We start from the raw sequence: 56,337 nt of genomic DNA on the forward strand, positions 1-56,337 counted from the left end.
AGGTCGATGCAGAGCGGGCCCAGTGCGGCCAGCAGGCCCAGCGTAATGGCATAAACCAGGCGATTGGAGTGTACAGGGGTCATTTATCCTCGGGATTGTCAGCGATGGGGTAAACAGAAAGCGGGTAAGGCTGCGAAAAACAGCGTCCGGTAACGCGACATTCACGCCGATCTGCGTCTGCGCGGATGACGGTGCGGTCTCTGAAAACGGGGCGCTATCGGGTGCCTGTTTTGCCGGGCAGTATACGTCTGCGTTGACAGCAAAACAGCCTTCTTTACGAAATCCTGACATTTGACAGGCCACTAATTGTTCGTCATAAACTTGATAAATCAGCATTTATGTTCCAGGCTTGTTTCCACATGGACAATAAATGAGGAACAACAAGATGAATAAAGTGATGGGATGTATCGCTGCGGCGCTGACGCTGGCTGCACTGTCTGGTTGTACGACTTACGATCGTGCGGAAAGCTACGTGACTAAGCCAGTGGTAAAGGATGTTAAAAAGGGTATGACCCGTGATCAGGTTCGTCAGATCGCCGGTACGCCTTCTACTGAAATCACCATGGTTCACGCGCGCGGCACCTGCCAGACTTATGTGCTGGGTCAGCGCGACGGTAAAGCTCAGACTTACTTCGTGAGCTATAACGACACCGGCCGTGTCATGAACTACGGCTTCCAGAGCTGTGCGGAATATGACACCGATCCGCAGGTTCAGCAGTAACTCATAGCACCCCTGAATAGCAAACGGCCCGTCATTATGACGGGCCGTTTTTCGTTGTGGCGCTGACTACAATCCTGCCGGGCGCGGCACCTCAACATAATCGCCATCTATCTGCCGCTGGTAGAAGTGGCCAGCCTGCACATAGAAGCGTTTGCCGTTAAAGTCGAGTACCCGCATTTCACTGCTGACCCGCGACTCTGCAGGCGGCTCTGTCACTACATACTCATCGCCGTGACGCTGATAATAATTGCCATTGAGCAGATAATAGGTCAGTCCGCCTATCAGCACCGCGGTTGCGGCTTCAGGCAAAAAGCGCACCGGCCCGGGTCCGCCCCAGTGTGGCCCGTGGCCGCCATGGCGATCCCATCCACCCGGCGGGCCCCAGTCGCCAGGATGAGCGAAAGCCAGAGCGGGTGTCAAAAGCGTCAGCGTCAGAAGCGAGGCGATTATCTTTTTCATCAGGTGTTCTCCTCATAAGACTGGATGCAGAATTCGCTTTTTACCCGGCAAAGACAAGCACTAAAGCGGCGATTTTTCGCCTGTTTACCATGCTTAACGCTTTCTTAACGGCGTTGCCATTAATGGGGGAGATTATGGAGAAGAAGGGCGGGAATAACCTGGCGCGGGCGCGCCAGGTTCAAAGCAGATTAGCGGTGCGCCAGTTCGGCGTTGTCGTCGCTTTCCAGGACGCGCTTATCGGTCAGACCTAACCAGCGACTGGTCAGAGAACCGGCGGTCATGGAACCGTTGACGTTCAGGGCAGTACGACCCATATCGATCAGCGGCTCAATGGAGATCAGCAGCGCCACCAGGGTGACCGGCAGGCCCATCGCAGGCAGGACAATCAGCGCCGCGAAGGTTGCACCACCGCCGACACCGGCAACGCCTGCTGAGCTCAGCGTCACGATCCCGACCAGCGTCGCAATCCACAGTGGGTCAAACGGGTTGATCCCGACGGTTGGCGCAACCATCACTGCCAGCATAGTTGGATAGAGACCGGCACAGCCGTTCTGGCCGATAGTGGCACCAAAAGAGGCCGCAAAGCTGGCAATCGACTCAGGCACGCCAAGACGACGGGTCTGGGTTTCCACGCTCAGCGGAATGCTGGCTGCGCTGGAGCGGCTGGTAAAGGCGAAGGTAATAACCGGCCACACTTTACGGAAGAAGCGCATCGGGTTGATACCATTTACCGACAGCAGCAGGGCGTGGACACCAAACATGATGGCCAGACCGAGGTAAGAGGCGACCACAAAGCTGCCCAGCTTGATGATGTCCTGCAGGTTAGAACCGGCAACCACTTTGGTCATCAGCGCCAGCACACCATAAGGCGTCAGCTTCATCACTAAACGCACCAGCTTCATGACCCAGGACTGCAGCGTATCGATCGCGACCAGCACGCGCTGACCTTTAACTTCATCATCTTTCAGCAACTGCAGTGCAGCCACGCCCAGGAAGGCGGCGAAGATGACGACGCTGATAATCGAGGTCGGACTGGCTCCGGTCAGATCGGCAAACGGGTTTTTCGGGATAAAGGAGAGCACGAGTTGCGGCACGGTCAGGTCAGCCACTTTGCCGACATAGTTGCTCTGGATCGCACTGAGACGCGCAGTCTCCTGCACGCCCTGAACCAGACCTTCAGCGCTCAGGCCAAACAGGCCGGTCACGAAGACGCCGACCAGCGCCGAGATCGCGGTGGTAAACAGCAGTACGCCAATCGTCAGTACGCTGATTTTTCCCAGCGACGAGGCGTTATGCAGACGGGCAACCGCACTCAGAATGGAAACGAACACCAGCGGCATTACGACCATCTGCAGCAACTGGACATAGCCATTACCGACGATGTTAAACCAGCTGATAGACTCTTTGACCACTGCGCTGTTTTCGCCGTAGATCAACTGCAAAACCAGGCCGAACAGTACGCCGATTACCAGACCGGTCAGCACTTTTTTCGACAGGCTCCAGTTCTGACGGCTGAAGCGAGAGAGCAATACCAGCAGCACCACAAAGGCTACGATATTAAGCGTAAGAGGAAGGTCCATACTGAAACTCCAGAGTAATGCGGCCTTTCGCTCTGGAAAGGCCGCATAATGTTAATCACGAATTAAGACAGCAGGAATGGTAACAGCAGGCGAAGAGGGTGCCTTATATCCAAATGGCATGGTTTATAACTTAAAGGCGTTTTGTGCTGATTTATTGTGCAGTATGACTGGAAATCAACCGTCCGACGCCATTTTGTAGCGTATCGAACAGCTGTGACGGCCAGCCGTTTGCACCAAAAGATGGCATGCCCACCGGAAACCAGAGCGCATATCCCACCAGTCCCAGGCACAATGCCCGCTCAAGCTGGTTGCCTTTCTGGCTGCGCAGAATCGGCAGCCGGAAGCGCCAGCGGCAGGGCCACAGCAGCGGAACCCCGGCAGGCGTCAGCATATCGGCCACAATATGGCTAAGGTAGCCCAGCGTCAGACCCTGCAGGACATCAGGCGGTATCGGCGACGACTGGGGCAGGTTTATCTGAAAAAGCCATAAACCGGCGGCTATCGCCAGCAAACTGTGGGTAAAGCCGCGATGGCCGAACGCGCGCGCAATAGGATGAGAGAGCCAGCGCAGCCGCTGTCCCAGCAGAGATTTAGGGTGATCGATATCGGGCAACAGACATGTCAGCAGCGCTGAGGGAACAAGATGCCACCAGTCGGCCTGCGCCAGCACCGGTGTCAGCTCAGCACGCTTCGCAAAGATAGCGCTGGCAATGGCAAAAATGATGTGGCCTTCGCCCGTCATGATAGAACCTGGTTGCAAAGAAAACTGTCGATGCATCCAGTATAGGGATTTATCCAGTAAATGAGAACATGTGACGCTGTAACGAAGCATGAATATTATTAACAAGGCGGACAGCGATGAAACACTGTCCGCCAGTAAGATTAACGCGCCAGCCAGCCGCCATCCACCGCCAGGGTGTAGCCATTCACGTAGTCAGACGCGGAAGAGGCCAGGAAGACTACCGGGCCCATCATGTCATCCGGCACGCCCCAGCGGCCTGCCGGAATACGGCCCAGAATCTCTTCACTACGCGATTCATCATTACGAAGCTGTTCCGTATTGTTGGTGGCCATGTAACCGGGAGCGATGGCATTGACGTTAATGCCATGTTTCGCCCACTCGTTCGCCATCAGACGGGTCAGTCCCATCACGGCACTTTTCGACGCCGTATAAGAGGGCACCCGGATACCGCCCTGGAAGGAGAGCATGGAGGCGATATTGATGATCTTGCCGCCATTACCCTGCGCGATAAACTGACGGGCAACCTGCTGCGACAGGAAAAACAGGCTCTTGCTGTTAAGATTCATCACGTCATCCCAGTCCTGCTCACTGAAATTCAGTGCGTCCTCACGGCGGATAATGCCGGCATTGTTGACCAGAATGTCAATTTTACCGGCAGCGGCCAGCGCCTGTTCAACCACTGAGGCCACCACGCTGGTCTGCATCAGATCGGCCTGTACCGGCCAGAACCGGCGACCCAGCGCCTCCACTTTACTTTGGGTATCATCCGGGCCATCACGATTAACGCCGACGATATCACAACCCGCCTGGGCCAGACCCAGCGCCATACCTTGCCCTAAACCGGTATTACAGCCGGTCACCAGCGCGACTTTACCTTCCAGGTTAAACGTACTCAGTACCATGGTATTTCTCCTCTGCTCAGCGCAGTTCACTGATTTTGACGTGGTCCATGTCATCAAAGACCTGATTCTCACCCACCATGCCCCAGATAAAGGTGTAACGCTGGGTGCCGACACCGGCGTGAATTGACCAGCTGGGTGAGATCACCGCCTGCTCGTTGTGTACCAGCAGATGGCGGGTTTGCTGCGGTTGCCCCATCATGTGGAAGACGGCGCACTCTTCGCTCATATCGAAGTAGAAATAGACTTCCATGCGGCGTTCGTGGGTGTGGCAGGGCATGGTGTTCCACAGGCTGCCTTCATCCAGTTTGGTTAAGCCCATGGTGAGCTGGCAGGTGGGCAACACATCCGGCACGATAAATTTGTTAATGGTGCGGCGATTGGAGGTCGCGGCATCACCCAGCGTCGCGGTGGCCGCTTCCTGCAGCGTGATCTTCTTGTCCGGGAAGGTGCTGTGTGCTGGCGCACTGTTGTAATAGAATTTGGCCGGCTGTGACGGGTTCAGGCTGCGGAACAGCAGGTTGCGCGCACCTTTGCCGATGTAAAGTGCCTCTTCGTGACCGATTTCCCACGCTTTACCGTCAACTTCTACCAGACCCGGGCCGCCAATATTGATCATGCCCAGCTCGCGGCGTTCAAGAAAATAAGCGACGCCCAGCTGTTTTCCCATCTCATCACCGATAGTGACCGGATTATTCACCGGCATGACGCCGCCAATAATGATGCGGTCGATATGGCTGTAGGTCAGGGTGTAATCATCGGCAGTAAATATCTTCTCAATCAGGAACTCGCGGCGCAGTGCTTCAGTGTCGAGTTGCTTAGCGTGATCGCTGTGAATGCTTTGACGAACGTCCATCTCAGGCCTCTCTGCAGGTCAGGTTATTCATGCCCCAAACGGGGACGCTTTTGGCATCTTAGGCAGAGCGGGATGGGAATTCAATAAAAATGAAACGTTGTTTTATTTTTTGCGGGTCAGATCAAGTGGCAGGTGCAACAGGCAATAAAAAGCCCGCCATAAGCGGGCTGTTATTATCCCTGCAGATGCTGCAGGCTAAGCTGGGTCAGATTGTCCAGCCGGACATCCGCCAGCGTCCAGCGGGGATCGTCACGGTGTTCAGCGGCGGGCACCACAATCGATCGCATACGCGCTGCTTTGGTGGCTATCATGCCGTTAAACGAATCTTCCAGCGTGACGCAGTTGAGCGGATCGATCGCAAGGCTGGCGGCGGCGTTGAGATAGACCTGCGGATGGGGCTTGCTGTAGGGCAGCGCTTCTGCTGAAGCCAGTACGTCGAAATAAGGGCGCAGATTGAAGATCTCCAGCACCTGTTCCAGCATCTTTAGCGGTGATGCGGAGGCAAGGCCGATTTTCAGCCCCTGTTCCCGGCACAGTTGCAGCGCCGTTTCCACGCCCGGCAGCAGTGGCCGCGTCTGATCCACCAGCGTCATGGCGCGCGTAATAATCCGCTCAGTGACCTCCTGCTGAGAGGGGCCATGCCAGGGCAGCGTTTCGTACCACATCCGTACAGTCTGATCGATGCGCAGACCCAAGGTATCGGGCATTTCACTGCGACGTGACAGGTCAACATCCAGCGTTGAAAAGATATCCAGCTCAGCCTGATCCCACAGAGGCTCAGAATCGATCAGTAAGCCATCCATATCAAACAGGGCGGCAAGGACAGGGCGGTGATAAGGCATCAGGGGTCTCCTTTTAAAGTCAGCTTTACCTTAACATCATTCTTTGCTGGCGCACGCTCTGCCCGACAGGCCACGCTTTATTTGGGAAATTTCACCGTTGGCAGGTAAACTGACGGCAAATTGGATTCCGGGTTCAGGAGATATTATGACCTATCAACAGGCTGGCCGTATCGCCATCCTCAAGCGAGTGGCAGGCTGGGTGCTCTTTTTAGTGGCGCTGCTGTCGACCATTATTTCTGTATTGAGCTTTATGTTTAAGCATAGCGAAAAGCAGCCAGGCATTGATGCCGTCATGCTCGATTTCGTCCACGTCATCGTCGACATGCTGCGCTTTAACACGCCATTCCTGAATGTCTTCTGGCATAACTCGCCGGTACCGGAATTTAACGGTCAGATGAACCTGGGTTTCTGGCTAATCTACATTCTGATTTTTGTCGGGCTGGCGCTGGAGTCGTCAGGCGCGCGGATGGGACGTCAGGCGCGTCACGTCAAAGAAGGCATTGAGGATCAGATGATTCTGGAGCAGGCAAAAGGCAGTGAAGGGCGTAGCCGTCAGCAACTGGAAGAGAAGGTGCGCGTACCTCGCCACACCATCTTCCTGCAGATCTTCCCGCTCTATGTCCTGCCGGTGGTGATTGCGATAGCCGGTTATTTTGCGCTGTCGCTGCTGGGCTTTATCTGACCGCGAGCTTTGTCAGGCCGGTCTGGCCTGACTGGCGCCCAGCGCATCCTCATCCAGCAACTGGCCAATGGCGAACTGTGCATCGCCTGGCCAGTGCCCGCCAAAGACGTTAGCCCGGTTGAGCAGATAGTAGAGCTGGTAGACCGGCAGACGCTGCGAAAAACCATCCGGTAACGGCCACACCGCCTGATAACCGTCGTAAATCTGGCGAGGCAGGTCAGGGTACCAGCTCAGCATGGCTAAATCGCACTCACGGTCGCCCCAGTAACAGGCAGGATCGAACAGCCAGGGGCCACTCTCACTGCTGGCGCAGTTAGCCGGCCAGAGGTCGCCATGCAACAGCGACGGCTGCGGATGATGTGACGCGAGCACCCGCTGCACGCAGGCAACGATCAGCTCTGTATCCCCGTACTGAATTCCCTTTTCCGCTGCCAGTTGCAGCTGCCAGCCAATGCGCTGTTCAGCAAAAAAAACCGACCAGCGGCGCAGCCAGCTATTGGGTTGGGGCGTCGTGGTGATGTTATTGTCGAAATCGAGGCCGAACTGCGTCTGCTCGCTCCACTGATGCAGATGCGCCAGTTGCTGACCGAGCTGATATGCACTCTGCTCATCAAGCGGCTGTGGCCTGATATATTCCAGCAGCAGAAAGCTCTCCTCGCGATGATGACCCACACCATAGACTTTAGGCACCCGAACCGTGCCGGTGCGCGCCAGCAAATCCAACTGGTCTGCTTCCCAGGTAAAGAGCGACAGCATATCGCGGCTGTTACTTTTGACGAAGACGTCGTGATCACCGTAGCGGATCTGCCAGGTGGGATGGATATCACCCCCCGCGAGGGCGTGACGTTGAGTGATTTCGGCGTTGCCTAACTGCTCGCTTAACAGACGACTAATGGCTGACCACATTGGGCTATCCTCGTTATTCGCTGCGTAAGTTCGATTGTATTGCGTAAATATTCACCAAAAACCGCGCAATTGCACCCTTTATTCTGGCGCTGAGGTGGCAGGGCGATGATCGGCAGCATCGCGCAGATACTCTTCGAAGGTCGTGACGGTCACCTCGGGTTCCTGACCCAGCGCGCTTTCACCGGCCGCAGTGACCTGCTGACGCAGCTCCTCAGCCTCCAGCGTGCTGACGATGCCATAGCTGTTCGTACCGAGTTCATGTGGATGGCCGTCGTCATCTGTCATCGTGGTCGTGAAACCTGCGGCGGTCATTGCGCTGGTCAGTTCCAGGATGTCACTTAAGCCCGACTCCTGATAGTGAAAGGTCACGATATAGCGGGTTAAGGTGTTGCTCATGAGGCACCTCCGGGGAAGGGAAACTGAACTGAGCGTAGACCATGGTGAAAAATCAGGCGAATTATGAAGGAGATGCTGCGTGTGTGACGTGATGCATAGCGTAAATTCGTGTCAGGAGCCAGCAGCATAACGTAAAAATCTTCTGCCGTTGCGTCTGGCTTTTCATTTGGGCAGCACTATAATGCGCCACGTTAATAAGATGAGTCCCAATTAACAGGGGTTGTCAGGGCGATTCCAGGCATTTTGTGTAAGTTAATAATTTTTTACAAAACTTACCGTAAATTGCATTGAATGCCCGGCAAAACGCTTCAGACTCTCCGTTTTTTAAACAGTCGCACGGATCACATTTAATGAAAGCCTATAACAAGCTGTCTGCTGTTCTTTTGCTCTCCGCCGGAGCTTTTTGTCACCAGGCAATGGCCGATAACGCCGTATTTACGTCAATGGATGACCCTTCAACAGCTAAAAAGCCGTTTGAAGGTTCTGCTGCTGCGGGATATCTGGCGCAAACCGGTAACACCACCAGTTCATCAATGACGGCTCAGACCAATATGACCTGGTATCAGTCATCTATGGCTTACAGCTTGTGGGGTAACGCAGCCAACACCTCGTCAAACGATGAGCGCTCTTCTGAAACATACAACATCGGTGGTCGTTCACGTTACAACCTCAACTCGTATGACTACCTGTTTGGACAGGCGAGCTGGTTAAGCGATCGTTTCAATGGTTACGATTCACGCGACGTGCTGACAGCCGGTTACGGTCGTCAGATTCTGAATGGACCGGTGCACTCGCTGCGTGCGGAATTGGGTCCGGGTGTACGTTATGACGATTATCACGCGGGTGGTCATCAGACCAAAGCGCTGGGCTATGGCGCAGTCAGCTATCAGTGGCAGCTGACCGACACCACTAAATTTATTCAGGGCGTGTCAGTGCTGAGCAGCTTCGGAGAAGACACCACGGTGAACTCCGAAACTGGTCTGCAGGTGGCGATCAACAGCCACTTCGCGCTGAAGCTGGCTTACAACGTCAGCTGGAACAACAATCCGGCGGAATCGGCACCTGATCGCACCGATACCAAAACCTCAATCATGCTCTCTTACGCTATGTAAGCGCATTTTTGCAGCAGCATTCACAGCGGCCTGACAGTGTGTCAGGCCGCTTTTTTTTGATTTCTCCAGGGCTTAGCGAAAAAGGCATGGGTTTTTCTCGCCGGGGAAAACTGCTATCATCGGCCCCGCACTGAAATCCTGGCGACATTCCGACAATGTGGGTCTGATATCACGCCAGGTCACTAATTTTACATTACGTTGCATGTAGGCTTTCGTGTGGCTTACCACTGCAAATAAGGATATGAAATGCCTGTAATTACGCTTCCTGATGGCAGCCAGCGCGTGTTTGACCGCCCTGTCAGTGTGATGGATATTGCGCTGGACATCGGTCCTGGTCTGGCGAAAGCCTGTATCGCTGGCCGTGTTAACGGTGAACTGGTTGATGCTGTTGATCCCATCACTGAAGATGCCGCCGTAGCGATCATTACCGCTAAAGATGAAGCGGGTCTGGAAATCATCCGTCACTCCTGTGCGCACCTGTTAGGGCATGCGATTAAACAGCTGTGGCCGGATACCAAAATGGCGATTGGCCCGGTCATTGATAACGGCTTCTATTATGATGTCGACATCGATCGTACCCTGACCCAGGAAGATATCGACCTGCTGGAAAAACGCATGCATCAGTTGGCTGAAACCAACTACGGTGTGGTGAAGAAGAAGGTCAGCTGGCAGGAAGCTCGCGACGTCTTTGCGGCGCGCGGCGAAATTTACAAGACCACCATTCTTGATGAAAACATCAGCCATGACGATAAGCCTGGCCTGTATCATCACGAAGAATATGTCGACATGTGCCGCGGTCCGCACGTGCCGAACATGCGGTTCTGCCATCATTTTAAACTGCAGAAGATCTCCGGTGCCTACTGGCGCGGCGACAGCAACAACAAAATGCTGCAGCGTATTTATGGCACCGCATGGGCAGACAAAAAGCAGCTGGCAGCCTATCTGCAGCGTCTGGAAGAGGCGGCGAAGCGTGACCATCGTAAGATTGGTAAGCAGCTGGATCTCTACCACATGCAGGAAGAAGCACCAGGCATGGTCTTCTGGCATAATGACGGCTGGACCATCTTCCGCGAGCTGGAAGTGTTTGTCCGCAGCAAGTTAAAAGAGTACCAGTACCAGGAAGTTAAAGGTCCATTCATGATGGATCGCGTCCTGTGGGAAAAAACCGGGCACTGGGAAAACTATAAAGAAGCAATGTTCACCACCTCATCTGAGAACCGTGAATATTGCATCAAACCGATGAACTGTCCTGGGCATGTTCAGATCTTTAATCAGGGTCTGAAATCCTACCGTGACCTGCCGCTGCGTATGGCAGAGTTCGGCAGCTGTCACCGTAATGAACCCTCAGGCGCACTGCACGGCCTGATGCGTGTTCGTGGCTTTACCCAGGATGATGCACACGTCTTCTGTACTGAAGAGCAGGTGCGTGACGAAGTGAACAGCTGTATCCGCATGGTTTATGACATGTACAGCACCTTCGGTTTTGAAAAGATTGTGGTGAAGTTATCCACCCGTCCTGAGAAGCGCATCGGTACGGATGAGATGTGGGATCGTGCCGAGGAAGATCTGGCTGCGGCGCTGAACGAAAACAATATTGAGTTTGAGTTCCAGCCAGGCGAAGGCGCGTTCTACGGTCCTAAAATTGAGTTTACTTTGTACGATTGTCTTGATCGCGCCTGGCAGTGCGGAACAGTTCAGCTAGACTTCTCCCTGCCAAAACGCCTTGAAGCAACCTACGTGGGTGAAAACAATGATCGTCAGACGCCAGTGATGATTCACCGTGCGATTCTGGGGTCAATGGAGCGTTTCATCGGTATTCTGACCGAAGAATTCGCCGGTTTCTTCCCAACCTGGCTGGCACCGCTGCAAGTCGTGGTAATGAATATTACCGACGGACAAGCAGAATATGTTGAGTCTTTGACGCGTAAGCTGCAGAATGCTGGCATTCGTGTGAAGGCAGACTTGAGAAATGAGAAGATAGGCTTTAAAATCCGCGAGCACACATTACGTCGCGTCCCTTATATGTTGGTCTGCGGTGATAAAGAGGTGGAATCTGGCAAAGTTGCCGTTCGCACCCGCCGTGGTAAAGACCTTGGGTCGATGGATGTCGATGTGTTTGTTGAGAAACTTCAACAAGAGATTCGCAGCCGAAATCTTCAACAATTGGAGGAATAAAGTATTAAAGGCGGAAAACGAGTACTACCGACGCGTCCGAACAAAATCAACAGTGAAATCCGCGCAACTGAAGTGCGCTTAACAGGCATGGATGGCGAGCCGATTGGCATTGTCACATTACGCGAAGCTTTGGAAAAAGCCGAGGAAGCGGGCGGCGACTTAGTCGAAATCAGCCCGAATGCCGAACCGCCGGTCTGCCGCATCATGGATTACGGCAAGTTCCTCTATGAAAAAAGCAAATCTTCTAAGGAACAGAAGAAGAAGCAAAAAGTTATTCAGGTTAAGGAAATCAAATTCCGTCCTGGAACCGATGATGGCGACTATCAGGTCAAACTACGCAACCTGATTCGCTTTCTGGAAGAAGGCGATAAAGCCAAAATCACGCTGCGTTTCCGCGGTCGTGAGATGGCGCACCAGCAGATCGGTATGGAAGTGCTTAACCGCGTCCGTAAAGACCTGTGTGAAGATCTGGATTTGGCCATTGTCGAATCCTTCCCTTCGAAGATCGAAGGCCGCCAGATGATCATGGTGCTCGCTCCTAAGAAGAAACAGTAGGCTTTCAAGTAACACTAACCGCGCAGCGTTCGCGCTGTGCGGTTAACTGTTCGCCTGTCTGGGTCATGTTATTAACAATGCGAAGTGGATATTTTTAAAATGCCAAAGATTAAAACTGTACGTGGTGCGGCTAAGCGTTTCCGCAAGACCGCTTCTGGCGGCTTCAAGCGTAAACACGCAAACCTGCGTCATATTCTGACCAAAAAATCTACTAAGCGTAAACGTCACCTGCGCCCTAAAGGCATGGTGTCAAAAGGCGATCTGGGTCTGGTAATTGCCTGCCTGCCGTACGCATAAGTAATTTTTTCATTAAATCAGAATATTAAACAGGAGAGCTAAATGGCTCGTGTAAAACGTGGTGTAGTTGCTCGCGCACGTCACAAAAAAATCTTAAAACAAGCTAAAGGCTATTACGGTGCACGTTCACGTGTTTACCGCGTTGCCTTCCAGGCTGTTATCAAAGCTGGTCAGTATGCTTACCGTGACCGTCGTCAACGTAAGCGTCAGTTCCGTCAGCTGTGGATCGCGCGTATCAACGCAGCGGCTCGTCAGAACGGCATGTCTTACAGCCGTTTCATCAATGGTCTGAAAAAAGCAGCCATTGAGATTGACCGTAAGATCCTGGCCGACATCGCGGTATTCGATAAAGTGGCATTCTCTGCACTGGTCGAAAAAGCGAAATCAGCCCTGGCGTAAGTCAGATGGAAAAGGGAGCTTGCTCCCTTTTTTATTGCCTGTAACTTACGCAAAAGATTGACATTTCCGGCGCTGAGCATTTCAATAGACCCCCTGTATCGCATGACAAGGTAACCGCAAGCATGAACGCTGCTATTTTCCGTTTCTTTTTTTACTTTAGCGCCTGACATCCAGGGGCTTTTGCGCATAAGAAAAGAAACGAAAAATCGCGCTAAAAGCCTCCCTCGTGGAGGCTTTTTTGTTTCTGGCGCTAGCATATTGGACCGGCAGGTCCCAACGAGAACTGACCAGCCTGACTGGAAAAAGAGGAAACTATGTCCCAACTCGCAGAACTGGTGGCCAGCGCCACGGCGGCCATCGACGGGGCGACGGATATCGCCGCCCTTGACGCGGTGCGCGTCGAATACCTGGGTAAGAAAGGACATCTGACACTGCAGATGACTACGTTACGCGAGCTGCCAGCCGAAGAGCGCCCGGCAGCGGGTGCGGTAATCAATGAAGCGAAGCAGCAGGTGACTGAGCGTCTGAATGCGCGCAAAGATGCCCTGGAAGCTGCGGTGCTGAATGCCCGTCTGGCTGAAGAGACCATTGATGTCTCTCTGCCAGGTCGTCGCATTGAGAATGGCGGCCTGCATCCGGTAACCCGCACCATGGATCGCATTGAGACCTTCTTTGGTGAGTTAGGCTTTGGCGTCGTAACCGGTCCAGAAATTGAAGATGATTATCATAACTTCGATGCGCTGAATATTCCTGCCCATCACCCGGCCCGTGCTGATCACGACACCTTCTGGTTTGACGCCACGCGCCTGCTGCGTACCCAGACGTCCGGCGTGCAGATCCGTACCATGAAGGCTCAGCAGCCGCCGATTCGCATTATTGCGCCAGGCCGCGTCTACCGTAACGATTACGATCAGACCCATACCCCGATGTTCCATCAGATGGAAGGGCTGATTGTGGATAAAAATATCAGCTTTACCAACCTGAAAGGCACGCTGCACGATTTCCTGAACAACTTCTTCGAAGAAGATCTGCAGATTCGTTTCCGTCCTTCCTATTTCCCGTTTACTGAGCCATCAGCAGAAGTAGACGTCATGGGTAAAAACGGCAAGTGGCTGGAAGTGCTGGGTTGCGGCATGGTTCACCCTAACGTGCTGCGTAATGTCGGCATCGATCCGGAAGTCTACTCCGGTTTCGCCTTTGGTATGGGCATGGAGCGTCTGACCATGTTGCGCTACGGCGTGACCGATCTGCGTGCCTTCTTTGAAAATGATTTACGTTTCCTCAAACAATTTAAGTAAGGGCAGGATATCCAATGAAATTCAGTGAACTCTGGTTACGCGAATGGGTAAATCCAGCCCTGGACAGCGCTGCGCTGTCTGAACAAATCACTATGGCCGGTCTGGAAGTTGACGGCGTTGATCCGGTTGCCGGTGCGTTCCACGGCGTCGTGGTCGGGGAAGTGGTGGAGTGCGGCCAGCACCCGAATGCAGACAAGCTGCGTGTGACCAAAATCAATGTGGGCGGCGATCGCCTGCTGGACATCGTCTGTGGCGCGCCGAACTGCCGTCAGGGACTGAAAGTCGCGGTCGCCACCGTCGGCGCCGTGCTGCCAGGTGATTTCAAAATCAAAGCGGCTAAACTGCGTGGCGAGCCGTCTGAAGGCATGCTCTGCTCTTTCTCCGAGCTGGGGATTTCCGACGACCACAACGGCATCATCGAGCTGCCAGCCGATGCGCCGATTGGCACCGACATCCGCGCCTACCTGCAGCTTGATGACAACACCATCGAAATCAGCGTCACGCCTAACCGCGCTGACTGTCTGGGTCTTATCGGTATCGCCCGTGATGTCGCCGTCCTCAATGGTTTGCCACTGGACGTGCCGGAGATGCAGCCGGTCGCTGCGACGCTGAACGACACTTTCCCGATTCAGGTTGACGCGACAGAAGCCTGTCCACGCTATCTGGGCCGTGTAGTAAAAGGGATTAACGTAAAGGCGTCAACGCCATTGTGGATGAAAGAGAAGCTGCGTCGTTGTGGTATTCGTTCTATCGATCCGGTGGTGGATATCACTAACTACGTTCTGCTGGAGCTGGGTCAGCCGATGCACGCCTTCGATCTCGACCGCATCGACGGCGGTATCGTGGTGCGTATGGCGAAAGAAGGCGAAAAGCTGACGCTGCTGGATGGCACTGAAGCCAGCCTGCAGAGTGATACCTTAGTGATCGCCGATCATCAGAAAGCGCTGGCGATGGCCGGTATCTTTGGTGGCGAACATTCGGGCGTGAACGGCGAAACGCAGAATATCCTGTTCGAGTGCGCTTACTTTGATCCGCTCTCTATTACCGGCCGCGCCCGTCGTCATGGTCTGCATACCGACGCGTCACATCGCTACGAGCGTGGTGTTGATCCGGCGCTGCAACATACCGCACTGGAGCGTGCTACCCAGCTGCTGCTGTCAATCTGCGGCGGTGAAGCGGGCCCGATCATCGATCAGACCCATCAGGCAGCCCTGCCTGTGCCAGCGACGATCCCGCTGCGTCGTGAAAAGCTGGACCGTCTGATTGGCCACGTGATCGCGGATGAGCAGGTGACTGACATTCTGACGCGTCTCGGCTGTGAAGTGACCGTGGGAGAAGGGCAGTGGCAGGCCGTCGCCCCGAGCTGGCGCTTCGATATGGCGATTGAAGAAGATCTGGTTGAAGAAGTGGCCCGTATTTATGGCTACAACAACATTCCGGATGTGCCGGTACAGGCGGGTCTGGTGATGACTCAGCATCGCGAAGCGAATCTGTCGCTGAAGCGCGCGAAAAACCTGCTGGTGGATAAGGGCTATCAGGAAGCGATTACCTACAGCTTCGTCGATCCGAAAATTCAGCAGCTGCTGCACCCGGGTGAAGAGGCGCTGTTGCTGCCGAGCCCAATCTCCAGCGATATGTCAACCATGCGTCTCTCACTCTGGACCGGCCTGCTCAGCGCGGTAGTCTACAACCAGAACCGTCAGCAGAGCCGCGTGCGTCTGTTTGAGAGCGGCTTACGCTTTGTGCCGGATACCCAGGCAGATTTAGGCATCCGTCAGGATCTTATGCTGGCTGGCGTCATCAGCGGTAACCGCGTTGAAGAGCACTGGGATCTGGCGCGTCAGACAGTTGACTTCTATGATTTGAAAGGCGATTTAGAATCGCTGCTCGATTTAACCGGCAAACTGGATGACATCAGCTTCCGTGCTGAAGCGAATCCGGCGTTGCATCCAGGACAGAGCGCGGCGATTTATTTGCATGATGAACATATCGGATTTATCGGCGTGGTTCATCCTGAGCTGGAACGTAAGCTTGATCTCAATGGCCGCACCTTAGTCTTTGAACTGCTTTGGAATAAGGTCGCAGACCGCGTCCTGCCTGACGCGCGCGAGATTTCTCGCTTCCCGGCGAACCGTCGTGATATTGCCGTTGTGGTGGCTGAAAACGTCCCCGCAGCAGATATCATCGCGGAGTGTAAGAAAGTTGGCGTAAATCAGGTAGTTGGCGTAAACTTGTTTGACGTGTACCGCGGTAAGGGCGTTTCTGAGGGCTACAAGAGCCTCGCAATCAGCCTGATTTTGCAGGATACCAGCCGGACACTCGAAGAAGAGGAGATTGCCGCGACCGTTGGCAAATGCGTTGCGGCATTAAAAGAGCGATTCCAGGCAACCTTGAGGGATTGAACCTATGGCGCTTACAAAAGCTGAGATGTCAGAGTACCTGTTTGAGAAACTCGGGCTGAGCAAACGCGATGCCAAAGAGTTAGTTGAGCTGTTTTTCGAAGAGGTACGTCGCGCTTTGGAGAATGGAGAACAGGTAAAACTGTCTGGGTTTGGTAATTTTGACCTGCGTGACAAAAACCAGCGTCCTGGCAGAAACCCGAAAACGGGTGAAGATATTCCGATTACTGCGCGTCGCGTAGTAACGTTCCGCCCAGGACAGAAGCTGAAAAGCCGCGTAGAGAACGCTACACCCAAAGAGACTGACTGAATTTCAGCGTTTCAAAAAGGCCGCGCAAGCGGCCTTTTTTCATGGTTTCAGTACGCAGCAATCCCGCCTCCCACGCCCGTTAATCTCCCTGACAGCAAAATGCAAACCGCCTCATCTGCCTTTCTTTTTTCTGCAATCCCTCTACAATCAAATCTCTGTTTTCTCAGCTAATCCCGCTTATGTCTCTGCTCGACCAGCTCGCGCGCCAGGCCGACCAGCGCGGCCAGAAATGGCTTATTGTGTTAGCACTTATGCTCTCTGCTCTGCTCTGTCTCAGCCTGTGTGCCGGTGACAGCTGGATCGCGCCCTCAGACTGGTTCACGGAAAGCGGCAGGCTCTTTGTCTGGCAGTTGCGGCTGCCTCGCAGTCTGGCGGTGGTGCTGGTCGGGGCATCGCTGGCGGTATGCGGTGTCGTGATGCAGGCGCTGTTTACAAATCCGCTGGCGGAGCCCGGCCTGCTCGGCGTCTCAAATGGTGCCGGTATTGGCCTGGTGCTCGGCGTGCTGCTGGGCAGCGGCTCGCTGTGGAGCCTTGGGCTGGCGGCGATGGCCGGTGCACTGATAATTACGCTCATCCTGCTGCATTTTGCCCATCGTCAGCTCTCAGTCACCCGGCTGTTGCTTACCGGCGTAGCGCTGGGGATTATCTGTAGTGCCATCATGACCTGGGCGGTCTACTTCAGTACCAGCCTCGATCTGCGTCAGTTGATGTACTGGATGATGGGGGGATTCAGCGGGATTGACTGGCGCTATGGCTGGATGATGCTGGCGCTGCTGCCGGTGATGCTGGCCCTGGGGGCGACCGGGCAGATTCTTAATCTGCTGGCGCTGGGCGAGACATCCGCCCGCCAGCTCGGACTGTCTCTCTTCTACTGGCGTAACCTGCTGGTGCTGGCCATGGGCTGGCTGGTCGGCATCAGCGTTGCGATGGCCGGTGCTATTGGCTTTGTCGGACTGGTGATCCCGCATCTGCTGCGTATGAGCGGCATCAGCGATCACCGTTATCTGCTGCCGGCATCGGCGCTGGCTGGCGCCGGTGTATTACTGGCAGCCGATATTGTGGCACGCCTGGCGCTGACGTCGGCGGAATTACCGATAGGCGTCGTGACGGCGACACTGGGCGCGCCGCTGTTTATTATTTTACTGGTGAAATCTTCACGCTAGCTTCGGCTGGCGACTCTGCATCCACAACAGCATCCACAACAGGAAACAGCATGAACATATATCAAACTGAACTGGTTACGCTCGATGGGGAAAAAACCACGCTATCACAATGGCAGGGCAAGGTACTGCTGGTGGTCAATGTTGCCTCGAAATGTGGTCTGACGCCGCAATATGAAGAGCTGGAGAACCTGCAGAAAGCCTGGCAGGATCAGGGCTTCAGCGTACTCGGTTTTCCCTGCAACCAGTTTCTGGAGCAGGAGCCGGGCAGCAGTGAGGAGATTAAAACCTTCTGCAGCACCACGTATGGTGTCACGTTCCCGATGTTTGCCAAAACCGAGGTGAATGGCGCAGGCCGCCATCCGCTCTATGCCCAGCTGATTGCGGCCCGACCTGACGCGGTGCGCCCGGAAGGCAGCGGCTTTTACGAGCGCATGGAGAGCAAAGGACGCGCGCCGAAAGAGCAGGGCGACATCCTGTGGAACTTCGAAAAATTCCTTATTGGCCGTGACGGCAGCGTGATCCAGCGTTTTGCACCTGACATGACGCCGGAAGATCCGATCATTCTGGAAACCATTAAGCAGGCGCTGGCAAAATAGATGCTGTTGCGCCTGCAACAGGCAGCCGTCCCCGGACGGCTGCTGCCACTGACCGGTGAGCTTGCCGCCGGTCAGCTGCTGCATGTGGCAGGCCCGAACGGTGCAGGCAAAAGCACCTTACTCAGTGTGATTGCGGGACTGCAACCCGCCTCCGGCACGGTGCTGCTGGACGAACAGCCGCTGAGTGACTGGAATGGCGCAGCGATGGCCCGGGTTCGCGGCTGGCTGCCTCAGCAGCAGGCACCGCTAAGCCAGATGCCGGTCTGGCACTATTTGCGTCTGCATCTGAAACAGGCGGCGGGGCAGACAGACGATCGCCTCAGCACGCTGCTGAAACGGCTTCAGCTGCAGGATAAGTTATCGCGTTCACTGACCCGGCTCTCCGGTGGTGAATGGCAGCGCGTCAGGCTGGCGGCGGTCTGTGTGCAGGTTGATCCCAACATCAATCCACACGGGCGGCTGCTGATCCTTGATGAGCCCATGACCGCGCTGGATATCGCCCAGCAAAAAGCGGTGGACGATCTGATTGCCGACCTGTGCGCGGCGGGCATCAGCGTTATCGCCAGCAGTCACGACCTCAACCACAGCCTGCAACAGGCGGATCGGGTCTGGCTGATGGATCAGGGAGCGTTGATAGCCCAGGGTGAACCGGCAGAGGTTCTGACGCCGCAGCGCCTGACACCGCTCTACCAGATTGCTTTCCGGCAGCTTGAACTCGAAGGACGCACGCTGCTGACCGTATTGCCCTGACACTTGCTACCCGGCGGGCTTTACCGCTACATTAAGCCGGTTGCAACTTCTGATAAGGACATTTGGCGATGCGCCTGGGTTTGCTGATTTTAGTTCTGCTGCTGACGGGATGCAGTCATCACGCTCCGCCGATTAATGGCCGTCTTTCCGATTCGATCACCGTGATTGCGGAACTGAACGATCAGCTCGGTAACTGGCGTGGTACGCCTTATCGCTATGGCGGCATGAGTCGTAACGGGGTTGACTGCTCCGGCTTTGTCTATCTGACTTTCCGCGATAAATTTGCGCTGCAACTGCCGCGCACCACCTCAGCTCAAAGCGATATCGGCACCCGAATCAGCAAAGACGAGCTGCTGCCAGGCGATCTGGTCTTCTTCAAAACCGGTCGCGGGGAGAATGGCCTGCATGTGGGCATTTATGACACCGATAATGCCTTTATTCATGCCTCAACCAGCCAGGGCGTCATCCGCTCCTCGCTCGACAATGTCTACTGGCGAAAAGTGTTCTGGCAGGCCCGTCGTATTTAAACGCAGGTCCGGGGAATCAGACTTAAGTCCAATTTTAAATAGAGTTAAAACAGAGAGTAAAAGGTTTATTTTAAATGACAGTTATTGAGCGTGGGTTTTAATAAACATAATAAACGCTTATTTAATTCCACTAATAACCGCTGTTTTATCGCTACTATTTGGCTTAAGGGTGATCGCCTGCTGCCAAACGGCAATGGAAGAGTAAAGAAGTTCGTCTCTTCAATGATTTGGCACTATTGCCTGCGCCTGACCATTACTATACGATATCCCCATCGCCGCATATTCTGGCATTAAAATGAAAATTCATCTTTCGGCCGACTATCAGTCGGAAATCTGGTTTTATCCTGTCTGTGATGTTAATGGGCGACTGACTGCTGTCGAGCTGGTCACGCAGTTTGTGCATGAAAGTGCCCCCATCACCCTGCCGCAGGATCTGTTGCTGCCGCAGCTCGATGAGTCGCAGCAGCTGCGCCTGCTGCAAAGTCAGATTGGATTGCTGGAGCAGAATCGCGGCTTTTTTGAAGCGCATTCCGTGTCAGCATTTATACGTATTGATGAAGGCATGGCCCGGACGCTGCTGGCCAGCGAATTAGTGATGCGCAAAATAAATCAGTTGCCATTCATTCTGTTGAATATCACTGAAACGTTTCCGCAACTAAAACTGGGAAAAAATAATCCCCTGCTGGCAAGCCTGCATGCTGAGTTTAATTTAGCGATTTCTCATTTCGGCGCGGGTAAGACCCCCTCTAATGCGGTCTACGATAATTTATTCAGCTGCATCTGCCTGGACAAAGAGTTTATTCATTCGCTGGCAAAGCGCGCTTCATTCGTGCCATTTATTCAGAGCATTATCGATAATTTCCGCGCCCATTGTGACCGGCTCATTATTTGTGGCATTGATGACGACGTGCTGCTGGATAAAGTCAGCCAGCTGAGCGGTGCCGAGTTTCAGGGTGCGCTCTTCCCGGTGGTAAAATCTGACGCGCTGCATTCACTGATCTGCGCCGACGATCGTGTGCCATCCGCGCAGCATCCCGGCTGATACTTCCTGTTAATCCCCGCTATCAGCGTTACACTAGAGGACTAACCTTAAGTAACGCTGAGCATCGCATGGGAGAAACAATGTCCTCAGGCAAGGCCTCTTTTGACAACACCTGGTTCCGTGAACTTACCGGGTGTTACACCGCGCTGAACCCCACGCCACTGGCAGGCGGACGCCTGCTGTATCATAACGCACCGCTTGCAGCCTCAATGGGGCTGGATAGCGCGCTCTTTGCCGATAAGGGTCATGCCGTCTGGCACGGTGCCGCACTGCTGCCCGGCATGCAGCCGCTGGCGCAGGTCTATAGCGGCCATCAGTTTGGCGTCTGGGCGGGCCAGCTTGGCGACGGGCGCGGCATTCTGTTGGGTGAGCAGCGTCTGGAGGATGGCAGCAAGCTGGACTGGCATCTCAAGGGCGCAGGCCTGACGCCTTATTCCCGCATGGGCGATGGACGTGCCGTGATCCGTTCCAGCGTGCGTGAGTTTCTCGCCTCGGAAGCGCTGCATCATCTGGGCATTCCCACCACGCGTGCGCTGACCCTGTCGATAGGTGATGAGCCGGTCTACCGCGAAACAACAGAGCGTGGCGCGATGCTGATGCGCATTTCACCGAGTCATCTGCGTTTCGGTCATTTCGAGCATTTCTTTTACAGCCAGCAGCAGGAGAAAGTGCAGCAACTGGCCGACTACGCCATTCGCCATCACTGGCCGCATCTGGACGCTGAAGCAGACCGCTATCAACAGTGGTTTACCGACATTGTGTTAGGCACTGCGCGTCTGATTGCGCTGTGGCAGAGCGTGGGCTTTGCTCATGGAGTGATGAACACGGACAACATGTCGATTCTGGGTCTGACCATCGACTATGGCCCCTTTGGTTTTCTGGATGATTATCAGCCCGACTTCATCTGTAATCACAGCGACTATCAGGGGCGCTACAGCTTTGAAAATCAGCCAATGATCGGTATGTGGAATCTTAACCGGCTGGCACATGCGCTGTCGGGTCTGCTGACCACCGAGCAGTTGCGGACGGCACTGAGCGCCTACGAACCTGAACTGATGCGGGTCTGGGGCGAACGGATGCGGGCGAAACTCGGTCTGCTGACGCAGCAGAGCAGCGATAATGAGATTCTGACCGATTTGCTGGCACTGATGACGCAGGAGCATAGCGATTACACCCTGACGTTCCGCCTGCTTAGTGAGACGCAACAGGCTGACAGCCGTTCACAGCTGCGGGATGAGTTTATCGATCGTGAGGCGTTTGATAGCTGGTATCAGCGCTACCGCAGCCGTCTGATGGATGAGCAGGTCAGCGATGCAGAACGTCAGGCCGTGATGAAGGCGGCCAATCCGGCGGTGATTCTGCGCAACTATCTGGCGCAGCAGGCGATTGAAGAGGCGGAGCGGGGAGAGCAGGGGGCGCTGGCACGTCTGCATCAGGCGTTACAGCAACCCTTTAGCGATCAGACAGCCGCTGAATATCGTCAGCGGCCGCCAGACTGGGGCAAAACCCTGGAAGTGAGCTGCTCCAGCTGATGCAGACTCAGAGGCGGTGAGAAACCGCCTCGGCCAGCAGGGCGAGCACCTTTTCGCTCTCCTGCCAGCCGAGGCAGGGATCGGTAATCGACTTGCCATAGACCAGCGGTTCGCCGCTGACGACTTTCTGATTGCCCTCTTCCAGGAAGCTTTCAATCATCACACCAGCAACGGCCTGCGATCCCGCTTTAATCTGTTCTGCCACCTCTGCCGCGACATCCATCTGACGACGATGCTGCTTCAGGCAGTTACCGTGACTAAAGTCGATCACCAGTTGCTGTGGCAGATTAAATGCCGACAGACTTTCGGCTGCGGCGGCGACATCACTGGCATGATAGTTAGGCTGTTTGCCGCCACGCAGGATCACATGACCATGCGGGTTGCCGCTGGTCTGATAGATAGTCATCTGGCCCAGCTTATCGGGCGAAAGGAACATGTGGCTGGCGCGCGCGGCGCGAATCGCATCCACGGCAATCTGTACGTTACCATCGGTGCCGTTTTTAAAGCCGACCGGGCAGGAGAGGGCCGATGCCATTTCGCGGTGGATCTGGCTTTCGGTGGTGCGTGCGCCAATCGCGCCCCAGCTAATCAGATCGGCAATAAACTGGCCGATCACCATATCCAGGAATTCCGTGGCGGTAGGCAGGCCCAGCGCGTTGATATCAATCAGCAGCTGGCGGGCGATGCCTATGCCGCGGTTCACATCGTAGCTCCCATCCAGATCCGGATCGGAGATTAAGCCTTTCCAGCCCACTACGGTGCGCGGCTTTTCAAAGTAGGCACGCATCACAATCTCCAGCCGATCTTCATAGTGGCTGCGTAACGCGTTCAGACGCTCAGCATATTCCAGTGCCGCTTTCGGGTCGTGCAGCGAGCAGGGGCCAATCACCACCAGCAGGCGGGGATCTTCACCCGTCAGAATACGGGCAATACGTTTACGGGCAGCGGTGACATTGTCGGCAATTGCCGGAGAGACAGGATGCTCAGCCGCCAGGCTGGCGGGGGTAATCAGACTACCAATGCGTGCGGTACGCAGTTCGTCGGTTTTGTTCATGGGTTTCTCGAAAACGGTTCTTCGCAGCGGTGAAATACCGGGAAGTGATGGTGGTCACAATAAACCATTAGTCTGCGAATTCAACCCGGAATTTAATAATGAAATCAAAAGCGACGGCAGCGCCGCTTTACAGTTCAGCGCCAGTTACCCATCAGTACATGCGGCGAGTCAGGCCCATAATGTCGAGAATTTTGGTCGCAATCTCCTCCACGGAGTAGTTGGTGCTGTTGAGATAGCGGATCTGATGAGTGCGAAACAGCGCTTCCACTTCGCCCACCTCCAGCCGGCACTGACGCATCGAGGCGTAACGGGTATTTTCCGCCCGCTCCTGACGTATCGCAGCCAGCCGTTCCGGGTCGATGGTCAGCCCGAACAGTTTATTCTGATGCGCGCGCAGCGCGGGCGGGAGTTTAAGGTTATCCATATCGTCGGCAATGAATGGATAGTTGGCGGCGCGAATACCAAACTGCATTGCCAGATAGAGGCTGGTGGGTGTTTTGCCACAGCGCGAGACGCCTAACAGAATCACCTGCGCATCTTCCAGCCCGCGCAGCGAGATGCCGTCATCATGCGCCAGGGTGTAATCGATGGCCGCGATACGTGCGTCATATTTACCCAGGTTACTGGCATCCAGTCCATGGGTACGGTGTGCCACCGGCGCGGGCGATAGCCCCAGCTCCTGCTGAAGCGGGGCGACCAGCGCCTGGACGATATCCTGACAAAAGCCGTCACTCTGTACGATGATGTCGCGCACTTCCGGCGTCACGATGGAGAAAAAGACCAGCGGCCTGACACCGCTCTGCTGATAGAGCGCGTTAATCTGGGCTTTAACCGCCAGCGCCCGCTGAACATTTTCCACAAACGGCAGCGTCAGGCTGGTGATATTGACCGGAAACTGCGACAGCACCGCATGACCCAGCACCTCAGCCGTAATGGCCGTACCATCGGAGATATAAAAAACGCTTCTGTCAGTTGTCATAACGAAATCAGCCTCAGACAAGAGTGAGCATTCAGCATGGGCCATGCGATTAAATAAATCATCTCTGATTTTAATTTCTGGAATGTCTGTCCGGATTATTTGTCTGTCGTTTCATCACGATACTAAAAATGAAAGGGTGGCTCGTTGAGCCAGCATTCTTTTTAATCTGTCGTTAAGCCGCAAGTAGCCACGCAGTTGTTGCGCAACAAAACAGAATGCTTAAGTGGCTGAAAATCTGCCATTTCCTGTGGCATCAATCATTTAGAGAAAAAAGGCGACTTTGCGCAACAGCAAAATAATGCGCTCACAATTCCGAAACTGTGGCTGAAATTCTGCTTTAACGATTCAACAGATCGTTATTGAGAGGGTGATATGCCAGGCTGAAGACAGATTACTCCCTGTGTCCATTCATTGATAATTGATAAAGGATAAGCTCAATGTCCAGTAAAGGCGAACAGCCACTCGTGCTCTGGTATAACCAGCTTGGCATGCATGATGTTGACCGGGTGGGGGGCAAAAATGCCTCTCTGGGTGAAATGATTACTAATCTGTCGTCGCTGGGCGTTTCCGTGCCCAACGGTTTCGCGACCACATCCTACGCCTTTAACCTGTTCCTCGATCAAAGCGGGCTGAATCAGCGTATTTATGCGCTGCTGGATGAGACCGATATTGATGACGTTGATGCGCTGGCAAAAGCGGGTAAGCAGATTCGTCAGTGGGTCGTGGAGACACCGTTCCTGCCCGAGCTGGAGTCCGCCATTCTGGACGCCTATAAGCAGCTTTCTGCTGATGATGATGCCGCGTCGTTTGCCGTGCGCTCCTCTGCAACCGCAGAAGATATGCCTGACGCCTCTTTTGCCGGCCAGCAGGAAACCTTCCTGAATGTACAGGGCATCGACGCCGTCATGGTGGCGGTAAAGCATGTCTTCGCCTCGCTGTTTAATGACCGCGCTATCTCCTACCGTGTGCATCAGGGCTATGACCATCGTGGCGTTGCGCTCTCAGCGGGAATACAGCGCATGGTGCGTTCAGACCTGGCCGCCTCGGGTGTGATGTTCACCATTGATACCGAGTCCGGCTTTGATCAGGTGGTCTTTATCACCGCCGCACTGGGGCTGGGGGAAATGGTGGTGCAGGGTGCCGTTAACCCGGATGAGTTCTATGTGCACAAGCCAACCCTGGCAGCCGATCGTCCGTCGATTGTGCGCCGCAATATGGGCTCGAAAAAGGTTCGCATGGTCTATGCCGATTCCCAGGCGCATGGCGAGCAGGTGCGGATCGAAGATGTGCCTGAGGCCGAACGCGACCGTTTCTGCCTGAGCGATGAGGAAGTGCAGGCGCTGGCGAAGCAGGCGGTGCTGATTGAACAGCATTATCAGCGCCCGATGGATATTGAGTGGGCCAAAGATGGGCACACCGGCAAACTGTTTATTGTTCAGGCGCGCCCTGAAACCGTACGCTCAAATGGTCAGGTAATGGAGCGTTACACGCTGCAGGGGCAGGGCAGCGTCGTCGTGGAAGGTCGTGCTATCGGTCATCGTATTGGCGCAGGCGTGGTGAAGGTCATCCACGATATCAGCGAAATGAATCGCATTGAAAAAGGCGATGTGCTGGTGACCGACATGACCGACCCGGACTGGGAACCGATCATGAAAAAAGCATCAGCGATTGTGACTAACCGTGGCGGACGGACCTGTCATGCTGCGATCATCGCGCGTGAGCTGGGCATTCCGGCAGTGGTGGGTTGTGGTGACGCCACCGACCGGCTGAAAGAGGGGCATAACGTCACGGTCTCATGTGCCGAAGGTGATACCGGCTACGTCTATGATCAACTGCTCGACTTCGACGTCACCAGTTCGCAGGTCGATTCACTGCCTGAACTGCCGCTGAAGATCATGATGAACGTGGGCAACCCCGATCGCGCCTTTGATTTCGCCTGTCTGCCTAACGAAGGCGTGGGTCTGGCGCGGCTGGAATTTATCATTAACCGTATGATCGGCGTCCACCCTAAAGCGCTGCTGGAGTTTGACCAACAGACGCCGGAGCTGCAGCAGCAGATCCGTAAAATGATGAAAGGATTTGATGATCCGGTGGAGTTTTACATCGCTCGACTGACTGAAGGAATTGCCACGCTTGGCGCCGCTTTTGCGCCGAAACGCGTAATTGTCCGACTTTCTGACTTTAAAACCAATGAATATGCCAACCTGGTGGGTGGAGAACGCTACGAGCCGGAAGAGGAAAACCCGATGCTGGGATTCCGGGGTGCGGGTCGCTATGTCGCTGACAGCTTCCGGGACTGCTTTGCACTGGAGTGCGAAGCGGTGAAACGTGTTCGCAACGAGATGGGCCTGACAAACGTCGAGATTATGGTTCCGTTTGTGCGCACCGTTGAGCAGGCGAAGGCTGTGGTGGAAGAGCTGGGGCGTCAGGGACTGAAGCGCGGCGAGAACGGGCTGAAGATCATTATGATGTGCGAGATCCCGTCCAATGCCCTGCTGGCGGATCAATTCCTGGAGCACTTCGATGGCTTCTCTATTGGCTCAAACGACATGACTCAGCTGACGCTGGGGCTGGACCGCGACTCTGGCGTCGTCTCCGCGCTGTTTGACGAGCGTAACGAGGCCGTGAAGATGCTGCTTTCAATGGCCATAAGGGCCGCGAAGCAGAAGGGGAAATATGTCGGAATCTGCGGGCAGGGACCGTCAGACCATCAGGATTTCGCCGCATGGCTGATGGAAGAGGGCATCGACAGTCTGTCACTGAACCCGGACACGGTGGTGGAGACCTGGGTGAGTCTGGCGCAGTTAAATAAAACAGCCTGATACGGGTTGTTAGCACTCTTCAGGGCCCGCTATGCGGGCCTTTTCTGTTTATATCTGGTCAGATTCAGGCAAAAAAAAAGCCCATCACAGGGGATGGGCAAAGACTACACACAGCAATTCTTTACTCTACTCAGGGGAATGAGATTGTCTGAAAATCATCAGGTTGATTTCGAACATAGGAAACATGTTATTCATACGGCTGGCTGTCGTCTTTAAGAATCCTCTTATTAGTTTAAAGCCAATAATCTTTTGTGACCTTTACTTCGCCATTTGGCTTAAGAAACAGTGCAGAAAGTAATCTTTTTTGGCCCGAAAAGGTCACTTTCAGGCCAAAGGTGGCTTTTTTCTTAAAAATCGCTAATGGAAAACAGAATTTATCTGATCTGAGAGAAGGGGTGCGGTTAATCATCATTAACCGCACTAATCAATGCTTATAGGGGTAGCGGCGCTGCGGGTTATTCATCCCATCATGCAGCAGGCGGGATATCATCGTGATCGGCCAGGGCATCAGCCACGGCCAGTTGGTCACTATCCGGGGCAGGCGCTTCATGAACCCAGACGGAAACCAGACGATAAGAGACCGCCAGAACCACTGGCCCGATAAACAGACCAATCATCCCGAACGCAAACAGTCCACCAATAACACCAGAAAGAATCAGGATCATCGGCAGATCGGCACCCATACGGATCAGCATCGGGCGCAGCACGTTATCCATCGTGCCGACCACACAGCTCCAGACCAGCAGCACCGTTCCCCATGTCGTATCTCCGCTCCAGTAGAGGTAGATAATGGCGGGAACCAGCACCAGTAGCGGGCCGAGCTGTACCAGACAGCAGAGGATCATCAGTACCGTCAACAGCGTGGCGTAAGGAATGCCGGAGATCGCCAGACCGATACCGCCCAGCACGCCCTGCACCAGCGCCGTCACCACTACGCCAAGCGCCACGGCACGAATGGACTGCGCCGCCAGCAGTACGGCGGCATCACCGCGCCGTCCCGCCATGCGGAAAGCAAAGTGACGAATGCCCTGGGCAGCCTGTTCGCCACGCCAGTAAAGCAGCACGCTGAACAGTAACATCACGCCCAGATGGATCATAAAGCGTCCGAAATGACCGGCCTGCGCGACAAAAAAGCCGGTGGTACGGCCGATATAGGGCTGTATTTTCGCCATGACGCCGGCACCGCCGCTCGCCACTAGCGTGTCATAACTGACATAAAGCTTCTTGCCGACCATCGGTACATCGTTGAGCCATAACAGTCGCGGCATCATATGCCCCTGGGTAACCCAGGCAATCACCGGCGCGCTGTTATCAATCAGGCTGCTGACCAGCAGGGCGATAGGGATAATAAACAGCAGCAGCAGCAGCAGTGTCATCACGATCACCGCCAGGGAACGGCGTCCCCATAACAGTCGCTGGAATTTCAGCATCAATGGCCAGGTGGCAATCACCACCATGCTGGCCCAGGCAAAGCCCAGAATAAACGGCTGCACGACCCATAAACAGGCGACAATCAGCAGCAGAATGAACATCAGGGTGAAGAGTATTTGCGGTAAATCCATATCCCGGTACTGGCTTTTCATCATTGACTCATAACCTCGTCTTAATCCTTCATTTTCAGGCATTCGGATGCCGGTTTTTATCATGATCTATTTGCTGAGGTTTAAACAGAGTTGCGGAGAAAGGTTTTTGCCTTTTCTGAAAAAAGGGCAGGCGCAGGAAAAATATGATAAAACGAGAAATCGCTAATCTATAAACGCAAACGTTTACAACACCTTCGGTCAGACAATCATGATCCCACAGATTTCGCAGGCACCGGGCCTCGTTCAACTGGTGCTGACGTTCCTTGAGTCGTTGAAAGAGCAGGGTTTTACCGGTGACATGGCAACCAGCTATGCCGATCGTCTCTCACTCTCCACCGATAACAGCATCTATCAATTGCTGCCCGACGCGGCGCTCTTTCCGCGCTCGACTGCGGATGTTGCGCTGCTCGCCCGCGTGGCCGGAGAAGCGCGCTTTGCCAGTCTGGTATTTACCCCGCGCGGCGGCGGTACCGGCACCAACGGTCAGTCGCTGAATCAGGGGATTGTGGTGGATATGTCGCGCTACATGAACCGTATCCTGGAGATCAATACGGATGAGGGCTGGGTGCGGGTTGAAGCGGGGGTGATCAAAGATCAGCTTAACGCCTGGCTGAAGCCATTCGGCTTTTTCTTCTCGCCGGAGTTATCCACCAGTAACCGTGCCACGCTGGGCGGCATGATTAATACCGATGCGTCCGGCCAGGGCTCACTGGTCTATGGCAAAACCTCGGACCATGTGCTGGGCCTGCGCGCCGTGCTGCTGGGCGGCGATATCCTTGATACGCGTCCAATGGCCACCGCGCTGGCTGAAACCCTGGCGCAGACGGCTACGCCCGAAGGCCGGCTCTATCAGCAGGTGCTGACGCGCTGCCGCGAGCATCGTGCGCTGATTCTGGAAAAGTTTCCAAAGCTGAATCGGTTCCTGACCGGATATGACCTGCGCCATGTCTTCAGCGACGATATGCAAACCTTTGACCTGACGCGCCTGCTGTGCGGCGCAGAGGGCACGCTGGCCTTTGTCACGGAAGCGCGGCTTGATATCACGCCGCTGCCTAAAGTGCGCCGACTGGTGAATATCAAATATGACTCCTTTGACTCCGCCCTGCGCAATGCGCCTTTTATGGTGGAAGCGCAGGCGCTCTCGGTAGAGACCGTTGACTCTAAGGTGCTGAACCTGGCGCGCGAAGATATTGTCTGGCACTCGGTGCGCGAATTGATCGCCGATGTACCCGACAAAGAGATGCTGGGTCTGAATATTGTTGAGTTTGCCGGTGACAACGCCGCGCTGATCGATCAGCAGATTGAACAGCTTTGTGGCCGCCTTGACGCACTGATGGCGCAGCAGCAGGGCGGCGTGATTGGCTATCAGTTCTGTAACGACCTGGATGGCATTGAACGCATTTATAACATGCGTAAAAAAGCGGTGGGTCTGTTGGGAAATGCCAAAGGCCGGGCTAAACCGATTCCCTTTGTGGAAGATACCGCGGTCCCGCCGGAAAAACTGGCGGACTACATCGTCGAGTTTCGCGCGCTGCTCGACAGCCACGGGCTGAGCTACGGCATGTTTGGTCACGTCGATGCAGGTGTACTGCATGTGCGTCCGGCGCTGGATATGTGCGATCCGCAGCAGGAGATGATGATGAAACAGATCTCCGACGAAGTCGTAGCGCTGACAGCGCGCTACGGCGGCCTGCTGTGGGGTGAACATGGCAAAGGGTTTCGAGCCCAGTACAGTCCGGCATTCTTCGGTGAGACGCTGTTTAACGAATTGCGCCGCATCAAAGCGGCCTTTGATCCGCTCAATCGCCTGAACCCGGGCAAGATCTGTACGCCATACAACAGTAATGATGAAATGATGCAGGTCGATGCGGTGAAGCGCGGAACCTATGATCGTCAGATCCCGTTAACGGTCCGGGATGAATGGCGAGGCGCGATGGAGTGTAACGGCAACGGGTTATGTTTTAACTTTGATGCCCGCAGCCCGATGTGTCCCTCCATGAAGATCACCCGCAACCGCATTCACTCGCCCAAAGGGCGGGCAACACTGACGCGGGAGTGGCTGCGGCTGCTGGCCGGGCAGGGCGTCGATCCGCTCACCCTGGAAAAGCAGCTGCCTGAAAATCGGCTGTCGCTTCGCACCCTGATTGCCCGTACCCGCAATAGCTGGCACGCCAGCAAAGGGGAGTATGACTTCTCGCACGAGGTGAAAGAGGCGATGTCGGGCTGTCTGGCCTGCAAAGCCTGCTCCACCCAGTGTCCGATTAAAATTGACGTGCCCGCTTTCCGCTCGCGCTTCTTACAGCTCTACCACACCCGGTATCTGCGTCCGGTCAGCGATCACCTGGTGGCAGCAGTAGAGGGCTATGCGCCGCTGATGGCGAAAGCACCGAAAGTATTTAACTTCTTCCTGCGCCAGCCGTGGCTGAAAGAGATAAGTAAAACCCATATTGGTATGGTCGATCTGCCGCTGCTTTCGGCCCCTAATCTGAAACAGCAGCTCAGTGGTCATCCCGCCATGAACATGACGCTGGAGCAGCTGGAAGGGCTGTCAGCCGCTGAACGCGCAAACTGTGTGCTGGTGGTGCAGGATCCTTTTACCAGCTTCTATGAGGCGCAGCTGGTTAACGATTTTGTCAGGCTGATTGAGAAACTGGGCTACCGGCCCGTGCTCCTGCCATTCTCGCCAAATGGCAAAGCGCAACATGTGAAAGGTTTCCTGCACCGTTTCGCCCGCACGGCATCCCGCACCGCCGATTTCCTGAATCGGGTGGCAAAACTGGGGTTGCCCATGGTCGGCGTCGATCCGGCCACGGTGCTCTGCTATCGCGATGAATATCGTCAGACGCTGGGCGAATCACGCGGCGACTTTAACGTCCTGCTGGTACATGAGTGGTTAGAGCGTGCACTGGCAGAGCGTGACGTGCAGGCCACGGGCGGAGAATCCTGGTATCTGTTTGCACACTGCACCGAGGTGACCGCGCTGCCCTCCACACCGAATCAGTGGCAGGCGATCTTCTCCCGTTTTGGCGCGAAGCTGGAGAACATCAATGTTGGCTGCTGCGGTATGGCAGGCACCTACGGTCACGAAAGTAAGAACCTTGAAAACTCGCTGGGGATCTACGCGCTCTCCTGGCATCCCCAGCTTCAGCGACTGCCACGCCAGCGCTGCCTGGCCACCGGCTATTCGTGCCGCAGTCAGGTCAAGCGTGTAGAGGGCAACGGAATGCGTCATCCGCTTCAGGCACTGTTAGAGCTAATGTAAAAAAATTGTGCGCGACGTCACGCCCTGGCTGGATTAGAATATCCAGCCTGCGTGACGCATGAAGTCACTTTGCAGCGCAGTGGCCTGGTTCCACTCCCCGACCATTGCCAGTTGATGGCAGAGGCGGGTCAGGGACAATCGCGCCAGTTGATAAGCCTGAAGGCGAAACAGGCGATCGCGATCGCTGTTTCCCATCTCCTGCACCAGTCGGTGATGCAGTTTACCCATGGCATGCAGGTAACTCTGGTCGTCACCGTTCAACTGGCAGATTTCTGCCATATCCTGACAGGCATCGTTAAACTGACGTAGCTGATGAATCGTGCAGTCGGCCCGGTCGAGTTTTGCCTGCGCCATATAAAAGTCGACGGTGATATCACGCACCGCAAACTGATATTCGTCGATTTTGTGCTGCAGCCAGGCTGAGACAGAAAGCGTCATAACGCCACCCTGAATGTGAATGATAATAATTATCATATTCAATTGGGCGGTGATTGCAATTGGCGGGCAGAAAAATTTATCGATTTATCCTGCCTGTCGGTATAATCGGAAATAACAATCTGTTTACATCGCAGAAAGGCGTAACCTATCAATAAGCATTTTTATCAAAAATGGTTATTTAAAAAAGAGTGATTTATTAATAGGTTAACACTGGCTTATTTATGCTGACGCGCTCACCACAAGGTGAGCTGAAGAGGCTATGCTTAATAATTAAGCAAATAAAATCGCACAAGATGATTATCCCTGCAAAACAAGAGGTTGAAGTGATTGGTCAGATCACTACCATAGGGGGATAGCCTGAAAAGGTCCGGACTCAAGAGGTATCAACATGGCATCCGTTAATACAGACTCTTTCTCACCTGACGATTTTGTCTGGAAAGGGCTGACGCTGACTGAAACCGCAGCGCAACAAATTCTCAATCTGGCGGCTCAGGACCCCGATGTCAAGGGTCTGCGGCTCGGCGTAAAACAATCCGGCTGCGCCGGGTTTGGTTACGTCATGGATCTGGTGAAAGAGCCAGTCGAGGATGATTTGCAGTTCTCATTCCATGGCGCAACGCTGTTTGTGCCGCTACAGGCGATGCCATTCGTTGATGGCACCGAACTGGACTACGTTCGTGAAGGCCTGAATCAGATTTTTAAATTCAATAACCCTAAAGCTCAGCACGCCTGCGGGTGCGGTGAGAGCTTTGGCGTCGAGTAAGTGAAATATGTCACGACACAGCGAAACATCTGACGATGTACAAATCTGGGAAGGCAAGCTCAACTACAAAGAGGGCTTCTTTACCCAACTGCAAACCGAAGAATTTGCCAACGGCATCAATGAAGATGTGGTGCGGGCGATCTCGGCCAAGCGTAACGAGCCAGAGTGGATGCTGGAGTTTCGTCTTAAAGCGTTTCGTGCCTGGCTTGAAATGGAAGAGCCACACTGGCTGAAAGCGCACTACGAAAAACTCGACTACCAGGATTACAGCTACTACTCCGCGCCTTCCTGCGGCAACTGTGATGACAGCTGCGCATCAGAACCCGGTGCACTGCAGGCTTCAGGCAGTGCGCCAGCCAGCGATTATCTGACACAGGAAGTGGAAAACGCCTTTAATCAGCTGGGTGTCCCGGTGCGTGAAGGCCGTGAAGTGGCGGTTGACGCCATTTTTGACTCCGTTTCGGTGGCGACCACCTATCGCGGCAAGCTGGCGGAGCAGGGGATTATCTTCTGTTCCTTTGGCGAAGCGATCCAGGAGCACCCGGAGCTGGTGAAGCAGTATCTCGGCACGGTTGTTCCGGCGAACGATAACTTCTTTGCAGCGCTGAACTCGGCAGTCGCCTCTGACGGCACCTTCGTTTATATCCCGAAAGGGGTGCGTTGCCCGATGGAGTTGTCGACCTATTTCCGCATCAACGCAGCGAAAACCGGTCAGTTCGAACGCACCATCCTGATTGCCGATGAAGACAGCTACGTCAGCTACATCGAAGGCTGTTCAGCGCCAGTGCGTGACACCTATCAGCTGCACGCGGCCGTGGTGGAAGTCATCATCCACAAAAATGCCGAAGTGAAATATTCGACGGTTCAGAACTGGTTCCCAGGCGGCGAAGGTGAGGGGGGTATCCTGAACTTCGTGACCAAGCGCGCGCTGTGTGAAGGTGACCACAGCAAGATGTCCTGGACACAGTCTGAAACCGGCTCTGCTATCACCTGGAAATACCCAAGCTGCATTCTGCGCGGGGACTATTCAGTGGGTGAATTCTACTCAGTGGCACTGACCAGCGGTCGTCAGCAGGCCGATACCGGCACCAAGATGATCCACATTGGTAAAAACACCAAATCGACCATCATCTCCAAAGGGATTTCGGCCGGTAAAAGTCAGAACACCTATCGCGGGCTGGTGAAAATCATGCCAACCGCGACCAATGCCCGTAACTTTACGCAGTGTGACTCGATGCTGATCGGTCCTGATTGCGGCGCACATACTTTCCCGTATGTGGAGACCCGCAACAATACCGCTCAGCTTGAGCATGAAGCCACGACATCACGTATCGGCGAAGATCAGATGTTCTACTGTCTGCAACGCGGTATCAGTGAAGAAGACGCCATCTCGATGATCGTGAACGGCTTCTGTAAAGACGTATTCTCGGAGTTGCCACTGGAATTTGCTGTGGAAGCCCAGAAATTGTTAGCCATCAGCCTTGAGCACAGTGTGGGCTGATGCCGTCACACGCGTTGCCGGAAGCAATGTGAAGGAATAAGTATGTTAAGCATTAAAGATTTGCAGGTCAGTGTTGAAGATAAAGCCATTCTGCGTGGCCTGAATCTAGAAATTAAACCCGGCGAAGTGCATGCCATCATGGGCCCGAACGGCTCAGGTAAAAGCACCCTGTCAGCGACGCTGGCAGGCCGTGAAGATTATGAAGTAACCGGCGGTTCGGTCAGCTTCAAAGGTAAAGATCTGCTGGAACTGGCCCCTGAAGAGCGCGCCGGTGAAGGCATCTTTATGGCATTCCAGTATCCGGTAGAAATTCCGGGCGTCAGCAACCAGTTCTTTTTACAGACCTCGGTCAATGCGGTACGCAAATATCGTCAGCAGGAAGAGCTGGATCGCTTCGATTTCCAGGACTTCATTGAAGAGAAAATTGAGCTGCTGAAGATGCCGGCAGATCTGCTGACCCGCTCAGTCAACGTTGGCTTCTCCGGCGGTGAGAAGAAGCGTAACGACATCCTGCAGATGGCGGCACTGGAGCCAGAACTCTGCATCCTGGATGAGACCGACTCAGGCCTGGATATCGATGCGCTGAAAATCGTGGCGAATGGCGTAAACAGCCTGCGCGACGAGAAGCGTGCCTTTATCATCGTGACCCACTACCAGCGTATTCTGGATTACATCAAGCCAGACTTCGTTCATGTTCTGTATCAGGGCAAAATCGTGAAATCTGGCGACTTCTCGCTGGTGAAACAGCTGGAGGAGCAAGGTTATGGCTGGCTTACCGACGAAGAGTGATTCTGTGCTGCAACAGTGGCATCACCTGTTTGAGTCGCGTGGCGACGTGCGTTCTCTGCAGGCACAGCAGCACTGGCAGCAACTGATGCGCGTTGGCCTGCCAACCCGCAAGCACGAAAACTGGAAGTACACGCCGCTGGACACCTTACTGTCACAGCAGTTTGTACTGCCTGACGCGCCGCAGACCCTGAGCGCTGAACAGGTTGATGCACTGGCGCTGCCGCTGGATGCGATCCGTCTGGTCTATGTTGACGGTCAGTTCCAGCCAGCCTTCAGCAGTCGCGACTGCGAACTGTTTGAGGTTCAGCACAGCGTGGCCGCCGAGCGCCGTCCGCTGCCTGCTGCGGTTCAGCCTGAAGTCTTCCTGCATCTGACAGAAAGTCTGGCAGAAGAGGTGACGACCCTGCGTCTGGCACGCGGTAAATCCGCTGCGCGTCCGGTCTATCTGCTGCACATCACCAGCGGTCAGCAGACGGGTATGAACACGGTTCACTATCGTCATCACCTGCAGCTGGAAGAGAGTGCCGAAGCGGAAGTGATTGAGCACTACGTTTCACTGGATGAGCGCGCCCATTTCACCGGCACGCGCTTTACCTTTGCGGTAGGCGACAATGCAAAACTGACGCACACGAAGCTGGCCTTTGAAAGCAGCGCTAGCTATCACTTTGCGCATAACGATCTGGTCATTGGCAATGATGGCCAGGTCAGCAGCACCAGCTTCCTGCTGGGTGCCGGGCTGTCGCGTCACAACACCAGTACCCAGCTGAACGGCGAAAACACCACGCTGGCTATCAACAGCCTGGTGCTGCCGGTGAAACAGGAAGTGGCGGATACCCGTACTTACCTGGAGCACAACAAGGGCTACTGCGTCAGCCGCCAGATGCATAAAACCATCGTGCGTGACAAAGGCCGTGCGGTGTTTAACGGCCACATTAAAGTGGCACAGCATGCGCTGAAGACCGACGGGCAGATGACCAACAACAACCTGTTGCTGGGCAAGCTCTCAGAAGTCGATACCAAACCGCAGCTGGAAATTTATGCGGATGACGTCAAGTGCAGCCACGGTGCCACCATCGGTCGTATTGATGATGAGCAGATGTTCTACCTGCGTTCGCGCGGTATTGAGCAGGATGCTGCACAGACCATGATTATTCATGCGTTTGCCGCAGAACTGACCGAAACACTGGAAAATGAGGTGATGCGTCAGGCCGTGCTGCAGCGTATCGCGCAACGTTTTCCCGGAGGCGACATATGATGAACTTCGATCTCGAACGCGTCAGGGCTGATTTTCCTATCCTGAAGCGTGAGGTCAACGGTCATCCGCTGGCCTATCTTGACAGTGCGGCCAGCGCACAGCGTCCACTCTCGGTGATTAACGCCGAGAGTCATTTCTATCAGCACGGCTATGCGGCCGTGCATCGTGGTATCCATACGCTGAGCCAGCAGGCGACCAGCGACATGGAGAACGTGCGCGATCAGGCTGCCCGTTTTATCAATGCGCAGTCACAGGAAGAGATTGTCTTCGTCAAAGGCACCACCGAAGGCATCAATCTGGTGGCGAACACCTGGGGCAGCAGTAACCTCCAGGCTGGCGATAACCTGATCATCACTGAGATGGAGCATCACGCCAATATCGTTCCATGGCAGATGCTGGCCCAGCGCACCGGCGCAGAAGTGCGTGTCCTGCCATTAAATGACAACGGTGAGCTGGCGCTGGAGCAACTGGCGGGGCTGATCGACAGCCGTACGCGGTTGCTGGCGGTGACGCATGTTTCAAATGTGCTCGGCACGGTTAACCCGGTTAAAGCGATCGTTGCTCAGGCAAAAGCGGCTGGCGTCATCACGCTGGTGGATGGTGCCCAGGCGGTGATGCATGACAAGGTTGATGTGCAGGATATCGGCTGCGACTTCTACGCCTTCTCCAGCCATAAACTCTATGGACCGAACGGCGTGGGTATTCTCTACGGCCGCAAAGCGCAGCTGGATGAGATGCCACCATGGGAAGGGGGCGGTTCAATGATTGAGCGCGTCATGCTGCCTACCGGCACCACCTGGAACAGTGCGCCGTGGCGCTTTGAAGCGGGTACGCCGAATACCGGCGGTATTATCGGCTTTGGTGCGGCGATGGCCTATGTGCAGGCGCTGGGACTGGATACGATTCATCAGCGCGAGACGGCACTGATGAACTATGCGCTCGATAAACTGGGCACCGTTCCGGATATCCAGATCTACGGTCCGCAGTCACGAGCTGGCGTTATCGCCTTCAATCTCGGTAAACATCACGCCTACGATGTCGGCAGCTTCCTGGATCAATATGGCATTGCCATCCGCACCGGACATCACTGCGCGATGCCGCTGATGCAGCATTACAATGTACCGGCGATGTGCCGTGCCTCCTTCACGTTCTATAACAGTGAAGAGGAAGTGGATCGTCTGGCTGCCGGTTTGACGCGCATTCATCGTCTGCTGGGCGGCTGAACAGTTTTAACGGAGTCACTGATGGCGAATTTGCCTGAAAAAGAGAAACTGGTTCGCAACTTCAACCGTTGCGCTAACTGGGAAGAGAAGTACCTCTACATTATTGAGCTGGGTTCAAAGCTTCCGGAATCTTCTGAAACCTTGCACCAGCCGGAGAACGTGATTTCGGGTTGTCAGAGTCAGGTGTGGATCAGAATGACCCCGCAGGCGGATGGTTCCATTGCGTTTGAAGGCGACAGCGATGCCGCTATCGTTAAAGGTTTGATTGCTATCGTATTTAGCCTCTATCAGAACCTGCCGCCCGCCGATATCCTGGCGCTGGATGTGCGCCACTGGTTTGGCGAACTGGCACTGATGCAGCACCTGACGCCCACCCGGTCGCAGGGGCTGGAGGCGATGATTCGGTCTATTCGCCATACCGCTCAGAACCTCAGCTAAGTTACACTCCACAGACGCCATCCGGCGTCTGTTTTTTTATCTGACGAGAAAATTGCATGAAACCTGCTTTACGTTTAGCCGGTGCATTGCTGCTGACCTGCTTTGGGCTCTCTGCACCCGCGTTCGCCACCGAATATCCGCTGCCACCACCTGACAGTCGCCTGATTGGCGAAAACGTCCTGACTCAGGTTCCTGACAATAAACAACCTCTGGAAGCGATTGCGGCGCGCTATCAGGTCGGCCTGCTGAGCATGCTGGAGGCCAATCCCGGTACCGATCCCTGGCTGCCCAAAGCGGGCACCCAGCTGACGGTGCCGCTACAGATGATCCTGCCTGATACGCCGCGCGAAGGGATTGTGGTGAATCTGGCCGAGCTTCGTCTCTATTACTATCCCAAAGGGGAGGATAAGGTCATTGTCTATCCCATCGGCATTGGCCAGCTGGGTGCGGCCACGCCAGTGATGGTGACGCAGATCAGCCAGAAGATCCCTAATCCCACCTGGACGCCCACGGCGAACATCCGCAAACGCTACGCCAAAGAGGGCATTACGCTGCCTGGCGTGGTCCCCGCCGGACCGGATAACCCGATGGGGCAGTTTGCCATGCGTCTGGCGCGCGGCACCGGCCAGTATCTGATCCATGGCACTAATGCGAAATTCGGCATCGGCATGCGCGTCAGTTCAGGCTGTATACGTCTGCGTTCAGAAGATATCGAAGCGCTGTTTAACTCAGCCCCGAAAGGGACGCGGGTACAGATCATCAATCAGCCGGTGAAATACGCTGTAGAGCCGGATGGGAAACGCTACGTGGAAGTGCATCAGCCGCTGTCACGCAACGACAAAGACGATCCGCAGACCATGCCGATTGCACTCACTGCCGGAGTGAAGCAGTTTATGAAAAGTGAGAAGAGTGATAGTGCGCTGATTAAAGCCAGCTTAGCGCGACGCTCAGGCATGCCTGTGCTGGTCAGCAGTGGGGAGCCGGTGCAGAGTGATACCGTGCCGCCTGCGGGGCTGGAGAGCGCATCTGTGGGGGCTGATAGCCCGGTGACACAGGCTGAGGGTAACGCGGTTCAGCCCTGACCGGATAAGTGCCTGTGAAGGGCACTGAATTCGGAGCAAAAAAAATGGCGCCATAAAGGCGCCATTTTTAAACCAGAACTCTTACTTACGGTAAGAGTGAGCCTGGTTGTCCAGACGCTGGTTAGCGCGTGCTGCGTCATCTTTAGCAGCCTGAACGTCTGAACGCACTGCGTTCACGTCGTTGCTCAGCTGGTCAACTTTAGCGTTCAGAGTCTGAACGTCTGAAGACAGCTGGTCGATTTTAGCGTTGCTTGAGCAACCAGCCAGCATAGTTGAAGCCAGAACTACCGCGCCCAGTACCAGTTTAGTACGATTCATTATTTATACCCTCTAGATTGAGTTAATCTCCATGTAGCGTTACAAGTATTACACAAAGCTTTTTAAGTTGAGAATAAATTTTTGATGAGAAGATGCTTAAATTTGATCGTTCGCTCAAAGAAGCAGCGAATCACAGAATATGATAAAAAAATTTAGCGAAAACAGAGAGATTTAATCGGATTAACCTTAATATTAAGAGTATTTGAATAGTTATTTTCGATTGGAATTTTCTGACATTTGGTTTAAGTAGAAATAAAAAAAAGCGCCCGATAAAGGCGCTTCAAAATAATGGTCAGAGAGAGTTTTACAGAACGTGTACAGAAGCGGTGTTGGTAGTTCCGCTTGGTACTAATGCGCCTGACACCAGTACCACGACATCGCCTTTCTGGCCATAGCCACTTTCCAGCGCCGCTTCTTTACCCAGACGATAGAAATCGTCGGTTGAAGCGATCTCAGTCACCAGACGTGTCTCAATCCCTTTGCTCAGGATCAGCTGACGGGCAGTCATCGGATTGGTGGTCAGTGCCAGGATGGTCGCGTTCGGGAAATATTTACGTACGGCTTTAGCAGATTTACCCCCTTCGGTAGCAACCACAATCAGTGGCGCTTCCAGCTTCTCAGCGGTCTCTACAGCACCACGGCAGACGGCTTCTGTGATACGCATTTTGCGGTTATCACTCTGGCTGTCGATGCGGGACTTCATCACGCGATCGGTACGCTCACAGATGGTCGCCATGATGGTGACCGACTCCAGCGGATAACGGCCTTTGGCGCTCTCACCTGACAGCATGACAGCATCGGTACCGTCGAGAATGGCGTTTGCCACGTCACCGGCTTCTGCGCGGGTAGGGCGCGGGTTCTTGATCATGGAATCGAGCATCTGGGTAGCCGTGATGACCACTTTGCGTGCTTTATTACATTTTTTGATCATCATCTTCTGCGCGAAGATCACTTCTTCAACCGGGATCTCAACGCCCAGGTCGCCACGCGCAACCATGATGCCGTCTGAGGCTTCGAGGATTTCGTCGAAGTTGTTCAGGCCTTCCTGGTTTTCGATTTTGGAGATGATCTGGATATGCTCGCCGCCGTTCTGTTTCAGGTGCTCGCGAATTTCCAGCACGTCTGAACGTTTACGGATGAAAGAGGCGGCGACGAAGTCTACGCCCTGCTCACAGCCAAAAATCAGGTCGCGCTTATCTTTTTCGGCCAGTGCTGGCAGCTGGATAGAGACGCCTGGCAGGTTAACGCCTTTGTTTTCGCCCAGATCGCCATTGTTCAGGACTTTACACACCACGGTATTTTCAGTGACTTCGGTCACTTCCATACCAATCAGGCCATCATCGACCAGCACCGTGTTGCCGATTTTCAGGTCAGCAGTGAAACCCGGGTAGGTCACCGCAACGCGCTCGCTGTTGCCAATCACGCTCTGGTCTGTAGTAAAGGTAAAGGTCTGACCCGCTTTCAGAGCCGCATCGTTGCCGCCTTCCAGTTTCATGGTGCGGATTTCAGGGCCTTTGGTATCCAGCAGGATAGCGGCCTGACGGCCGGTTTTCTGCATAACGGCACGCATGTTGGTGATGCGTTGACCATGCTCAGCGTAGTCGCCGTGAGAGAAGTTAAGACGCATAACATTCATGCCAGCTTCAAGCAGCTGAGTCAGCATCTCTTCGGATTCGGTTTTCGGGCCGATTGTACAAACGATTTTAGTCTTTTTCATGACGGATTTTCTGTAAGTTGTGATGGATGAATAAGGGCGGAATCCGATGGCAGCGCATCGAAGTGAAATTTCTGATTGAGACTGAAATGGGCAGTACTGAGTAAGAATAGGTGACGAAGGCCAGGCGTGCAGGGAAGTTGTGCGGTTACGGTTGGTAACCACCACGCTGTTGTTGCGCAAATCATTTGAGTTATCGCAGTAAGCACGTGATCGCTGAAACCTTTCAAGTAAGCAACGCGGGACAGTATAGACGCTAAGTATGCGAAAACCAATCAAAAAGCAGAAGGGGGAAGCGATGCAGATCAATAAAAGTGGAGTTGCGCAAGCTGAAGGAATTCTGAAAGTGGTGCGCTCTAATGGACTCGAACCATCGACCCCCACCATGTCAAGGTGGTGCTCTAACCAACTGAGCTAAGAGCGCATACTGAATATTGGTGCGTCCGAGTGGACTCGAACCACCGACCCCCACCATGTCAAGGTGGTGCTCTAACCAACTGAGCTACGGACGCACTTGGTGCGCTCTAATGGACTCGAACCATCGACCCCCACCATGTCAAGGTGGTGCTCTAACCAACTGAGCTAAGAGCGCAACATGCTGTCAGGGCGACAGCGGGGAAGAATATTAACGGCAGCGTGTGAGGCTGGCAAGGGGAAAATAGTTTTTTCGCCATGACTGCACAGCAACTGTGCTAACCGTCGTTTTTTTCGTCATTGCGGGCCATGAATGACCCGCCTCGAACGTTATCGCGCTGCACGCGTCAGGATAATTTCCGCCGGTGATTGCTGTAACCGTCTGATGCGCCATATCATCATCACCGCAGCCGAGGTCAGGCCGATAATAAAGCCGCACCAGAAGCCCGCAGGTCCCATGCGCGGCACCACCCAGTCGGTCAGCGCCAGCAGATAACCGGCTGGCAGCCCCAGCAGCCAGTAAGCGATAAAGGTAATAAAGAAAATCGACCGCGTATCTTTATAGCCGCGCAGGATCCCGCTGCCAATCACCTGTATCGAGTCTGAGAACTGATAAATTGCCGCCAGCAACATCAGCTGTGCCGCCAGCGTCACCACTTCAGGGTTGTCGTTATAGAGCAGGGCAATCTGATGACGGAACGTCACGGTAAAAATGGCGGTTAGCGCCGCCATGCTGATGCCTACACCCTGTGCGGTCCAGGCCGCGACCCGTGCCTGCTCGGTGGAGCCCTGGCCCAGACGATAACCGACGCGGATGGTGGTCGCGACACCCAGCGACAGCGGCAATACGAACATCAGTGAACTGAAATTGAGCGCAATCTGGTGACCGGCCACGTTAACGATGCCCAGTGGCGAAACCAGCAGGGCGACAACGGCGAACAGCGTGACCTCAAAGAAGAGTGCCAGCGCCACCGGCAATCCCAGCGTCATCAGGCGGCTCAGAATCGGACGGGAAGGGGGTGACCAGCGGCTCTCCATACGGATATCGCGCATGCTACCCATCCGGCGCACCCAGAAGCGCATGCAGATAAACATCACCCAGTAGACCGAGGCGGTCGCCACGCCGCAGCCGACACCGCCCAGGGCTGGCATGCCGAAGTGGCCATAGATAAAGACATAGTTAAGCGGGATGTTGAACATCAGGCCTAAAAAGCCCAGCACCATGCCGGGTTTGGTTTTCGACAGCCCCTCGCATTGATTGCGGAGCACCTGGAAGAAGAGGTAGCCAGGCGCGCCGAACAGCAGGGCATGCAGATAGCCTTCTGCCTTCAGCGCCAGCACTGGATCAATGTCATGCATCGCCCGGATAAGATAACCGGCATGCCACAACAGCACCATAATCAGCAGGGAGACGAAAAAGGCGAGCCAGTATCCCTGGCGGATCTGTTCACCGATGCGTTCGCGGCGGCCAGAACCATTGAGTTGCGCAACGGTGGGCGTCAATGCAAGCAGAAGACCATGACCAAACAGGATGGCCGGTAGCCAGACAGAGGTGCCGACAGCAACGGCGGCCATATCCGTGGCGCTGACTGCGCCGGCCATAATGGTATCCACAAATCCCATTGCGGTTTGAGCCACCTGAGCAAGGATGACCGGAATCGCAAGGGCCAGCAATTGACGCGCTTCTGTTAAATACTTCTGCACGTTAACACCTGACTTATTGAATGAATTAAAAGGGGCAGGAAGCCCGGGGAATTTCGCAAGCTAGTGTAACTGGCGTAACAGAATTCGCCAATCTTTGTCACACAATGCGGTTTGCTCCGCTATAAAGCGGCGGTGCGGGCTGAAATCTAACAGCCGACCTGAGCTGTGATAAACTAGCGTAAACTTCGCAGAGGCAAAGACTATGTTTACCGGTATTGTGCAGGGCACCGCAGAAATCGTGTCCATTGAAGAGAAAGAACTGTTTCGCACCCACACTGTCCGCCTGCCGGAAGAGCTCTTACCGGGTCTGGCGCTGGGCGCATCCGTAGCCCATAACGGTTGCTGTTTAACCGTAACGGCAATTGAAGGCGACCGCGTCAGTTTTGATTTAATTAAAGAGACATTGCGGGTGACTAACCTTGGCGATTTATGTCAGGGCGATGTGGTCAATATTGAGCGTGCAGCGAAATTCAGCGATGAAATAGGCGGACATCTGATGTCTGGTCATATTATGACCACCGCTGAAATCTGCAAGATCATCCAGTCAGAACATAACCGCGAGGTCTGGTTTAAAATCCAGGATGCGGCGCAGATGAAATATATTCTGCATAAAGGGTTTGTCGGCATCGACGGTATCAGCCTGACGGTAGGCGATGTGACTAAGACTAAGTTCTGCGTCTATCTGATCCCGGAAACACTGGAGCGTACCACGCTGGGGGCGAAGACCTTTGGCGACCGGGTGAATATTGAAATCGATCCGCACACGCAGGCAATCGTGGAGACTGTTGAGCGGGTGTTAGCACAGCGCGATGCCGCGGCGGCGATGAGCATGCTGACCGGCCAGTCAACGACAGAGAGTTAATAAAAGGCGCGTAAGCACCGCAGACAGCCCAATCGGTTTTACTCTGTCAGCATTATAAAAGCGCAGGGCGCCGGGTCAGAAGAGGAAAGCGTCCCACGCCATGGACAAAAACGTCAGGAGCGTTTTTGAACAACGCAAAGCGTTGGCCCGGCAACGTGCGCACCTCAGGATGAGGTGCGTAATCGCGTGGGCCGGGCGTGTCAGGAATGACAGGTTTTGCGACTTTCCGATCTGACCCTGTTCCTTACGCAATGCTCTCTCTTAAAGCAAAGCAGGCCCTTCTTTTCAAGTGTTCAGCCGGGGCAGCGCCTTCTTAATTGCCCGCTTTTTAACCCCTACCGCGCCACCCGTAATCCCCCCTCAACGCCGCGACTGAACACGATCTGCCACAGCTGAATATCACGCGCCCGGAAGGCACCGGCACAGGCATTCAGATAATAGGAGAACATCCGTTTAAAGCGTTCGCCATATTTATCGGCCAGCTCTGGCCAGGCCTGCAAAAAGCGTTCATGCCAGGCCATCAGTGTTTTGTCGTAGTCTGCGCCGAAATTGTGCCAGTCTTCCAGAATAAAATGGGGCTCGCTGGCATCGGCCACATGGCGCACCGAAGGCAGGCAGCCGTTGGGGAAGATATATTTATCGATCCAGGGATCGACACTCATATCAGTTTTGATTGCGCCGATGGTGTGAAGCAGGAAAATACCGTCAGGCTTTAAATTACGATCGACCACGTCAAAATAGGTCGCGTAATTTTTCGGTCCGACATGTTCAAACATACCCACCGACACAATACGATCAAACTGCTCATTCAGATCGCGATAATCCTGCAACAGAATCGTGACGTCTAATCCGCTGCAGCGCTGCTGCGCCAGTTTCTGTTGTTCGGCGGAAATCGTCACGCCATGCACTTTAACGCCATAATAACGTGCGGCAAATTCCGCGAGTCCGCCCCAGCCACAGCCGATATCCAGCAGTGACATTCCGGGTTCCAGCGCTAATTTACGGCAGATCATATCCAGCTTGGCTTCCTGCGCCGTCGCCAGTGTCGTCGCCTTTTTCCAGTAGCCACAGGAGTATTGCATATAGGGATCGAGCATCAGTGAAAAGAGGTCGTTGCCCAGGTCGTAATGCTCTTTACCGACAATCCACGCCCGTTTTTTTGACTGCAGATTGGTTAAGCGTGCGGCGGCAATGCGCAGCGTATCTTTGAAGTGATGAGGCAGCTGCTGATCGAGTTTATGTTTAAGTACCTGGTGGAAGAAAATATCCAGCCGGTCACACTCCCACCATCCATCCATATAGCTCTCACCGAGCCCAAGAGAGCCCTCCTGCAGAACACGTTTAAAAAAACCAGGATGATTAATATGAATATCCCAGGGACGTGAACCATTAATTTCGATATCCGCTTTTTCCAGCAGTTCATGAACGATGCGATACCAATGGTTTTCTTCGAGGCTCACTTCTTCTGCATAAGATGAACTCATAGATTTTCCACCACCTGTCCAATCTGAACCTGAACAAAGAGTAGCCAATTTATTCAGGCAATGAGAAACGATGCGGATGGCTCCGCAAACCGGTTATCTGTGTGATACAGAGGACTGGAACAGCCTGCAGCAGGTCGGGTAAGGTGAGAATAACGCGCGCGAATACCGTCCCGGCAGCAGGGTGCCAATCAGATTATTACGTTATTATATTGTTGATTTATTACAGATTTGTTGACCCGGATGAGTATATGCTCACGCGGGTCAATATTCAATAACTTATTGTTAGGGCGCTAACTAAAAAGTCAGTGTGTCACTGATTATCCTGGCAGGCAGTTTGCGCAGAGGCAACAACAGTTTGTGCGCTTGCGGCACGCTGCATGGCGTAACCCAACAGCGCCAGCACAATTGTCACCGTCATCATCAGTGTGGTGGTAAATAGCGGCTGCGTTAAACCGGCCGACACTGCCAGGCTGGCAGCGAAACAGAGTCCTAACTGCAGTGTATTCTGCAACGCGGCGGCTTTACCGGTAGCGGTTGGGAAGGGCATCAGCGCACTGGACACCACAATCGGATAGATCGCGCCGTTAGCCAGCGCCATACCGCAGAACGGTACCATCAGACTCACCAGCGTGCTGCTGCCAGCAAGCGCAACAGCAAACAGCGCCAGAATGCTCAGGCTGTAGACGGCCAGCAGCCAGGGCAGCAACTGTGCGCCGTTAAAGCGGTTGAGCAGGGTGCGACAGCCGAAGCCACCAATTAAAAAGGCGAGCGTCTGGGGCACATAACTCAGACCGATATCGGCGGGCGACAGACCCAGATCCGCCAGAATAAAGGGCGATCCGGTCAGCCAGGCAAAGAAGCTGGCTGAGCAGGCGGAGTAGATCAGCACGTTGCCGCTGTAGACCCGTGATTTAAGCAGCGTGAAAAAGCCGGGCTGCGCACCTTTTTCTCCCGCGGCCTTGCGCACGGTGGGCAGACGCAGCGTGGTCAGAATCAACGCCACCGCAATCAGGGTCAGCACCAGGAAAATCGAACGCCAGTGGAAGTGGCCGATCAGCCAGGCACCCAGTAGCGGAGCCAGCGCCGGAGAGAGCGCAACCAGCGGCATAATGGTGGCAAAGACTTTGTTAGCGCGCGCTGCAGGGTAGCGATCCACCACCAGCGCCTGCCAGCTTACGGCAGCGGCACAGACGCCAATCGCCTGGACAAAACGCAGCGCCAGCATCAGATAGATATCATTCACCCACAGCATGCCTGCGCAGCCAGCGCCAAACATGGCCAGTCCGGACAGCAGCACCGGTTTACGACCGATGCGATCGGAAAGCGGTCCCCAGAAGAGCTGACCCACGGCGAAGCCGCCCAGGAAGAGACTCATACTGGCGCTGATCAGACCGGGTGAAGTGTTAAAGGTTTGCTGCATCGCACCAAAGGCGGGCAGGTACATATCAGTGGCTAAAAAGCCCAGCATGCTCAGCAGGGCAAGGTAGGGCATAAACCCTTTATTCGACAGCATCTGATTCTCATTTTTGCAGGATAAACGCGGCAGAGTGTAAAAGGTGCGTTTGCTGCTGTGAAACGGTAATATTTGCCGATTGCTGTTAAAATTTTTGAAGGCAGATTATGTGGTCAGAATATGCATTAGAAGTGGTTGACGCTGTCGCCCGTGGGGGGAGCTTCAGCGCCGCCGCGCAGGAGTTACATCGGGTGCCCTCTGCCATCAGCTATACGGTGCGTCAGCTGGAAAACTGGCTGGCGGTACCGCTGTTTGAACGGCAGCATCGCGAAGTGGTTCTGACCCCGGCGGGTGAGCATTTTGTCCGGGAAGGGCGCAGCGTCATCAAAAAAATGCTTGCCACCCGGCGACAGTGTCAGCAGCTGGCTAACGGCTGGCGCGGCCAGCTAAGCATAGCCGTTGACCGTATCGCTAAACCTCAGCGCACCCGGCAGCTGGTCAAAGATTTCTATCGCCACTTTCCTGATATGGAGCTGATCATCAGCTATGAAGTCTTTAACGGCGTCTGGGATGCGCTGGCCGATGGTCGGGTGGAAGTGGCGATTGGTGCCACGCAGGCGATACCGGTGGGCGGACGTTTTGCTTTTCGGGATATGGGCACACTTAACTGGCGCTGCGTGGTTGCGCCCGACCATCCTCTGACGCAGGCGAGCCAGATAGATGATGACACGCTGCGGAGCTGGCCATCCCTGGTGCTGGAAGATACTTCACGGGCACTGCCGCGTCGTATGACATGGACGCTGGATAACCAGCGCCGGCTGGTGGTGCCGGAGTGGCAAACCGGGCTGGATTGCGTGCAGGCGGGATTGTGTGTGGCGATGGTGCCGGGTCATCTGGCCAGGCCACTGCTCGACAGCGGCGAGCTGGTTGAACTGACGCTGCCGGTGGCGTTTCCGGACAGCCCATGCTGCGTCAGCTGGGCAGAGGATCGCGCATCACCGGCGACAGGCTGGTTGCTCAGCTATCTGGGTGATGCGCAAACGCTTAATCAGGAGTGGTTAAGCGAGCATTAACGGCGATAGTCGCGGAACGGGCCATCGGCCACGGAACGGCGCTCAATCAGCGTGGGATGGACCTCAATCGTTTGTGACACTTCGCGCTTACTGGTAATGCGGTCCAGCAGCATTTCCAGCGCTTTCTCACCCAGCTGGGCTTTAGGCTGATGCACCGTGGTCAGGGCCGGTGCAAAATAGCGGGCGTTGCGCACATTGTCATAGCCGATCACCGAAATATCCTGGGGGACGCGCAAACCCATCTCGTCGGCGGCGCAAATCGCGCCCATCGCCATGATGTCACCGCCACAGAACACCGCCGTCGGACGCTGCTTCTGCGACAGGATCTGCTGCATCGCCTGATAGCCTGACTCCGGCTCAAAGTCACCCTGCACAATCCACTCGGCGCGTGGCTGAATACCCGCTTCTTCCATCGCCTTCAGGAAACCGGCATGACGTCCGCCACCGGTGTTACGCTCCATCTGACCGGGGATAGCACCAATATCCCGGTGTCCGCGTTCAATCAGATAGCGTCCCGCCAGATAGCCGCCCTGGAAAGCATTATCCAGTACCGTGTCGGTGAAGTCGGCGCGCGACTCGCCCCAGTCCATCACCACCATCGGGATATTGCGGTTCTCTTCCAGCATCTGCAGCAGATCGTCCGGATATTCAGAGCACATCACCAGCAGCCCATCGACGCGTTTCTGCGCCATCATGCTGAGATAGGCGCGCTGTTTTTGCAGATCGTTATGCGCATTACCCAGAATCAGTGTATAGCCTTTGTCAAAGCAGTGATTTTCAACCGCTTCGATAATTTCAGCGAAATAGGGCGCTTCGCTGGAGGTGGCAAGCAGGCCCAGCGTCTTGGTGTGGTTCACTTTCAGGCTGCGCGCCACGGCGCTCGGCGAGTAGTGCAGTTCTTTAATCGCCTGCCAGACCGCGTTGCGCGTCTCTTCAGCCACAAAGCGGGTTTTATTGATGACGTGCGAAACGGTGGTCGTTGAGACGCCAGCGCGTTTCGCCACATCTTTAATTGTTGCCATGAAAATCGGACTCCAGTGCTTATCTAACTCTATGATAAGCGTAGTGTTAAACGTTTGCGTCTGCTCAGGGTTTTTTCCGCAAAAATGCAGCTTTCCTGGCCAGGAAACAGGCCGCTGGCGGCGTAAAAGCGCCTGAAAACGTGCGCAAACGGAATCAGGGTTGCGCGCGTTGCGCAACAAAGGCGGGATTCTAACAAGGCTGAACGGATAAAACGAGATTTTTACCGGGCCCTGTGGGAAAATGCGATACCCCTACTGATTGTGTGACTAAGGAGCAAGCAATGAGTACCGATCTTAAACTGGCTTTAATGACCACCGCGGGCTGTCTGCTGATGATTGTGGCCTTTAGTTTTACCGCTATTCTGCACTAATAAAAAAGCCGGGATTATCCCGGCTCTCTTCTGGTTGTTCTGCTGCTCAGCGTATGGTTTTCGGCGTCATCACCCGACGGGCACCAATATAGTGGCGCTGCCAGTAATCTTCTCCTAACGCGCTGATCTGAATATCTTTGCCGGTGCGTGGCGACTGGATAAACTTGCCATCACCCAGGTAAACGCCGACATGGTCCGCAGTACCGCGTCCATTGATACGGAAGAAGACCAGATCGCCTTTCTCCAGCGACTCACGCTTGATCGGGGCGGCGTCACGCAGGTGGTACATCTCGTTAGCGGTACGTGGGATCTTAAACTTCACCAGATCTTTATAGGCGTACCAGACCAGGCCGCTGCAATCGAAACCGGTATGGGGAGAGGTGCCGCCCCACTGATAGGGTTTACCCAACTGACCCATCAGCTTGGTCATCGCGGTTTCGCGGGCCTTCTGATAGCGCTGACGGTGAGATTTGCTCATCTTAATCGTGCCGGTCTCGCTGGTGGTGACCTCAGCGGTTTTCAGCAGGCGCTGATGACCATAGCGTTTCTTCTCTTTGTTCTTACTGAGACGGGCGGTTTTTAGCGAGGTCTTTTTAGCAGGCGTCTGTTTTGCGGTGAGTTCGACTTTTTTCAGTTTTTTTGTTTTTAGTTTTTGAACCGGGCTGAGGCGAGTCTTTTTCGTCACCGTTTTGAACGGGCGACGCTTGCGACGCTCATCGTCGCGCGCACTCTTTTTCTCTGCTTTATGCGTACTGACGTTCACCGGTGCGTGAGGCGACGCAGCGGCGATGTTGAAAAACAGTTGCGCAAAGGCCAGCATGAAAAACGTAATGATTAAACGCATAGTCCGTTGATTAGTTAAGTTGTCAGGGCCACTACGCACCGCGACAAAGTTGAGATTAATCTGATCCAGGATCAGCGCCCAGGCCATTCTAGTCCAGTTCTTTTAAAAACTGTAATGCCTTTTAATATTAATCTTTGCAACCCACGCAATTGTGCTGAAAATGAACATTTTCAGCGTCTTATATCAACGAAATTATTACGAATTATTAATCTGTTACCTGCTGTTAATAATCAGGAATTCAGGTGTCCCGGAGCAGGACTTAACAATGATGGCGATTTAATCGGGCAGCGATCAAAATCTCGTTTTCAGTCACGCTGCGAAGTCGCTACAATAAACAAACACGATGTGACGAATTAAGGAAGGCAATTATGAGTACTGTAGAAAAAATTCAGCGCCAGATCGCAGAAAACCCGATCCTGCTGTACATGAAAGGTTCCCCGAAACTGCCAAGCTGCGGTTTCTCTGCACAGGCGGTGCAGGCGCTGTCAGCCTGCGGTGAGCGTTTTGCTTACGTGGATATTCTGCAGAACCCGGACATTCGTGCCGAGATGCCGAAATTCGCTAACTGGCCAACTTTCCCGCAGCTGTGGGTTGATGGCGAGCTGGTCGGTGGATGCGACATCATCGTTGAGATGTTACAACGTGGTGAACTGCAGACGCTGATCAAAGAGACTGCAGAAAAATTTAAAGAAGCAGAATAAAAAAAGGCCGACATCACGTCGGCCTTTTTCATTGCGGCATCCCTTATGCGGATGTCGTGGCTTCTGCATCGCCTTCCGCGAAGGGCAGTGGCCAGCCGCCTAACCGTTTCCAGCGGTTCACCAGCTCGCAGAACAGCGTTGCCGTCTGCTGAGTATCATAGAGCGCAGAATGCGCCTGCGTACTGTCAAACTCCATGCCCGCCGCAATACAGGCCTTCGCCAGCACCGTCTGCCCTAAAACCAGCCCGCTCAGGGCCGCGGTGTCAAAGGTGGCAAACGGGTGAAACGGGTTGCGCTTCAGGCTGGCTCGTTCCGCCGCCGCTGACATAAAGTTCAGGTCGAAGGTGGCATTGTGCGCCACCATGATGGCGCGATTGCAGCCGCTGTCTTTAATGCCCTTGCGCACCATTTTGAAAATGGCGTGCAGCGCCTCATATTCACTGACTGCGCCGCGCAACGGATTACTGGGATCGATGCCGGTAAAGGCCAGGGCTTCGGGATGCAGCAGCGACCCGACAAAAGGTTCGACGTTGAAATGCAGCGTCTGGTCAATCTGAATCCATCCCTCTTCATCCATTTTCAGCGTGATAGCGGCAATCTCCAGTAACGCATCGGTTTGCGCATTGAAACCCGCGGTTTCAACGTCGATCACCACCGGATAGAAGCCACGGAAACGTTGATTGAGTGCATTAGGGGAATTCGATTCAGACATCAGGATCTCGTTGCAGAAAAAGGGCAGCGCGTATTATGGCAAAAAACGGGGCCGGGTGCAGCAGATGAAGCGCAGAGAAGGGGATTCAGCCCACCCGATCGGGCAGGCTGACAGGCAGGTTTAGTTGCCGAGGCCGTTACCGGCATCTTTGTTTTCGATCAGCTCGATTTTGTAACCATCGGGATCTTCAACAAAGGCAATAATGGTGGAGCCGCCTTTAACCGGGCCAGCTTCACGCGTCACGTTGCCGCCATCTTTGCGGATACGTTCGCAGGCCGCTGCTGCGTCATCAACGCCCAGCGCAATATGACCATAGGCATCACCGAGGTCATACTTATCGACGCCCCAGTTGTAGGTCAGTTCGATCACCGCACCTTCGCTCTCGTCGGTGTAGCCCACAAATGCCAGGGTATATTTGTATTCGGTGTTTTCGCTCTGACGCAACACGCGCATGCCCAGCACACGGGTGTAGAAATCGATTGAACGTTGCAGATCGCCAACGCGCAGCATGGTATGAAGTAAACGCATAACATCCTCTTTTAAATAAAACGCCATCGCCCGATGACCCAGGCGCTAAGTATAGCGATGAAAATCGCCATTGAATAATGGCTGCCGTCATCATCCCGGACGGCAGCCCGAACCGGTTACAGCGTCGGGTAGTCGATATAACCTTCCGCGCCGCCGCCGTAGAAGCTTTCCGGACGCTGTGGATTGAGTGGGGCGTCCTGCTGCAGACGCTCAACCAGATCCGGGTTAGCAATGTAATCGCGACCAAACGCAACCGCATCGATCAGACCGCGACCAATCAGGTCATCCGCTTTCTCAACGGTATAGGCACCGGCACCAATGATGGCACCCGGGAAGAGATCACGCACTTTCTGACGGAAAGCGTCGGTATAAGGCTGACCGCCGGCCCAGTCTGGCTCAGAGAGGTGCAGATAGGCGATGTTGCGTTTTGCCAGCTCGCCGATATACCACAGCGCCGCTTCCTCTTCATCCGGGCCGTTGTCCAGATTCTGGAAGCTGCCGATAGGTGAGACGCGAATACCAATGCGATCGGCTGACCAGTTAGCGATCACCGCATCAACCACTTCCAGCGCAAAGCGACCGCGTTTTTCGATGCTGCCGCCATATTCATCAGTACGCTGGTTTGAGCCTGGTGCCAGGAACTGGTGCATCAGGTAACCGTGCGCCGAGTGCAGCTCAAGCAGGTCAAAGTCCGCTTCACGCGCGTTGGCCGCAGCCTGGCCAAAATCTGCCACGATCTGCTTAATCTCTGGCACTGTCAGCTCACGCGGCGTTGAGGTATCTTCGCGATAGACGCTGCCATCTTCAGCACGCAGTGAGGTACGGGTGCCAGCGGCAATCGCCGATGGCGCAACCGGTGCTTTGCCTTCCGGCTGCACGCTGTTATGTGAGATACGACCGGTGTGCCATAACTGTACTGCGGTGTGACCGCCAGCCTGATGCACGCCTTCGTTAATCGCTTTCCACGCTGCAATCTGTGGCTGAGTATGTAAGCCTGGCGCACCGGCATAGCCTTTCGCCTGGAAAGAGATCTGGGTCGCTTCGGTGATGATCAAACCGGCGCTGGCGCGCTGGCGATAATATTCAGCCATCATCGGGGTAGGGATGTCGCCTGGCTCAATGCTGCGCAGACGGGTCAGCGGTGCCATAAATACGCGGTTTGGGACGGTAATTGCACCGACTTTTAGCGGACGAAACAGCTGGGTACTCGCCATAATAGCTCCTGATTAGTAGACCAGTCGTCTACAAACATGTTTTTTAAAAATCAGCGGCGTTCAAGCCACTGTTCGATGGTACTCAATGCCAGACGCAGTGGCTGCGCCTCGCGGGAAATTTTGCTCTGCAGGCTGGCACCCAGCCACAGCAGCGACAGCAATTCCGCCATCTGCGCGGGGGGCTGCGGCAGGCTCAGCGACTCCTGCTGCTCTGCGGCAATCAGGGTCCGGGCGTAGAGTGCCGTGATCTTTCCGGCACCCTGCTGCAGTGCATCACGCATCGGCTCTGAGAGATCGCACACCTCCGCGGAGACTTTGACGCCCAGACAGCCTACGATGTGGCCCTGCTGAACAAACAGATCAACGGCAGCACGAAAGTGGTTAAGCAGACGCTCACGCGGCGTGCCTTCGGTCTGGTTAAGCTGCAACGCCACATCCTGCAGGAAACGCGCAAAATAGCGTTCCAGTAACGCCACGCCAAACGCCTCTTTAGAACGGAAGTAGTAGTAGAAGGAGCCTTTCGGCACCGCCGCCTGCGTCAGCAGTTCGCTGAGGCCCATTCCGGTAAAGCCGCGTTGCAGACAGAGTTGCTCACCTGTCTGGAGCAGGTGTTCGCGGGTTTCGTTGCGTTGTAGCGTCTTATTCATGGCAGTGAGATTAGTAGACCAGTCGGTCTAATGCAACGCAACCCTCTCTATTTGGCACAGAGTGTTCACTCCTGAGTCAAAGAACAGGATAATTCTGACCGGGTATGGCTTACTTCCTGCGCAACCAGGCTACGCTTTTTACTGGACTGTTTATTCTGTGAATCCGGAGGCGTGGTGGCCGAGCAGCTTGAGTTTTTCCCGGTTCCCAGCCCCTGTCGCGGCATCTGCCAGACTGATGCGCGCGGCTACTGCCTGGGATGTTTACGCAGCCGCGATGAGCGGTTCAACTGGCTGCGCTTCAGCGATGCGCAAAAGCGTGAGGTCATTCGTCTTTGTCAGCAGCGGCGTCAGCGTCTGCAACGGCAACAGAAAGGTGAGGAGCCACACGCGCCACAACAGCCGGAGTTATTCTGACGACTTTGCGCTTTCCGTTATACTCTCTGACACGCTAATTTCAGCCAACGCGCAACAGGGAGAACGTCATGTTAGAACCGCAAGCCATCGCTTCACAGGGGCCCGATTTTTCACCGCTGGTCATGGGGTACTGGCGTCTGATGGAGTGGGGGATGTCGCCACAGGAACGGGTCGCCTTTATTGAGCACCATGTGAGGCTCGGCATCACCACCGTTGACCATGCGGACATCTACGGTGACTACCAGTGTGAGGCGGCGTTTGGCGAGGCACTGAAACTGGCACCCGGCTTGCGCGACCAGCTACAGATTGTCACCAAGTGCGGCATCGCCACCCGCGCCCAGCCTGAGCATCAGATAGGCCACTACATTACCGACAAACGTCATATCCTGCAGAGTGCTGAAAACTCACTGCGCCATATCCACACCGATCGTCTCGACCTGCTGCTGATCCATCGTCCCGATCCACTGATGGAGGCTGACGAGGTGGCCGAAGCCTTTATGGCGCTGCATCACAGCGGCAAGGTTCTGCATTTTGGCGTCTCTAACTTCACACCATCACAGTTTTCCCTGCTGCAATCCCGTCTGCCGTTCTCGCTGGTGACAAATCAGCTGGAGATCTCACCCGTGCAGCAAAGTGTGCTGCTGGATGGCTCGCTGGATCAGTGTCAGCAGCTGCGTATTCGTCCGATGGCCTGGTCCTGTCTGGGTGGCGGTCGCCTGTTTAACGATCCCCATTTCCAGCCGCTGCGTGACGAACTGGAAGCCGTGCGGCAGGAAACCGGTGCCACCAGCCTTGAGCAGGTGGTCTATGCCTGGATACTGATGCTGCCATCACGCCCGCTGCCAATCATCGGCTCAGGTAAAACGGCGCGGGTCAGCGAAGCCGCCGGAGCACTGAACTTATCCCTGTCGCGTCAGCAGTGGTTCCGTATTCGCAAGGCGGCGCTGGGATTTGATGTGCCCTGAAGCGTAAAACTGCGTCAATCTCCGGCAAAATAGTGCAACAGCGACCAGACTTATCTCAAACCCTGGTATGCAAATGGAGTCACCATGAAAATGAAAGTAGTTGCCCTATTCGCACTGATCGCCTGCGGCTCAGCACAGGCTGCCAGCGAGCAGGTTACGATCCATCAGGTTACCGCTGAAGGGATTGGGAAATCGCTGGGCACCGTTAAGATTGACGAGACACAGTATGGTCTGCAGTTCACGCCGGATCTGCAGGGCCTTCAGCCGGGCATTCATGGTTTCCATGTTCATGCTAAAGGCAGCTGTGAACCGGGCGAGTCTGAAGGCAAAGTGGTCGCCGCCGGTGCGGCGGGTGGTCACCTTGATCCAGCCAACAGCGGCAAACATCTGGGGCCTTATGCAGAGGGGCACCTGGGCGACCTGCCCGCGGTCTATGTCGATGACAAAGGCAGCGCCACTTATCCGGTGCT

General features: G+C 54.6%; 57 protein-coding genes, 3 tRNA genes, 1 other RNA gene and 1 other annotated feature (2 of these 62 cut by a window edge). Of the genes, 33 read left to right on the plus strand and 28 right to left on the minus strand.

All coding sequences use genetic code 11. The annotated features are described in order from the left end of the window. A protein-coding gene (locus tag GVJ63_RS02395) for a multidrug effflux MFS transporter (RefSeq protein WP_010245720.1) crosses the window boundary here: on the minus strand, window positions 1-83 show its start. The gene continues 1,120 nt to the left of window position 1, outside the view; only the first 83 of its 1,203 coding nucleotides appear in the window; it begins with the start codon at window positions 81-83; its stop codon lies off the left edge, out of view. Between the two features lie 302 nt (window positions 84-385). Between GVJ63_RS02395 and osmE the strand changes: the two genes are divergently transcribed. Next, on the plus strand, window positions 386-721 hold the full coding sequence (osmE, locus tag GVJ63_RS02400; RefSeq protein ID WP_010245718.1) for an osmotically-inducible lipoprotein OsmE: 336 nt from the start codon (window positions 386-388) through the stop codon (window positions 719-721). 66 nt (window positions 722-787) lie between these two features. Here the strand turns inward: osmE and GVJ63_RS02405 are convergent, their stop codons facing one another. From GVJ63_RS02405 to hxpB, 6 genes are all read right to left on the minus strand, one after another. Next, complete coding sequence (locus tag GVJ63_RS02405; protein WP_010245714.1) at window positions 788-1,180, minus strand: DUF6515 family protein; 393 nt, start codon at window positions 1,178-1,180, stop codon at window positions 788-790. Window positions 1,181-1,368: 188 nt separating this feature from the next. Then, window positions 1,369-2,760 (minus strand): L-cystine transporter, encoded by a 1,392-nt coding sequence (locus tag GVJ63_RS02410; protein WP_010670021.1) that lies wholly within the window; start codon window positions 2,758-2,760, stop codon window positions 1,369-1,371. Window positions 2,761-2,911: 151 nt separating this feature from the next. Beyond that, window positions 2,912-3,502 (minus strand): metal-dependent hydrolase, encoded by a 591-nt coding sequence (locus GVJ63_RS02415; RefSeq protein WP_010245708.1) that lies wholly within the window; start codon window positions 3,500-3,502, stop codon window positions 2,912-2,914. Window positions 3,503-3,642: 140 nt separating this feature from the next. Continuing rightward, the gene (kduD, locus tag GVJ63_RS02420) at window positions 3,643-4,404 is read right to left on the minus strand and encodes a 2-dehydro-3-deoxy-D-gluconate 5-dehydrogenase KduD (RefSeq protein ID WP_010245706.1); all 762 of its coding nucleotides are present in this window, start codon (window positions 4,402-4,404) and stop codon (window positions 3,643-3,645) included. Window positions 4,405-4,420: 16 nt separating this feature from the next. Continuing rightward, window positions 4,421-5,257: a 5-dehydro-4-deoxy-D-glucuronate isomerase gene (gene kduI, locus GVJ63_RS02425; protein WP_159226372.1), complete on the minus strand. Its 837-nt coding sequence runs from the start codon at window positions 5,255-5,257 to the stop codon at window positions 4,421-4,423. Window positions 5,258-5,430: 173 nt separating this feature from the next. After that, window positions 5,431-6,099, minus strand: coding sequence for a hexitol phosphatase HxpB (gene hxpB, locus GVJ63_RS02430; RefSeq protein WP_010670023.1), 669 nt, complete (start codon window positions 6,097-6,099; stop codon window positions 5,431-5,433). 145 nt (window positions 6,100-6,244) lie between these two features. Here hxpB and GVJ63_RS02435 point away from each other — a divergent pair, with 145 nt between their 5' ends. Continuing rightward, window positions 6,245-6,781 (plus strand): YniB family protein, encoded by a 537-nt coding sequence (locus tag GVJ63_RS02435; protein ID WP_010245694.1) that lies wholly within the window; start codon window positions 6,245-6,247, stop codon window positions 6,779-6,781. 12 nt (window positions 6,782-6,793) lie between these two features. On the opposite strand, the gene GVJ63_RS02440 is transcribed toward GVJ63_RS02435, so the two are convergent. Next, on the minus strand, window positions 6,794-7,687 hold the full coding sequence (locus GVJ63_RS02440; protein ID WP_033757473.1) for a fructosamine kinase family protein: 894 nt from the start codon (window positions 7,685-7,687) through the stop codon (window positions 6,794-6,796). A 78-nt stretch (window positions 7,688-7,765) separates the two neighbouring features. Next, the gene (gene ghoS, locus GVJ63_RS02445; RefSeq protein ID WP_159226373.1) at window positions 7,766-8,083 is read right to left on the minus strand and encodes a type V toxin-antitoxin system endoribonuclease antitoxin GhoS; all 318 of its coding nucleotides are present in this window, start codon (window positions 8,081-8,083) and stop codon (window positions 7,766-7,768) included. Window positions 8,084-8,433: 350 nt separating this feature from the next. Between ghoS and GVJ63_RS02450 the strand changes: the two genes are divergently transcribed. From GVJ63_RS02450 to GVJ63_RS02520, 15 genes are all read left to right on the plus strand, one after another. Further along, window positions 8,434-9,195: a YdiY family protein gene (locus GVJ63_RS02450; RefSeq protein WP_010245689.1), complete on the plus strand. Its 762-nt coding sequence runs from the start codon at window positions 8,434-8,436 to the stop codon at window positions 9,193-9,195. A 246-nt stretch (window positions 9,196-9,441) separates the two neighbouring features. Continuing rightward, the gene (gene thrS / locus GVJ63_RS02455) at window positions 9,442-11,370 is read left to right on the plus strand and encodes a threonine--tRNA ligase (protein WP_159226374.1); all 1,929 of its coding nucleotides are present in this window, start codon (window positions 9,442-9,444) and stop codon (window positions 11,368-11,370) included. Window positions 11,371-11,373: 3 nt separating this feature from the next. After that, window positions 11,374-11,925 (plus strand): translation initiation factor IF-3, encoded by a 552-nt coding sequence (gene infC, locus GVJ63_RS02460; protein ID WP_029519030.1) that lies wholly within the window; start codon window positions 11,374-11,376, stop codon window positions 11,923-11,925. 99 nt (window positions 11,926-12,024) lie between these two features. Then, entirely contained in the window at window positions 12,025-12,222 is a 198-nt protein-coding gene (rpmI, locus tag GVJ63_RS02465) for a 50S ribosomal protein L35 (protein WP_010245683.1), read from the plus strand. Between the two features lie 42 nt (window positions 12,223-12,264). Continuing rightward, entirely contained in the window at window positions 12,265-12,621 is a 357-nt protein-coding gene (gene rplT / locus GVJ63_RS02470) for a 50S ribosomal protein L20 (protein WP_003853267.1), read from the plus strand. 117 nt (window positions 12,622-12,738) lie between these two features. Continuing rightward, window positions 12,739-12,864 (plus strand) — a sequence feature (Phe leader region). Beyond that, window positions 12,744-12,788, plus strand: a complete 45-nt coding sequence (gene pheM / locus GVJ63_RS02475; protein ID WP_106120997.1) for a pheST operon leader peptide PheM — start codon at window positions 12,744-12,746, stop codon at window positions 12,786-12,788. Its footprint overlaps the feature before it by 45 nt. Before the next feature lie 71 nt (window positions 12,865-12,935). Then, window positions 12,936-13,919: a phenylalanine--tRNA ligase subunit alpha gene (pheS, locus tag GVJ63_RS02480; RefSeq protein ID WP_010245680.1), complete on the plus strand. Its 984-nt coding sequence runs from the start codon at window positions 12,936-12,938 to the stop codon at window positions 13,917-13,919. A gap of 14 nt (window positions 13,920-13,933) precedes the next feature. After that, window positions 13,934-16,321 carry a phenylalanine--tRNA ligase subunit beta gene (pheT, locus tag GVJ63_RS02485; RefSeq protein ID WP_159226375.1) on the plus strand — a complete coding sequence of 796 codons (2,388 nt, stop codon included), beginning with the start codon at window positions 13,934-13,936 and terminating at the stop codon, window positions 16,319-16,321. A gap of 4 nt (window positions 16,322-16,325) precedes the next feature. Continuing rightward, window positions 16,326-16,628 (plus strand): integration host factor subunit alpha, encoded by a 303-nt coding sequence (gene ihfA, locus GVJ63_RS02490; RefSeq protein WP_003853259.1) that lies wholly within the window; start codon window positions 16,326-16,328, stop codon window positions 16,626-16,628. A gap of 179 nt (window positions 16,629-16,807) precedes the next feature. Further along, on the plus strand, window positions 16,808-17,791 hold the full coding sequence (gene btuC, locus GVJ63_RS02495) for a vitamin B12 ABC transporter permease BtuC (RefSeq protein WP_010670028.1): 984 nt from the start codon (window positions 16,808-16,810) through the stop codon (window positions 17,789-17,791). Between the two features lie 50 nt (window positions 17,792-17,841). Beyond that, window positions 17,842-18,387 carry a glutathione peroxidase gene (locus GVJ63_RS02500; RefSeq protein WP_010670029.1) on the plus strand — a complete coding sequence of 182 codons (546 nt, stop codon included), beginning with the start codon at window positions 17,842-17,844 and terminating at the stop codon, window positions 18,385-18,387. Beyond that, on the plus strand, window positions 18,388-19,137 hold the full coding sequence (btuD, locus tag GVJ63_RS02505; RefSeq protein WP_159226376.1) for a vitamin B12 ABC transporter ATP-binding protein BtuD: 750 nt from the start codon (window positions 18,388-18,390) through the stop codon (window positions 19,135-19,137). Window positions 19,138-19,205: 68 nt separating this feature from the next. Continuing rightward, window positions 19,206-19,664, plus strand: a complete 459-nt coding sequence (locus GVJ63_RS02510; protein ID WP_010245666.1) for a C40 family peptidase — start codon at window positions 19,206-19,208, stop codon at window positions 19,662-19,664. A 295-nt stretch (window positions 19,665-19,959) separates the two neighbouring features. Beyond that, window positions 19,960-20,706, plus strand: coding sequence for an EAL domain-containing protein (locus tag GVJ63_RS02515; RefSeq protein ID WP_061704014.1), 747 nt, complete (start codon window positions 19,960-19,962; stop codon window positions 20,704-20,706). A gap of 80 nt (window positions 20,707-20,786) precedes the next feature. Then, a complete protein-coding gene (locus GVJ63_RS02520) occupies window positions 20,787-22,238 on the plus strand; it encodes a YdiU family protein (RefSeq protein ID WP_159226377.1) in 1,452 nt (483 codons plus the stop codon). Window positions 22,239-22,245: 7 nt separating this feature from the next. Here the strand turns inward: GVJ63_RS02520 and GVJ63_RS02525 are convergent, their stop codons facing one another. Further along, entirely contained in the window at window positions 22,246-23,292 is a 1,047-nt protein-coding gene (locus GVJ63_RS02525; RefSeq protein ID WP_159226378.1) for a 3-deoxy-7-phosphoheptulonate synthase, read from the minus strand. Between the two features lie 151 nt (window positions 23,293-23,443). After that, window positions 23,444-24,271: a pyruvate, water dikinase regulatory protein gene (locus GVJ63_RS02530; protein ID WP_010245652.1), complete on the minus strand. Its 828-nt coding sequence runs from the start codon at window positions 24,269-24,271 to the stop codon at window positions 23,444-23,446. Window positions 24,272-24,708: 437 nt separating this feature from the next. Between GVJ63_RS02530 and ppsA the strand changes: the two genes are divergently transcribed. After that, complete coding sequence (ppsA, locus tag GVJ63_RS02535) at window positions 24,709-27,093, plus strand: phosphoenolpyruvate synthase (protein ID WP_010245649.1); 2,385 nt, start codon at window positions 24,709-24,711, stop codon at window positions 27,091-27,093. Window positions 27,094-27,162: 69 nt separating this feature from the next. Here the strand turns inward: ppsA and rprA are convergent. Both rprA and ydiK read right to left on the minus strand, forming a co-directional pair. Continuing rightward, window positions 27,163-27,270: antisense sRNA RprA (gene rprA / locus GVJ63_RS02540), an RNA gene on the minus strand. A gap of 290 nt (window positions 27,271-27,560) precedes the next feature. Continuing rightward, window positions 27,561-28,679, minus strand: coding sequence for an AI-2E family transporter YdiK (gene ydiK / locus GVJ63_RS02545; RefSeq protein WP_033767089.1), 1,119 nt, complete (start codon window positions 28,677-28,679; stop codon window positions 27,561-27,563). Window positions 28,680-28,884: 205 nt separating this feature from the next. On the opposite strand from ydiK, the gene GVJ63_RS02550 reads away from it, so the two are divergent. Further along, window positions 28,885-31,938 (plus strand): FAD-binding and (Fe-S)-binding domain-containing protein, encoded by a 3,054-nt coding sequence (locus GVJ63_RS02550; RefSeq protein WP_010670034.1) that lies wholly within the window; start codon window positions 28,885-28,887, stop codon window positions 31,936-31,938. Between the two features lie 33 nt (window positions 31,939-31,971). Here GVJ63_RS02550 and GVJ63_RS02555 read toward each other — a convergent pair whose 3' ends face one another. Then, window positions 31,972-32,376: a hypothetical protein gene (locus tag GVJ63_RS02555; RefSeq protein WP_010670035.1), complete on the minus strand. Its 405-nt coding sequence runs from the start codon at window positions 32,374-32,376 to the stop codon at window positions 31,972-31,974. Between the two features lie 388 nt (window positions 32,377-32,764). On the opposite strand from GVJ63_RS02555, the gene sufA reads away from it, so the two are divergent. From sufA to GVJ63_RS02590, 7 genes are read left to right on the plus strand one after another with little or no spacing between them, the layout of a single operon-like run. Then, window positions 32,765-33,139 carry a Fe-S cluster assembly scaffold SufA gene (gene sufA, locus GVJ63_RS02560; RefSeq protein WP_010245637.1) on the plus strand — a complete coding sequence of 125 codons (375 nt, stop codon included), beginning with the start codon at window positions 32,765-32,767 and terminating at the stop codon, window positions 33,137-33,139. A 7-nt stretch (window positions 33,140-33,146) separates the two neighbouring features. Beyond that, on the plus strand, window positions 33,147-34,640 hold the full coding sequence (gene sufB / locus GVJ63_RS02565; RefSeq protein ID WP_010245634.1) for a Fe-S cluster assembly protein SufB: 1,494 nt from the start codon (window positions 33,147-33,149) through the stop codon (window positions 34,638-34,640). A 42-nt stretch (window positions 34,641-34,682) separates the two neighbouring features. Next, window positions 34,683-35,429: a Fe-S cluster assembly ATPase SufC gene (sufC, locus tag GVJ63_RS02570; protein ID WP_010245631.1), complete on the plus strand. Its 747-nt coding sequence runs from the start codon at window positions 34,683-34,685 to the stop codon at window positions 35,427-35,429. After that, entirely contained in the window at window positions 35,404-36,684 is a 1,281-nt protein-coding gene (gene sufD / locus GVJ63_RS02575; protein ID WP_159226379.1) for a Fe-S cluster assembly protein SufD, read from the plus strand. The genes sufC and sufD overlap by 26 nt, the downstream gene beginning before the upstream one ends. Next, complete coding sequence (gene sufS / locus GVJ63_RS02580; protein WP_159226607.1) at window positions 36,684-37,907, plus strand: cysteine desulfurase SufS; 1,224 nt, start codon at window positions 36,684-36,686, stop codon at window positions 37,905-37,907. Before sufD ends, sufS begins: the two co-directional genes overlap by 1 nt. A 21-nt stretch (window positions 37,908-37,928) precedes the next feature. After that, complete coding sequence (gene sufE / locus GVJ63_RS02585; RefSeq protein WP_010245623.1) at window positions 37,929-38,345, plus strand: cysteine desulfuration protein SufE; 417 nt, start codon at window positions 37,929-37,931, stop codon at window positions 38,343-38,345. A gap of 56 nt (window positions 38,346-38,401) precedes the next feature. Beyond that, window positions 38,402-39,427 (plus strand): L,D-transpeptidase family protein, encoded by a 1,026-nt coding sequence (locus GVJ63_RS02590; RefSeq protein ID WP_010670037.1) that lies wholly within the window; start codon window positions 38,402-38,404, stop codon window positions 39,425-39,427. Window positions 39,428-39,508: 81 nt separating this feature from the next. On the opposite strand, the gene GVJ63_RS02595 is transcribed toward GVJ63_RS02590, so the two are convergent. From GVJ63_RS02595 to GVJ63_RS02620, 6 genes are all read right to left on the minus strand, one after another. Further along, window positions 39,509-39,745 (minus strand): major outer membrane lipoprotein, encoded by a 237-nt coding sequence (locus tag GVJ63_RS02595; RefSeq protein ID WP_003853216.1) that lies wholly within the window; start codon window positions 39,743-39,745, stop codon window positions 39,509-39,511. A 304-nt stretch (window positions 39,746-40,049) separates the two neighbouring features. Further along, window positions 40,050-41,462 (minus strand): pyruvate kinase PykF, encoded by a 1,413-nt coding sequence (gene pykF / locus GVJ63_RS02600; RefSeq protein ID WP_010245613.1) that lies wholly within the window; start codon window positions 41,460-41,462, stop codon window positions 40,050-40,052. 344 nt (window positions 41,463-41,806) lie between these two features. Further along, window positions 41,807-41,883: transfer RNA gene (locus GVJ63_RS02605), tRNA-Val, on the minus strand. Window positions 41,884-41,894: 11 nt separating this feature from the next. Beyond that, a tRNA-Val gene (locus GVJ63_RS02610) sits at window positions 41,895-41,971 on the minus strand. A 3-nt stretch (window positions 41,972-41,974) separates the two neighbouring features. Continuing rightward, window positions 41,975-42,051: transfer RNA gene (locus tag GVJ63_RS02615), tRNA-Val, on the minus strand. Window positions 42,052-42,203: 152 nt separating this feature from the next. Beyond that, window positions 42,204-43,577: an MATE family efflux transporter gene (locus tag GVJ63_RS02620; RefSeq protein ID WP_022625743.1), complete on the minus strand. Its 1,374-nt coding sequence runs from the start codon at window positions 43,575-43,577 to the stop codon at window positions 42,204-42,206. 202 nt (window positions 43,578-43,779) lie between these two features. Here GVJ63_RS02620 and GVJ63_RS02625 point away from each other — a divergent pair, with 202 nt between their 5' ends. Then, window positions 43,780-44,439 carry a riboflavin synthase subunit alpha gene (locus GVJ63_RS02625; protein WP_159226380.1) on the plus strand — a complete coding sequence of 220 codons (660 nt, stop codon included), beginning with the start codon at window positions 43,780-43,782 and terminating at the stop codon, window positions 44,437-44,439. A gap of 335 nt (window positions 44,440-44,774) precedes the next feature. Here GVJ63_RS02625 and cfa read toward each other — a convergent pair whose 3' ends face one another. Next, window positions 44,775-45,923, minus strand: coding sequence for a cyclopropane fatty acyl phospholipid synthase (gene cfa, locus GVJ63_RS02630; RefSeq protein ID WP_122888933.1), 1,149 nt, complete (start codon window positions 45,921-45,923; stop codon window positions 44,775-44,777). Between the two features lie 310 nt (window positions 45,924-46,233). Then, a complete protein-coding gene (gene punC, locus GVJ63_RS02635; RefSeq protein WP_033771637.1) occupies window positions 46,234-47,436 on the minus strand; it encodes a purine nucleoside transporter PunC in 1,203 nt (400 codons plus the stop codon). Between the two features lie 107 nt (window positions 47,437-47,543). Here punC and punR point away from each other — a divergent pair, with 107 nt between their 5' ends. Then, window positions 47,544-48,449, plus strand: coding sequence for a DNA-binding transcriptional activator PunR (gene punR / locus GVJ63_RS02640; protein ID WP_033771638.1), 906 nt, complete (start codon window positions 47,544-47,546; stop codon window positions 48,447-48,449). Here punR and purR read toward each other — a convergent pair. Next, entirely contained in the window at window positions 48,446-49,471 is a 1,026-nt protein-coding gene (gene purR / locus GVJ63_RS02645) for an HTH-type transcriptional repressor PurR (RefSeq protein WP_010245595.1), read from the minus strand. The genes punR and purR overlap by 4 nt on opposite strands. Before the next feature lie 281 nt (window positions 49,472-49,752). On the opposite strand from purR, the gene GVJ63_RS02650 reads away from it, so the two are divergent. After that, window positions 49,753-49,842 carry a YnhF family membrane protein gene (locus tag GVJ63_RS02650; RefSeq protein WP_010245592.1) on the plus strand — a complete coding sequence of 30 codons (90 nt, stop codon included), beginning with the start codon at window positions 49,753-49,755 and terminating at the stop codon, window positions 49,840-49,842. 46 nt (window positions 49,843-49,888) lie between these two features. On the opposite strand, the gene GVJ63_RS02655 is transcribed toward GVJ63_RS02650, so the two are convergent. Then, window positions 49,889-50,686, minus strand: coding sequence for a C40 family peptidase (locus tag GVJ63_RS02655; RefSeq protein WP_159226608.1), 798 nt, complete (start codon window positions 50,684-50,686; stop codon window positions 49,889-49,891). A 365-nt stretch (window positions 50,687-51,051) separates the two neighbouring features. On the opposite strand from GVJ63_RS02655, the gene GVJ63_RS02660 reads away from it, so the two are divergent. Next, the gene (locus tag GVJ63_RS02660) at window positions 51,052-51,387 is read left to right on the plus strand and encodes a Grx4 family monothiol glutaredoxin (protein ID WP_170933470.1); all 336 of its coding nucleotides are present in this window, start codon (window positions 51,052-51,054) and stop codon (window positions 51,385-51,387) included. A gap of 43 nt (window positions 51,388-51,430) precedes the next feature. On the opposite strand, the gene rnt is transcribed toward GVJ63_RS02660, so the two are convergent. The 4 genes from rnt to GVJ63_RS02680 all read right to left on the minus strand — a co-directional run bounded on the left by rnt (window position 51,431) and on the right by GVJ63_RS02680 (window position 54,488). Then, window positions 51,431-52,099 (minus strand): ribonuclease T, encoded by a 669-nt coding sequence (gene rnt, locus GVJ63_RS02665; RefSeq protein WP_010245582.1) that lies wholly within the window; start codon window positions 52,097-52,099, stop codon window positions 51,431-51,433. Between the two features lie 120 nt (window positions 52,100-52,219). Further along, on the minus strand, window positions 52,220-52,627 hold the full coding sequence (gene gloA / locus GVJ63_RS02670) for a lactoylglutathione lyase (protein ID WP_010245580.1): 408 nt from the start codon (window positions 52,625-52,627) through the stop codon (window positions 52,220-52,222). Window positions 52,628-52,743: 116 nt separating this feature from the next. Continuing rightward, a complete protein-coding gene (locus GVJ63_RS02675; RefSeq protein ID WP_010245578.1) occupies window positions 52,744-53,841 on the minus strand; it encodes an alkene reductase in 1,098 nt (365 codons plus the stop codon). A gap of 50 nt (window positions 53,842-53,891) precedes the next feature. Continuing rightward, window positions 53,892-54,488, minus strand: a complete 597-nt coding sequence (locus GVJ63_RS02680; protein ID WP_010245576.1) for a TetR/AcrR family transcriptional regulator — start codon at window positions 54,486-54,488, stop codon at window positions 53,892-53,894. 174 nt (window positions 54,489-54,662) lie between these two features. Between GVJ63_RS02680 and GVJ63_RS02685 the strand changes: the two genes are divergently transcribed. The 3 genes from GVJ63_RS02685 to sodC all read left to right on the plus strand — a co-directional run. Further along, the gene (locus GVJ63_RS02685) at window positions 54,663-54,902 is read left to right on the plus strand and encodes a DUF1289 domain-containing protein (RefSeq protein WP_010245573.1); all 240 of its coding nucleotides are present in this window, start codon (window positions 54,663-54,665) and stop codon (window positions 54,900-54,902) included. A gap of 68 nt (window positions 54,903-54,970) precedes the next feature. Beyond that, window positions 54,971-55,867 (plus strand): aldo/keto reductase family oxidoreductase, encoded by an 897-nt coding sequence (locus GVJ63_RS02690; protein WP_033757493.1) that lies wholly within the window; start codon window positions 54,971-54,973, stop codon window positions 55,865-55,867. 84 nt (window positions 55,868-55,951) lie between these two features. Then, window positions 55,952-56,337 carry the 5' portion of a superoxide dismutase family protein gene (gene sodC / locus GVJ63_RS02695; protein WP_033767102.1) on the plus strand. The gene runs 133 nt beyond the window's last position, so 386 of the gene's 519 nt are visible here — the first part of the coding sequence; it begins with the start codon at window positions 55,952-55,954; the stop codon falls past the right edge of the window.

The organism is Pantoea sp. 18059 (assembly GCF_902706165.1).
Lineage (GTDB): Bacteria > Pseudomonadota > Gammaproteobacteria > Enterobacterales > Enterobacteriaceae > Pantoea > Pantoea agglomerans.

Excerpts from the sequence above, each read along its gene's own strand:
- gloA (WP_010245580.1), bottom strand. The coding sequence starts at position 52,627 with ATGCGTTTACTTCATACCATGCTGCGCGTTGGCGATCTGCAACGTTCA.
- ihfA (WP_003853259.1), top strand. The coding sequence starts at position 16,326 with ATGGCGCTTACAAAAGCTGAGATGTCAGAGTACCTGTTTGAGAAACTC.
- GVJ63_RS02515 (WP_061704014.1), top strand. The coding sequence starts at position 19,960 with ATGAAAATTCATCTTTCGGCCGACTATCAGTCGGAAATCTGGTTTTAT.
- sufD (WP_159226379.1), top strand. The coding sequence starts at position 35,404 with ATGGCTGGCTTACCGACGAAGAGTGATTCTGTGCTGCAACAGTGGCAT.
- pykF (WP_010245613.1), bottom strand. The coding sequence starts at position 41,462 with ATGAAAAAGACTAAAATCGTTTGTACAATCGGCCCGAAAACCGAATCC.
- GVJ63_RS02410 (WP_010670021.1), bottom strand. The coding sequence starts at position 2,760 with ATGGACCTTCCTCTTACGCTTAATATCGTAGCCTTTGTGGTGCTGCTG.
- GVJ63_RS02525 (WP_159226378.1), bottom strand. The coding sequence starts at position 23,292 with ATGAACAAAACCGACGAACTGCGTACCGCACGCATTGGTAGTCTGATT.
- punC (WP_033771637.1), bottom strand. The coding sequence starts at position 47,436 with ATGCTGTCGAATAAAGGGTTTATGCCCTACCTTGCCCTGCTGAGCATG.
- GVJ63_RS02690 (WP_033757493.1), top strand. The coding sequence starts at position 54,971 with ATGTTAGAACCGCAAGCCATCGCTTCACAGGGGCCCGATTTTTCACCG.
- GVJ63_RS02625 (WP_159226380.1), top strand. The coding sequence starts at position 43,780 with ATGTTTACCGGTATTGTGCAGGGCACCGCAGAAATCGTGTCCATTGAA.
- pheS (WP_010245680.1), top strand. The coding sequence starts at position 12,936 with ATGTCCCAACTCGCAGAACTGGTGGCCAGCGCCACGGCGGCCATCGAC.
- osmE (WP_010245718.1), top strand. The coding sequence starts at position 386 with ATGAATAAAGTGATGGGATGTATCGCTGCGGCGCTGACGCTGGCTGCA.
- GVJ63_RS02675 (WP_010245578.1), bottom strand. The coding sequence starts at position 53,841 with ATGGCGAGTACCCAGCTGTTTCGTCCGCTAAAAGTCGGTGCAATTACC.
- hxpB (WP_010670023.1), bottom strand. The coding sequence starts at position 6,099 with ATGCCTTATCACCGCCCTGTCCTTGCCGCCCTGTTTGATATGGATGGC.
- btuD (WP_159226376.1), top strand. The coding sequence starts at position 18,388 with ATGCTGTTGCGCCTGCAACAGGCAGCCGTCCCCGGACGGCTGCTGCCA.
- GVJ63_RS02555 (WP_010670035.1), bottom strand. The coding sequence starts at position 32,376 with ATGACGCTTTCTGTCTCAGCCTGGCTGCAGCACAAAATCGACGAATAT.
- GVJ63_RS02680 (WP_010245576.1), bottom strand. The coding sequence starts at position 54,488 with ATGAATAAGACGCTACAACGCAACGAAACCCGCGAACACCTGCTCCAG.
- GVJ63_RS02440 (WP_033757473.1), bottom strand. The coding sequence starts at position 7,687 with ATGTGGTCAGCCATTAGTCGTCTGTTAAGCGAGCAGTTAGGCAACGCC.
- punR (WP_033771638.1), top strand. The coding sequence starts at position 47,544 with ATGTGGTCAGAATATGCATTAGAAGTGGTTGACGCTGTCGCCCGTGGG.
- cfa (WP_122888933.1), bottom strand. The coding sequence starts at position 45,923 with ATGAGTTCATCTTATGCAGAAGAAGTGAGCCTCGAAGAAAACCATTGG.
- sufE (WP_010245623.1), top strand. The coding sequence starts at position 37,929 with ATGGCGAATTTGCCTGAAAAAGAGAAACTGGTTCGCAACTTCAACCGT.
- GVJ63_RS02435 (WP_010245694.1), top strand. The coding sequence starts at position 6,245 with ATGACCTATCAACAGGCTGGCCGTATCGCCATCCTCAAGCGAGTGGCA.
- GVJ63_RS02550 (WP_010670034.1), top strand. The coding sequence starts at position 28,885 with ATGATCCCACAGATTTCGCAGGCACCGGGCCTCGTTCAACTGGTGCTG.
- purR (WP_010245595.1), bottom strand. The coding sequence starts at position 49,471 with ATGGCAACAATTAAAGATGTGGCGAAACGCGCTGGCGTCTCAACGACC.
- sufS (WP_159226607.1), top strand. The coding sequence starts at position 36,684 with ATGAACTTCGATCTCGAACGCGTCAGGGCTGATTTTCCTATCCTGAAG.
- sufA (WP_010245637.1), top strand. The coding sequence starts at position 32,765 with ATGGCATCCGTTAATACAGACTCTTTCTCACCTGACGATTTTGTCTGG.
- pheT (WP_159226375.1), top strand. The coding sequence starts at position 13,934 with ATGAAATTCAGTGAACTCTGGTTACGCGAATGGGTAAATCCAGCCCTG.
- ppsA (WP_010245649.1), top strand. The coding sequence starts at position 24,709 with ATGTCCAGTAAAGGCGAACAGCCACTCGTGCTCTGGTATAACCAGCTT.
- GVJ63_RS02500 (WP_010670029.1), top strand. The coding sequence starts at position 17,842 with ATGAACATATATCAAACTGAACTGGTTACGCTCGATGGGGAAAAAACC.
- GVJ63_RS02405 (WP_010245714.1), bottom strand. The coding sequence starts at position 1,180 with ATGAAAAAGATAATCGCCTCGCTTCTGACGCTGACGCTTTTGACACCC.
- ghoS (WP_159226373.1), bottom strand. The coding sequence starts at position 8,083 with ATGAGCAACACCTTAACCCGCTATATCGTGACCTTTCACTATCAGGAG.
- GVJ63_RS02655 (WP_159226608.1), bottom strand. The coding sequence starts at position 50,686 with ATGCGTTTAATCATTACGTTTTTCATGCTGGCCTTTGCGCAACTGTTT.
- rplT (WP_003853267.1), top strand. The coding sequence starts at position 12,265 with ATGGCTCGTGTAAAACGTGGTGTAGTTGCTCGCGCACGTCACAAAAAA.
- GVJ63_RS02415 (WP_010245708.1), bottom strand. The coding sequence starts at position 3,502 with ATGACGGGCGAAGGCCACATCATTTTTGCCATTGCCAGCGCTATCTTT.
- GVJ63_RS02595 (WP_003853216.1), bottom strand. The coding sequence starts at position 39,745 with ATGAATCGTACTAAACTGGTACTGGGCGCGGTAGTTCTGGCTTCAACT.
- sufB (WP_010245634.1), top strand. The coding sequence starts at position 33,147 with ATGTCACGACACAGCGAAACATCTGACGATGTACAAATCTGGGAAGGC.
- kduD (WP_010245706.1), bottom strand. The coding sequence starts at position 4,404 with ATGGTACTGAGTACGTTTAACCTGGAAGGTAAAGTCGCGCTGGTGACC.
- GVJ63_RS02530 (WP_010245652.1), bottom strand. The coding sequence starts at position 24,271 with ATGACAACTGACAGAAGCGTTTTTTATATCTCCGATGGTACGGCCATT.
- GVJ63_RS02510 (WP_010245666.1), top strand. The coding sequence starts at position 19,206 with ATGCGCCTGGGTTTGCTGATTTTAGTTCTGCTGCTGACGGGATGCAGT.
- kduI (WP_159226372.1), bottom strand. The coding sequence starts at position 5,257 with ATGGACGTTCGTCAAAGCATTCACAGCGATCACGCTAAGCAACTCGAC.
- sufC (WP_010245631.1), top strand. The coding sequence starts at position 34,683 with ATGTTAAGCATTAAAGATTTGCAGGTCAGTGTTGAAGATAAAGCCATT.
- thrS (WP_159226374.1), top strand. The coding sequence starts at position 9,442 with ATGCCTGTAATTACGCTTCCTGATGGCAGCCAGCGCGTGTTTGACCGC.
- rpmI (WP_010245683.1), top strand. The coding sequence starts at position 12,025 with ATGCCAAAGATTAAAACTGTACGTGGTGCGGCTAAGCGTTTCCGCAAG.
- GVJ63_RS02520 (WP_159226377.1), top strand. The coding sequence starts at position 20,787 with ATGTCCTCAGGCAAGGCCTCTTTTGACAACACCTGGTTCCGTGAACTT.
- rnt (WP_010245582.1), bottom strand. The coding sequence starts at position 52,099 with ATGTCTGAATCGAATTCCCCTAATGCACTCAATCAACGTTTCCGTGGC.
- GVJ63_RS02650 (WP_010245592.1), top strand. The coding sequence starts at position 49,753 with ATGAGTACCGATCTTAAACTGGCTTTAATGACCACCGCGGGCTGTCTG.
- btuC (WP_010670028.1), top strand. The coding sequence starts at position 16,808 with ATGTCTCTGCTCGACCAGCTCGCGCGCCAGGCCGACCAGCGCGGCCAG.
- GVJ63_RS02590 (WP_010670037.1), top strand. The coding sequence starts at position 38,402 with ATGAAACCTGCTTTACGTTTAGCCGGTGCATTGCTGCTGACCTGCTTT.
- ydiK (WP_033767089.1), bottom strand. The coding sequence starts at position 28,679 with ATGATGAAAAGCCAGTACCGGGATATGGATTTACCGCAAATACTCTTC.
- GVJ63_RS02450 (WP_010245689.1), top strand. The coding sequence starts at position 8,434 with ATGAAAGCCTATAACAAGCTGTCTGCTGTTCTTTTGCTCTCCGCCGGA.